The organism is Chryseobacterium sp. 2VB (assembly GCF_005503635.1).
GTDB lineage: Bacteria > Bacteroidota > Bacteroidia > Flavobacteriales > Weeksellaceae > Chryseobacterium > Chryseobacterium cupriresistens.
Window position 1 is genome coordinate 1 of sequence record NZ_SCNC01000021.1, and the last position, 57671, is coordinate 57671.

General features: G+C 37.2%; 44 protein-coding genes. 16 read left to right on the forward strand and 28 right to left on the reverse strand.

Going from position 1 to position 57671, the window contains the following annotated elements:
* The first annotated feature begins 680 nt into the window (after positions 1–680).
* Complete coding sequence (locus FFS26_RS17105; protein WP_137905643.1) at positions 681–3578, forward strand: SusC/RagA family TonB-linked outer membrane protein; 2898 nt, start codon at positions 681–683, stop codon at positions 3576–3578.
* 15 nt (positions 3579–3593) lie between these two features.
* Complete coding sequence (locus FFS26_RS17110) at positions 3594–5489, forward strand: SusD/RagB family nutrient-binding outer membrane lipoprotein (RefSeq protein ID WP_110011708.1); 1896 nt, start codon at positions 3594–3596, stop codon at positions 5487–5489.
* 139 nt (positions 5490–5628) lie between these two features.
* Here the strand turns inward: FFS26_RS17110 and FFS26_RS17115 are convergent, their stop codons facing one another.
* The 10 genes from FFS26_RS17115 to FFS26_RS17160 all read right to left on the reverse strand — a co-directional run bounded on the left by FFS26_RS17115 (position 5629) and on the right by FFS26_RS17160 (position 21118).
* Positions 5629–6198, reverse strand: coding sequence for a hypothetical protein (locus FFS26_RS17115; RefSeq protein ID WP_110011707.1), 570 nt, complete (start codon positions 6196–6198; stop codon positions 5629–5631).
* Positions 6199–6207: 9 nt separating this feature from the next.
* Entirely contained in the window at positions 6208–6741 is a 534-nt protein-coding gene (locus FFS26_RS17120; protein ID WP_137905644.1) for a hypothetical protein, read from the reverse strand.
* Positions 6738–9491: a hypothetical protein gene (locus FFS26_RS17125; RefSeq protein WP_137905645.1), complete on the reverse strand. Its 2754-nt coding sequence runs from the start codon at positions 9489–9491 to the stop codon at positions 6738–6740. The genes FFS26_RS17120 and FFS26_RS17125 overlap by 4 nt, the downstream gene beginning before the upstream one ends.
* A complete protein-coding gene (locus FFS26_RS17130) occupies positions 9484–10284 on the reverse strand; it encodes a WxL protein host-binding domain-containing protein (RefSeq protein ID WP_110011704.1) in 801 nt (266 codons plus the stop codon). The genes FFS26_RS17125 and FFS26_RS17130 overlap by 8 nt, the downstream gene beginning before the upstream one ends.
* A gap of 105 nt (positions 10285–10389) precedes the next feature.
* The gene (locus FFS26_RS17135) at positions 10390–10968 is read right to left on the reverse strand and encodes a hypothetical protein (RefSeq protein ID WP_110011703.1); all 579 of its coding nucleotides are present in this window, start codon (positions 10966–10968) and stop codon (positions 10390–10392) included.
* A gap of 173 nt (positions 10969–11141) precedes the next feature.
* The gene (locus FFS26_RS17140) at positions 11142–13487 is read right to left on the reverse strand and encodes a phosphocholine-specific phospholipase C (RefSeq protein WP_110011702.1); all 2346 of its coding nucleotides are present in this window, start codon (positions 13485–13487) and stop codon (positions 11142–11144) included.
* Between the two features lie 83 nt (positions 13488–13570).
* A complete protein-coding gene (locus FFS26_RS17145; RefSeq protein WP_110011701.1) occupies positions 13571–15091 on the reverse strand; it encodes a SusD/RagB family nutrient-binding outer membrane lipoprotein in 1521 nt (506 codons plus the stop codon).
* 20 nt (positions 15092–15111) lie between these two features.
* On the reverse strand, positions 15112–18270 hold the full coding sequence (locus tag FFS26_RS17150) for a SusC/RagA family TonB-linked outer membrane protein (RefSeq protein ID WP_171006344.1): 3159 nt from the start codon (positions 18268–18270) through the stop codon (positions 15112–15114).
* A 327-nt stretch (positions 18271–18597) separates the two neighbouring features.
* On the reverse strand, positions 18598–20202 hold the full coding sequence (locus FFS26_RS17155; protein ID WP_110011700.1) for an autotransporter assembly complex protein TamA: 1605 nt from the start codon (positions 20200–20202) through the stop codon (positions 18598–18600).
* 121 nt (positions 20203–20323) lie between these two features.
* Positions 20324–21118 carry an SDR family oxidoreductase gene (locus tag FFS26_RS17160; protein ID WP_110011699.1) on the reverse strand — a complete coding sequence of 265 codons (795 nt, stop codon included), beginning with the start codon at positions 21116–21118 and terminating at the stop codon, positions 20324–20326.
* A 395-nt stretch (positions 21119–21513) separates the two neighbouring features.
* Here FFS26_RS17160 and FFS26_RS17165 point away from each other — a divergent pair, with 395 nt between their 5' ends.
* The 3 genes from FFS26_RS17165 (at position 21514) to FFS26_RS17175 (ending at position 27875) form a co-directional block, all read left to right on the forward strand.
* Positions 21514–24402, forward strand: coding sequence for a SusC/RagA family TonB-linked outer membrane protein (locus FFS26_RS17165; RefSeq protein WP_137905646.1), 2889 nt, complete (start codon positions 21514–21516; stop codon positions 24400–24402).
* Positions 24403–24427: 25 nt separating this feature from the next.
* The gene (locus FFS26_RS17170; protein WP_110011696.1) at positions 24428–25936 is read left to right on the forward strand and encodes a RagB/SusD family nutrient uptake outer membrane protein; all 1509 of its coding nucleotides are present in this window, start codon (positions 24428–24430) and stop codon (positions 25934–25936) included.
* Positions 25937–26048: 112 nt separating this feature from the next.
* Positions 26049–27875 carry an alkaline phosphatase gene (locus FFS26_RS17175; protein WP_137905647.1) on the forward strand — a complete coding sequence of 609 codons (1827 nt, stop codon included), beginning with the start codon at positions 26049–26051 and terminating at the stop codon, positions 27873–27875.
* 219 nt (positions 27876–28094) lie between these two features.
* On the opposite strand, the gene FFS26_RS17180 is transcribed toward FFS26_RS17175, so the two are convergent.
* The 5 genes from FFS26_RS17180 to FFS26_RS17200 all read right to left on the reverse strand — a co-directional run bounded on the left by FFS26_RS17180 (position 28095) and on the right by FFS26_RS17200 (position 33159).
* Positions 28095–29093 carry a phosphatidylinositol-specific phospholipase C gene (locus FFS26_RS17180; protein ID WP_110011694.1) on the reverse strand — a complete coding sequence of 333 codons (999 nt, stop codon included), beginning with the start codon at positions 29091–29093 and terminating at the stop codon, positions 28095–28097.
* Between the two features lie 282 nt (positions 29094–29375).
* A complete protein-coding gene (locus FFS26_RS17185) occupies positions 29376–30056 on the reverse strand; it encodes a hypothetical protein (protein ID WP_228449452.1) in 681 nt (226 codons plus the stop codon).
* Between the two features lie 78 nt (positions 30057–30134).
* Complete coding sequence (locus tag FFS26_RS17190) at positions 30135–31355, reverse strand: 3-phosphoshikimate 1-carboxyvinyltransferase (RefSeq protein WP_137905649.1); 1221 nt, start codon at positions 31353–31355, stop codon at positions 30135–30137.
* Between the two features lie 68 nt (positions 31356–31423).
* A complete protein-coding gene (locus FFS26_RS17195; RefSeq protein WP_047385875.1) occupies positions 31424–31750 on the reverse strand; it encodes a nucleotide pyrophosphohydrolase in 327 nt (108 codons plus the stop codon).
* Positions 31750–33159: a hypothetical protein gene (locus FFS26_RS17200; RefSeq protein WP_110011691.1), complete on the reverse strand. Its 1410-nt coding sequence runs from the start codon at positions 33157–33159 to the stop codon at positions 31750–31752. Before FFS26_RS17200 ends, FFS26_RS17195 begins: the two co-directional genes overlap by 1 nt.
* A 185-nt stretch (positions 33160–33344) precedes the next feature.
* On the opposite strand from FFS26_RS17200, the gene FFS26_RS17205 reads away from it, so the two are divergent.
* The 8 genes from FFS26_RS17205 to FFS26_RS17240 all read left to right on the forward strand — a co-directional run bounded on the left by FFS26_RS17205 (position 33345) and on the right by FFS26_RS17240 (position 42096).
* The gene (locus tag FFS26_RS17205) at positions 33345–33596 is read left to right on the forward strand and encodes a type B 50S ribosomal protein L31 (protein WP_062702555.1); all 252 of its coding nucleotides are present in this window, start codon (positions 33345–33347) and stop codon (positions 33594–33596) included.
* 104 nt (positions 33597–33700) lie between these two features.
* Positions 33701–34861 (forward strand): GlmU family protein, encoded by a 1161-nt coding sequence (locus FFS26_RS17210; RefSeq protein WP_110011690.1) that lies wholly within the window; start codon positions 33701–33703, stop codon positions 34859–34861.
* 99 nt (positions 34862–34960) lie between these two features.
* Positions 34961–35470 (forward strand): RNA polymerase sigma factor, encoded by a 510-nt coding sequence (locus FFS26_RS17215; RefSeq protein ID WP_137905650.1) that lies wholly within the window; start codon positions 34961–34963, stop codon positions 35468–35470.
* Positions 35445–36134 (forward strand): hypothetical protein, encoded by a 690-nt coding sequence (locus FFS26_RS17220; RefSeq protein ID WP_137905651.1) that lies wholly within the window; start codon positions 35445–35447, stop codon positions 36132–36134. The genes FFS26_RS17215 and FFS26_RS17220 overlap by 26 nt, the downstream gene beginning before the upstream one ends.
* A 16-nt stretch (positions 36135–36150) precedes the next feature.
* Positions 36151–37437: a DUF4252 domain-containing protein gene (locus tag FFS26_RS17225; RefSeq protein WP_228449453.1), complete on the forward strand. Its 1287-nt coding sequence runs from the start codon at positions 36151–36153 to the stop codon at positions 37435–37437.
* An 87-nt stretch (positions 37438–37524) separates the two neighbouring features.
* Positions 37525–38229 carry a hypothetical protein gene (locus FFS26_RS17230; RefSeq protein WP_137905652.1) on the forward strand — a complete coding sequence of 235 codons (705 nt, stop codon included), beginning with the start codon at positions 37525–37527 and terminating at the stop codon, positions 38227–38229.
* A 188-nt stretch (positions 38230–38417) separates the two neighbouring features.
* The gene (gene guaB / locus FFS26_RS17235; protein WP_137905653.1) at positions 38418–39878 is read left to right on the forward strand and encodes an IMP dehydrogenase; all 1461 of its coding nucleotides are present in this window, start codon (positions 38418–38420) and stop codon (positions 39876–39878) included.
* A gap of 349 nt (positions 39879–40227) precedes the next feature.
* Positions 40228–42096, forward strand: a complete 1869-nt coding sequence (locus tag FFS26_RS17240; RefSeq protein WP_110011497.1) for a GEVED domain-containing protein — start codon at positions 40228–40230, stop codon at positions 42094–42096.
* 53 nt (positions 42097–42149) lie between these two features.
* On the opposite strand, the gene FFS26_RS17245 is transcribed toward FFS26_RS17240, so the two are convergent.
* The 5 genes from FFS26_RS17245 to ruvC all read right to left on the reverse strand — a co-directional run bounded on the left by FFS26_RS17245 (position 42150) and on the right by ruvC (position 45688).
* Positions 42150–42347 (reverse strand): KTSC domain-containing protein, encoded by a 198-nt coding sequence (locus tag FFS26_RS17245; protein ID WP_110011496.1) that lies wholly within the window; start codon positions 42345–42347, stop codon positions 42150–42152.
* A 98-nt stretch (positions 42348–42445) separates the two neighbouring features.
* On the reverse strand, positions 42446–43138 hold the full coding sequence (locus FFS26_RS17250) for a T9SS type A sorting domain-containing protein (RefSeq protein WP_137905654.1): 693 nt from the start codon (positions 43136–43138) through the stop codon (positions 42446–42448).
* Between the two features lie 5 nt (positions 43139–43143).
* Positions 43144–43737 (reverse strand): phage tail protein, encoded by a 594-nt coding sequence (locus FFS26_RS17255; protein WP_137905655.1) that lies wholly within the window; start codon positions 43735–43737, stop codon positions 43144–43146.
* A gap of 173 nt (positions 43738–43910) precedes the next feature.
* Positions 43911–44981 carry a DUF4407 domain-containing protein gene (locus FFS26_RS17260; protein WP_110011493.1) on the reverse strand — a complete coding sequence of 357 codons (1071 nt, stop codon included), beginning with the start codon at positions 44979–44981 and terminating at the stop codon, positions 43911–43913.
* Between the two features lie 152 nt (positions 44982–45133).
* The gene (gene ruvC, locus FFS26_RS17265) at positions 45134–45688 is read right to left on the reverse strand and encodes a crossover junction endodeoxyribonuclease RuvC (RefSeq protein ID WP_034692903.1); all 555 of its coding nucleotides are present in this window, start codon (positions 45686–45688) and stop codon (positions 45134–45136) included.
* Between the two features lie 101 nt (positions 45689–45789).
* Between ruvC and FFS26_RS17270 the strand changes: the two genes are divergently transcribed.
* Positions 45790–46275, forward strand: coding sequence for a hypothetical protein (locus tag FFS26_RS17270; protein WP_137905656.1), 486 nt, complete (start codon positions 45790–45792; stop codon positions 46273–46275).
* Positions 46276–46277: 2 nt separating this feature from the next.
* Positions 46278–47636: a M64 family metallopeptidase gene (locus tag FFS26_RS17275; protein ID WP_137905657.1), complete on the forward strand. Its 1359-nt coding sequence runs from the start codon at positions 46278–46280 to the stop codon at positions 47634–47636.
* A 29-nt stretch (positions 47637–47665) separates the two neighbouring features.
* On the opposite strand, the gene FFS26_RS17280 is transcribed toward FFS26_RS17275, so the two are convergent.
* The 7 genes from FFS26_RS17280 to FFS26_RS17310 form a co-directional block, all read right to left on the reverse strand.
* On the reverse strand, positions 47666–48190 hold the full coding sequence (locus tag FFS26_RS17280) for a 2'-5' RNA ligase family protein (RefSeq protein ID WP_137905658.1): 525 nt from the start codon (positions 48188–48190) through the stop codon (positions 47666–47668).
* A 32-nt stretch (positions 48191–48222) separates the two neighbouring features.
* Positions 48223–49335 carry a serine hydrolase domain-containing protein gene (locus tag FFS26_RS17285; protein WP_110011489.1) on the reverse strand — a complete coding sequence of 371 codons (1113 nt, stop codon included), beginning with the start codon at positions 49333–49335 and terminating at the stop codon, positions 48223–48225.
* 212 nt (positions 49336–49547) lie between these two features.
* A complete protein-coding gene (locus FFS26_RS17290; RefSeq protein WP_137905659.1) occupies positions 49548–50258 on the reverse strand; it encodes a diphthine--ammonia ligase in 711 nt (236 codons plus the stop codon).
* A 38-nt stretch (positions 50259–50296) separates the two neighbouring features.
* The gene (locus tag FFS26_RS17295; RefSeq protein WP_110011487.1) at positions 50297–50497 is read right to left on the reverse strand and encodes a hypothetical protein; all 201 of its coding nucleotides are present in this window, start codon (positions 50495–50497) and stop codon (positions 50297–50299) included.
* A gap of 164 nt (positions 50498–50661) precedes the next feature.
* Positions 50662–54009, reverse strand: a complete 3348-nt coding sequence (locus tag FFS26_RS17300; RefSeq protein WP_137905660.1) for a methylmalonyl-CoA mutase family protein — start codon at positions 54007–54009, stop codon at positions 50662–50664.
* 260 nt (positions 54010–54269) lie between these two features.
* Positions 54270–55517: a hypothetical protein gene (locus FFS26_RS17305; RefSeq protein WP_110011485.1), complete on the reverse strand. Its 1248-nt coding sequence runs from the start codon at positions 55515–55517 to the stop codon at positions 54270–54272.
* Positions 55514–55912, reverse strand: coding sequence for a hypothetical protein (locus FFS26_RS17310; protein ID WP_047435683.1), 399 nt, complete (start codon positions 55910–55912; stop codon positions 55514–55516). Before FFS26_RS17310 ends, FFS26_RS17305 begins: the two co-directional genes overlap by 4 nt.
* 202 nt (positions 55913–56114) lie before the next feature.
* On the opposite strand from FFS26_RS17310, the gene FFS26_RS17315 reads away from it, so the two are divergent.
* On the forward strand, positions 56115–56447 hold the full coding sequence (locus FFS26_RS17315; RefSeq protein WP_110011484.1) for a hypothetical protein: 333 nt from the start codon (positions 56115–56117) through the stop codon (positions 56445–56447).
* A gap of 42 nt (positions 56448–56489) precedes the next feature.
* Here the strand turns inward: FFS26_RS17315 and FFS26_RS17320 are convergent, their stop codons facing one another.
* Entirely contained in the window at positions 56490–57587 is a 1098-nt protein-coding gene (locus FFS26_RS17320) for a DUF3667 domain-containing protein (protein WP_137905661.1), read from the reverse strand.
* Positions 57588–57671: the final 84 nt, after the last annotated feature.

Here is a 57671-nt window from a genome sequence, read left to right on the forward strand (position 1 = left end):
GTACTGCTAACGCGGGAGAGTAGGCCGCCGCCAGTTTTTATTTTATTTTTAAAAAATCCTTTATCATTGTGATAAAGGATTTTTTTGTTTTATACCCAAGTTAAGCTTATAAGCAATGAGCAATGGGTAATGAGTAATACATCGATTATTCACCATTCATCAACTATCATGGATCATCCATCATTATCATTTATCACTTGTCACTTATGCTGGACAGCACACACTCCAATGGTCACTCCCTAGGAGTCTCAACACAGTATTAGCACATAACTCAAGTATTACTTTTACCTTTTAAATCCTTTTAAGACTCTAATAAAGGAGGCTGGATTCCTGCGGAATGATACGATTGGGGATATATGAACTCACGATTTAAGCTGATCATTTACAACAGTCACTCCATAGGAATCTAGACAAATCCATTATTTTATTCAACTCAATCCCCACAAAGTACAAGATTCAGACTAGAGCTCTTTTAACTTTAAATTTTACTTAATTATTTAAGTATCAAAAGCTTTACACTCATAGTAATGATTGAATATGTTGTGATTAGAATAATTTGGTTGCTTTTATTAATAGATTTAGCATAAATAATTAATGATTGTATATTAATTTAATGATAATTACGTTTATTTGTTGAAATATCTAGTGATATTGTTAAATATATACCAAATCTAATTTTTATGAAAAAAACCATTTTTAAGGTTGGACTGCTCCAATCCTTATTCTTTTTCGGTGGATTGTATGCACAAAGTGATTCAACTAAAGCGTCAAAGATTGACGAAGTAGTTGTTACAGCTTATGGTGTAAAAAAAGAAAAAAAAGCGCTTGGATATTCTTTCCAGGATGTGAAAGGACAAACCCTTGTTGACGCCAAAGAAAATAATGTTACCAATGCGTTAGCAGGAAAAGTTGCCGGGTTACAAGTGATTAAAGGAAGTTTTGGACCAGGTTCTTCCTCCAAAATTAACCTGCGGGGATTTAATTCGTTTACAGGAGATAATCAGCCTCTTATTGTGGTAGATGGAGTTCCGTTAAGTAATAGCTTAGGATCAAAGGCTAAGCAGAATGGAAAAGATTCTAATAACGATTTCTGGAATCCGGATCTTGATATGGGGAATGGTCTAAGTGATATCAATCCGGACGACATTGAAAGTCTTTCTGTTCTGAAAGGTGGTGCTGCTTCTGCTCTTTATGGTTCCAGAGGTGGAAACGGTGTTATTTTGATTACTACAAAAACCGGTAAAAGAAAAGGGGGATTAGGAATTACATATTCTACAAGCTTAGGTTTTGAAAATATTTTTATGAAACCTGATTTGCAGCATAGTTTCGCACAAGGAAGTAATGGTTTGGTCAATCCTACGGGGACCGACAATACAACTTCCTGGGGACCGACTTTTGAAGGTTCAAATATGACAGTCCACGATAACTTAAAAAGCTTTTTTAAGACAGGAACTAATTCTCAGCATACATTGAGCTTTCAGGAGAACATTGGTGAAGGATCAAGCTTGTACACTTCTGCTAATTATTTAAGCAGTAATAGCCAGATTCCGAACTCAAAATATGAGAGGTTCAATTTTATGGCGAAAATGAATTCTAATTTTGGGGCTAATAAAAGATGGACTACTGAGGTGAAAGCTCAGTATATGAGTGTTAAAGGTACAAACAGACCCTCTGCAGGGCAAGGTGACGGGAATTACTACCCAGCAATCCTTCTGATGCCTCAAAATGTTGATATAAGAGATTATCGTGAGGGGCAGATGCAAAATGGAGTGACATCGCGCTGGATAACCTCTAATGGAATTAATCCCTATTGGACTGCTTATAATGCATTGAACGCTGATAAAAAAGACAGGTTTTTATTAAACGGTTATCTTAAATATCAATTTAATAACTGGCTGAGCGCAGATGTAAGATTAGGAACGGATTTCTATTCCTTAAATTCGGATACCAGGGTTTGGACGGGATCCAGACGTAATAATTCTTACTCTACCGGTCAGGAAAAGTTTTATGAAAATAATTATATCATAAGTCTTAATGCTAAAAAAGATGATATTGTTGGTAAATGGGGAGGATCGTTTTCTGTTTATGGACAGATGATGGAAAGCAGGGATAAAGCATTATATTTTTCCACACAAAATCTCGTTATTGCCAATGTTTTCAGTACGTCTAATACGAGTGATCTTGCTTCTGTTACAACAACCGAAGTTGATATGTGGAAAAAAATTAATTCAGTATTTGCTGCTGCTGAAATTAATTATGACGGATATTGGTTTCTGAATGCTACGGCAAGAAATGATTGGTCTTCTACTTTGAATATAAATAACAGGTCTTATTTTTATTCTTCTGTGAGTACTTCATTAGTTTTGACAGATATGCTGAAAAAATTAAATGGTACTACTTTAAATGCCTTAACCTTTGCTAAGCTTCGCGCGGCCTACGCAATTGTGGGTAACTCTTTACCTCCTCACAGCTTGTACAATACATATATCGCTTCAACTGATCCAAACGGACATATTGTACTTGCAAGGAACAAGATACTTTTTAATCCGGATTTACATGCGGAAAAGCTTAAAACTTTTGAAGTTGGAGCAGACATGAAGTTTTTTGACAGAGTGTCTCTGGATGTAAGTTATTTTAATAATAATGCCACCGATCAGCTTATAGCCATTCCGATAAATCCACTTTCCGGATATGAAAGAATGATGATTAATTCAGGAGGGTTGCATAACAAAGGGTTTGAATTCGTAATGAATACAGATATCTTTAAGAAGGAAAGCTTTGTGTGGAATGTCAATGCCAATTTTTCAACGTTGAAAAGCAACATCGATAAAATTGATGGAATTGTTTCAAAATATCCTTTATCAGGTTTTGATAACGTTGCTTTCTTCGCAGAAGTAGGAAAACCTTACGGAGCCATTTACGGAACAAAATTCTTAAGAGTAGAAGATACCAGCAGTCCTTATTACGGAAAATTGATTGTGGATCAAAACGGATTACCGCAGGCAACGCCTGATCAATATTATTTAGGAGATCAAACCCCGAGAGCTTTGTTTGGTTTTACAAACAGCTTTGTTTATAAAAATATCGGGCTTTCATTTTTAATTGACGGAAGAATCGGAGGTAAATTTTTCTCTGCAACACAAGCTGCATTACAAGCGAACGGACTTGCTGCAGACACCGCGCCCGGAGGAAAACGTGATAATATGATTTTGGATGCCGTAGTGGAGGGAAATGGCGGTTATACAACAAATACAAAAGAAATTACTCAACAGGATTATTGGGGAGCTGTAACATCCGGAAATTTAGGAATTACTGAGCAAAACATTTATGATGCTACCAATATTCGTTTAAGAAATATTCAGCTGACCTATAATTTTCCTAAAAGTATTTTCCAAAAACTGGCCTTACAGAGTGCTAAGGTTGCTTTTACGGCCAATAACGTATGGATGATCTATAGTAAAGCTAAAGGAATCGACCCGGAATCTGTATTCGCAATTAATTCTAATGCTACAGGATTTGAAAACCTTGCTTTTCCCACTTCAAGATCTTATTTATTTACAATTACTTTAGGCTTTTAATTAACAACTGAAACAATGAAAAAATATATCTTATCATTTTTTACGATTGGTTTACTATGTACTTCATGCAATGATTTTGAAGACATTAATAATAACCCGTTTGCCGTAGACGCTAATAAGGCAGAACCCGAATATTTATTAAATAACTCAATTCTCGGTGCCCAGCAAGATCCTAATATTGCAGAACGTGTTTTTGTTTTATACTGGAAAACGGCAGCAAGACAGCATTTGACAACCGGAATTGCAGGTGGAACTTACGACGATTCCTGGACTTCCGAATATTGGAAATACATTTCAGACTGGCTGAATAATGCGAATGCGGCCATTCAGTTGGCTAATGAAAAAAAGGCGGCCGGACAGGGAAAACCTTATTATGACAATGTTATTCAGGTTTCGAGAATCTGGAGAGCTTATTTAATGAGTGAATTTTCGGACAATTTCGGACCTCAACCTATTCACGCTTTTCAGGGAACGAATCCTACTTTTAATTCTGAAAAAGAAGTGTATTATTTTATTTTGGAAGAATTGAAAGATGCAGTCGCAAAAATGGACACAACCCAAGGAGTACCGTCCAATAAAAATGCCTATGATATGGTGTATGGGTTTAACTGGACTCAATGGGTCAAATATGCCAACTCTATGAGGATGAGAATTGCCATGAGAATTGCCGAAGTAGATCCTTCAAAAGCAAAAACAGAATTTGAAGCAGCGGCAAGTTCAAATATGTTTATCGCTACAAGTACAGATAATTTTAAAGTTGCTGAAAAACCGGGATGGGATGCGCTAACAGGTGTAATGTCCAGAGAATGGAACTCTCAAATTTTATCAGCAACCCTTAATAATTTATACATTGGCCTGGGAGGAGTAAATTCTACAGACCAATTACCAGCAGCTCAACATACACAGGTAAAGGCATCTGATTATATTGGTATAAAATATGATCAACAGTTCACTACAATGACCAACGACCCAAGTGCAGGATACTGGCTGGACGGATTACCTAATAAAATTGATCCGAGAGCCTATAAAACATTCTATATTCCGGGGGATCTTACAAGCCCGGTTTACTCATTGTATCCTACTTATACCAACCAGGCAACTACCAATCACGGAGATCTTACTTTTGAAGACAATTCTAAAATAACAATAAATACCGTAAATACCTGGAACGCCTATACTATTGGAAACTGGGGTGTAAAAGGACAGAGAAACGGCTTAAGAAATGTAGTAGGATGTATGCCGGCTTTAGGTAAGCAGTACAGGGAAAGTAAGAATGCAAGAATATTTTTTGCAAGCTGGGAAACCTATTTCCTTCTGGCAGAAGCTGCATTGAAAGGCTGGACCGTTCCAATGAGTGATGAAGCTGCTTATAATAAAGGAATTCAGGAAAGTTTTGTTTATAATGGAGTTTCACAATTCTATGGTCAATATATTGCTTCAACAGATTATAACCGTGACGGTACTTCTGTTTCTTACAGTCATATTACAGAACCGGGAGCAAGCCATACCATGAAATATAAAGATCCTGTAACCGGGAACTTAGTTTCTGTTGAAATTAAATATCCTGTGAATACCATTTATAAGAACGGATCGGTAAAAAATGATAAACTGACAAAGATTATTACCCAGAAATATATTGCCAATATGCCTTGGCTACCGTTAGAATCCTGGAATGATCAGAGAAGACTTGGGCTGCCGTTTTTTGAAAACCCAGCCATCGAAACTCCATTGCCAAACCTTCCTAATCTGAGCTCAGGGAACTATATGACGAATTCTATTCAGAACTTCCCTCAGAGATTAAGATATCCAAGTACTTTCAGAAATACTGATCAGTCTGGATATGATAAAGCTGTGCAATTACTTGGCGGTACGGATGCTGTACTGACTCCTCTTTGGTGGGCCAAACATTAATTAAATTTACATACTAAAAAAAACAATTCTTTTCTGATTTTGAAAAGGATTGTTTTTTTATATACAAATTGACTGAATATATCTTTAAATGGATTGTTCAATTAATTATGATAAGTTGGATATGGATTGGCTTTGGAGTTTAATTGGCTCCAATTGTAAAAACTACCTGAGTACTATAAGCCGCCGCAGGAATTGTTACAGAAACGCCACTAATCTCTAATTGTACACTAATAGCTGAGTAATCTACACTATTGCTGATTCCTAATAATCCTGTAAAAGTAATAGTTGATAGCGTTACGGCACTGGCTTGAAGTATTTCTATATAATTGGCCGTTCCACCAGTAATTGTTGCGGTGCATCCCAGGCAAAGTCCATTTATCTTAGTAGTACCTCCACTTCTTTTCGCATAGAGTTTCAAAGAGCTGTTCCAGGACGTTGGAGCAAGCTGCATGGATATTTTAGCACCTGAGGCTGAAAGAACATTCAGAAAAGATCCTGGTAAATTGCCTGATAGTGTTAACTGAGAAGGATTCTCATAGGTCCCGATATAGTTACTTCCTGCCTCCGTAATGGCAGGTACACTGGCAGTCCAGCTCGTTCCTGCAATGTTTATAGTTTGCCCTTTAAGGCAAGCACCTGCTATTAAAGCAATAATATATAGATATCTTTTTAAGAACTGTTTTTTTAAAAACGGGCTTTCTATTTTCATTTTTTAATTTTATTCTGTGATGGTGTAGGTGATGACAATTGCTGTATTGGCTTGTGCCTGTAAATTGGCATACGTGTTGGTGGAAAGCGATATGGTAAGTCCATGACCATTATTGGCCCCGTTTCCAGTATATGCTCCACCAATACCGCTAATAATGGTAGTAGGAGTGGTAGTAAGGGTAACCTGTCCTGCAGATGTTCCCAATGTTCCGCCTCCTGCTCCGGAAGCCGCAGCTGCCTGCAGCCTTATATTGACTCCGGCAATAACTTGATTCACAGATGCTGTAATTCTTTTTGTAAGTCCTCCGGAAGCAATAGCAGATGTATAGTTTATCCACTTTGATGTATTGGGAGTCGGTGCTCCAACAGCATTTCCAGCTTCTGTAGGAGCTGTAAAATTTAACACAATACTTCCTGTAGGCTCAATGTCCATTAAAGTTACTACAGGCAATGTAAGACTAACAGTAGTATTTGCGGTCTGGGAATAGATTGGCCCGGATACAACACAAAATGCAATTAATAATAGGGTACGGATCAGAATCATCTCTTCTTTTTTATTTCATTATATCCTACTTTCAAGGATTCCTTTTGATATTTGATCTCTATCTGCTGTTTGACAACATTGATTGTTATTTTCTTTGTTTCCGAAGGCTGTAAAGTAAATATAAATTTGTCCGTTGAAATTTTATAACGCTTATCAAGTCCATTTCGGTAAACTTTCACAATCCAGTCTCCCGGACGCAGATAGGTGAAATCAAAATCTTCTCCTATGTTGCATACTTTACGGTAAGTCTGATCGTTATTGGTAGCTTCCACAATAATACTTTCTTTTTTCTTCTTTCCTTTAGCAGATGGCAGCTGGCTAAATTCATTTTGATCTTTATCTCCGGTTTCCAGGAACTTAACATGCCCCTGAACAGTCGCCGCTGTTGTTAATCCGAAATTAAAAGTATTTTCCTTATTAAGTAATGAAAGCGCTGCAGGAAAAGTCTGGGTTGGAATATCATTGATTTCTGTCGTGGAACGGTCTATTTCAAGAAAATAGTTGCCGGGAACAACATTTTTAAACATATAATTTCCATCCTTATCCGTAACAGACAGATAACTTCCAAGTATTAGTCTTATTCCTTCTGTTTTTTTTAATCCTAAGCTGCTGACATTTCCGGACAGTGAAATATACTCGGCAATTTTTTGTACAGGAACGTTGGGGCGCCAGGTATAGCGCATGGAAAATATAAAATCTTTATCTCCGATTTCCCCTCTTTGTAGTGAATACCTTCCGGAAAGATCAAGTTCGTTCCCCTGAAACAGCTGCTGATGAAAAAGAAGCTCAAACAGATTTCTGTCTTTAAAATATTCCTCTGGCATGTAATTGTTCTGATAAAAGATACTTAAGCTGGTCTTATCAGAAAACTTGCTGAAGATTCTCGCTCCGTAATAAAAATTTCTCTGGTTTTGAAGCTGATATCTTGAGCTTATAGCATAACTTCCGAAGATGTTAAAAGATGTTCTGAACTTTTGAAATGACAGGTTTGCGGAATAAAAGCTTGAATTGCCACTGAATCCCGTTAGATAATTATCTGTTTTTCCAAATTGTCCATCCACATTTACCTGAAATACCCCAATCTGCTGATTAATACTTACTTTAAAGTAACGTTCATAATAATCAAACTGTTTAGGTTCTAAACGGTCTTTATAGGTTTGATATCCATTATTAAGGATAATGAAACCACTCGGTATATATTTGTACTGTATGCCATATTGAAAATACTTTCTATAGGGTGCTGCCAGGAGCAGTGTATCTCTTTGGAAATTTTTGGCATCCTGCATATAATTGGCAAAGAAACTTATTTTCTTTGTGAGATTGTAGGAAATATTACCATTAAAAGTATTTGTATTGGTAAAATATCCTCCGAAATCAGGACTGGCTTTCATGTACATTAAATTTCCATTCAACTTTTTAAAAACGGCCTCAGCCTGTAGTAAGTAAGCTGTTCCATCTGTTTTTTGTGTAGTACTGTATGCCAATTCTCCAGAAAAAGTTATATTGTTTGAAACCTTAAATTTTCCCTTGGCGTAAGGTAAATGAGCATTAGAATCAAGTCTTACTTCACTATATCTGATTTCTTCTTTTCTTGGAGTTTTGTAAAGGTATCCTACAGAAATTTCGGACTCTTTTCGGATTTTAAAGGCTGAATAGAAATTGAATTCATCTTTAATATCTCTGAAAAATCTTGGATGGTTATAGAACCCACCGAAGCTCACTTTATCAAAATCATACCGGATTTCTGCCCCGCGGCCATATCTTGCAAATTCTGTAAGATAGGATGAAGAGTAGGTTTTATCACCTAAATGAATAGAAAGATTGTTCCGTTTATAATTCACAAAATATTCTTCATATTGAGTAAATGTATTGAGTTCTACAGGATTGTGAGTAACTGCTCTAAATTCAATCTGGTTTTTATTATTCTTGTCCAGTGTTCCTTTACCATAGATTTCACCCTGAAAACCATCGTGATAAACTCCCATATTCTGCATTCCGATAAAAGATAGGGAGAGGGCAACAGGAAGTCTGTGATAAATATCGTTTTCAGATGGCTTTACTGAAATTACCTGAGTAGTTGCGTAGACATCCTGAATTTCTTTGGGACGACTCTTCGGGTGTACCGAAAGATTTAGGTTTTGAAATTCATTTTGAGCAAGTTCAGGACTTGTTACTTTGTGAATCGTAATAATTTTTGATTCATTGGGTGCAAGAACAAGGGATGACTCGTTATCAACTACGGCATTTTTACTTTCAAGAACAATGTTTTCTGTAACATTACCATTATTTTTCAAAAGGAAAGAAGCACGGATTGTTTCTCCTGCTCTTACAAATTCAGGGGTATTTAAAGCCGTTACCAAAAGCTTTCTGTTTCCGGAAACTACGATTTTTGAATTTTTTGTAAAAGCTGTTCCATTACTACGATCTGTAATGTTCAGGGTTACAGAATAAGTACCCTGTCCTGTTTCTGTTCCGACACGTAATGGAACCAGATATACTGATGTTTCATACGGAAGAATCTGAAATTCTCCTTTTGCCAGAATAGGATTGATTGAGGAACTTGATGTGACAACTGAAATATCATATGTTTTGGTTTCCTTCGAATTATTTTCTAAGGTGAAGGGAATAGAAGTAGACATTCCCGGCATTAAACTATCTTTTTTACTGATCAACCGGTTGGGTTGCTCCTGGGAAAAAATAAATACCGGGAATAGTGATATGATAATAAATAAAGTCCAATTTCTAATCATTCTTTACTTCTAATTCCACATTGAGTGCAAAAGCATTCTCTTCTTCATCGGTGGCTATAATAGCTGCTTTGTATTTATCAGGGGGTACTTTACTGATATCAATGTAAAATGTTTTGGAGGTGTCTGGCAAAAGCCCCATGGTTAAACTTGAATAAGTTCCCACTTTTTCACCCGTTTTGCGGTTATAGATTTCAATGGAAGCTGTCGGTTTACAGTAAAGATTGCCATTATTGGCTATTGCTATCTTTGCTGTTTGTTTTCCTTCCTGTTTTTCCACCTTTACACTTTCAAACTTAAGGTCCGGCTGGGCCTTTTCTGTTTCAAAATCTGTAATGACCTGAATGGCATATCGTATAACAGAAGTGATACTTACTCCCGGCTTACCGTCGCTGGGTTTTATCTCTTCTACCGGCTCTACAATAATCACACTCCAATAACTTCCAGGATCCATTGCCTGATTGGGAATGGTTATTTCATAGAAGATCTCAGTCTTTTCTTTACCTTTAAGGGTAACAAGATTAGTGTTGAGTTTCAGCCACTCTCCGTTACTTCGTTTATTGGTACGTAATGCTGTATAATTGATCGTTCCGTCCGCATGGTAGGTATAATCCTGTAAAAATATTTTTACACTTTGAGGATTGCTGCCCGTGTTTTCAATGGCAACTTTTCCTTTATAAACCTTTCCGTTTTCTATTTTGTAAGAATGCGTAAGCCCGTTGAGAATCACAATACCGGCATGTAAAAAGCTGAACTGCAAAATCAGGGTGATCAAAAGAAGGATACGCTTTATCATTGTGTAAAGTTTGAAGTTAAATCATTAATAATACAAAGCCAGGAAGAAACTGAATAACAACTTCTTCTTGTTTTTTGAAACGCGAAATTGAATTTAAATTAAATTCTAATTGTCTGATATCGTATACGTAACGGTAGCCGCAACAGTAGCTGTAGCTTGTAAATCGGCGTAAGCTGCTACCCCTCCAGGACCACTTCCTGCAGCGATTGCATAGGTAAGATTGTGACCGTTATTAGCTCCATTTCCAGTGTAAGCACTTCCAATACCGGAAATAATAGTCTGGTCAGTACCAGTTAATGTAAGCAGACCTGCAGAAGTTCCTAATGTACCTGCTCCTGCTCCGGTGGCTGCTGCCGCCGTTACATTAAGATCTACTCCAGGAATGATAGCGTTCATTTTTACGCTTACGTTACGGGTAGGGTCTGCCACAGATTTGATAGAAGAATAATTAAGCCACAAAGTAGTGTTGGCTGCAGCTGGAATAATGGGATTTCCTGCTTCAGTAGGTGCTGTAAATCCAAGGGTAATATTTTTTGTTGCTGATGGCTCAATATCTACCAATGCAACTTCGGGAATAGAAATGGTAACCGTATGGTTATCTGTAGCGAGGTCTTGGGCACTCAGATTCCCGCATAGAGCAAACGCAAATAAAGACGCTGCAATAGTTAAATTTAGTTTTTTCATGACACTGTTAATTAGTAAAGTGAAGATAATAAAATTCAACAGGTTTTGAAAAAAATATACCACAATTTTTTTATAACTGCTTATTTATCATATGTAATGCATTATAAGCTGAAATAACTCAAAAAAAATACTGCCCAAAGTTGTGCAGTATTTTATCAATATTATAAGCGTTTTTAAGCCCAATGCGGGTCAGAAACGGAAACTTTTCCGGTTTCTATTCTTCCGGCAAAGTGCCACAGATGATCGTTTAATTTTAGCTTCAAATCATACCAGCCTTTGTATTTATCAAGATCAATAATGATTTTTTCTTCCGTTTTTTGTACAGAAACTGTTCTTTCGCTTCTTGTATAAAGATCTTCCAGACTGATGGAAAAATTTTTCTTTTTGTGATTTCTGATAATTAATTCAATCTGATTTTTTGAGGTCATATTCGTCAAGATCACCTCTGTTTCTACAGTTTTATTTCCCTTAAATTTCCTGAAAAAGCCATTGGGACCGAAAACTTCATAATCATAAGCTCCCGGCTGAACAGTATGGGATAGCGTTTGCTTTTCATATAAAGCATATGAAAAATGATAATTATTATTGTCGAATTGAGTTCTGTCATATACCAAAAGAGGAACCCCATTATCTTTCAGGTTAGTCATTTTTATATGGTCTCCTTCCAGATTTACATGGAAATGATAAGGCAATGGATTGGAAGGTTTCAGTCCTCTTTCCTGAATGTCAAGCAGGCTATCTTTAAGTTCATCTTCAGAATACCATTTCAAATTAGGGACAGGTTTATTTTTAGCTGCGTTGATGGTTTTAGCATAATCCTTCTGATCAAGATAATCCATCTGAGGAACTTTTACACTGGAAGAATTGAAAGCTGATGTAAGATCACCGCATACCGCTCTTCTCCAGTCACTGATATTGTCAACATGAACATTCTTTTTGAATTTTTTCATAATAAAATTCTCCAGAAACTGCAGTACAGAAGTGTGATCCGATACTTCAGAGTTTACGAAACCTCCTTTCGTCCAGGGAGAAGCGATGATCATAGGGACTCTGTAACCCAATCCGACAGTCCCTTCTACTTTTTCATAGCTTTTCAAAGCAGGATTGCTCATATATTCCTGAGTTTTATCCACATATTCCACCCCTTCTTTTCCGTTCATATCAACAGGCTGGTTTGGATTCACCGGCGGGGCAAAAGGCAATACGTGATCAAAATACCCGTCATTCTCATCATAATTGATGATAAATATGGTTTTCTTCCAGGTTTCAGGATCTTTGGTCAGAATATTCAGAACTTCAGAAATATACCATGCTCCATACCATGGTGATCCCGGATGATCAGAAAAATGTTCCGGGGCTACCAGCCAGGAAACCACTGGAAGCTTTTTCTCTTCCACATCTTTACGGAACTGGAATAATACATCACCCTCGGGAACGACAAGCCTTTCACCATTTTCATCTTTTCCGATCTCCAGTTTCCAGTAATCAGGATCATGTACATTGGTGGTGAAAGCTTTTTCGTGCAGGTTTTTCTCTTCATTTGAAAGTTTTGAATAATTGTCAGGATGGTACCTCACCTGATCTTCCTGAACTTCAGCCAGCATGGCTTCCAGTCTTTTTTTCTGATCAGGATTTTTTTCAATTTCCTTTTTCAGATAATTTATGATATTGGGAATGTTTTCATAATATCCTTTTGAAAACTTAACATTGAATCTTGAAAACCACTCAATCGGGTTATCTGTAAAATTACTTAACCACGCTTCCTGCTCGCCGGACATTCCTTTTGGAAGACTGATTTCGTTCTGATAAATTCTCCATGAAACATTCTGTTCTTCCAAAATCTCAGGGAAGGTTTTCCATCTGGCCTGTCTCGCTTTATCATAGTCAATGTTTTCATTAACAACATTGGCTTTTACTTTTCCGTTTTGCTGTTCCCTTAATGTTCCGGACCAAAGGAATAGCCTGTTGGGAGTTGTTCCGGTGAGTGAAGAACAGAAATACTGGTCGAATATGGTAAATGCATCTGCCAGCTGATAATAAAACGGAAGGTCTTCACGGTTGTAATATCCTAATGTCAGCGGAATATTTTTATAATCTTTATTTCCTGAGGCTTTTGCCTGAAGCCACTGATCGAATTTTCCTTTGTTCAGTGCTTTCTGCTGATCTGCCCATGAGTGTGGCAGTGAGCTCATCCAGGTAGATTTTGTATTTTTTAAATCCAGACGGGCGGGAGAAGCATATTTCCCTTCGTCATTTTTTTGGAAAAAAACGGAATGTCCATCCTGTTTTATAAAAGCTCTTTTATCCAGAAAGCCCCTTACTCCCTTAAGAGTGCCAAAAGCATGATCAAATGAACGGTTCTCCTGCATCAGGATCACAACATGTTCTGCATCATAAAATGTAGACTGGGCAGCCGGATCAATGGCTAAAGCTTTTAAAATGGAAGGATGCAGAACTCCTGACGTTCCTAATCCAGCTAATAAAAGGCTTGATTTTTCTAAAAATTCTCTTCTGTTCATGTTCAATCGTAATAAGAAAGAAACCGCAAGTTAATAGGATTTTCCTGCGGTTTCTTTGTTTTTATATAAAAATAATCAGATTTTTATTGTAACCACCAGGGTTTGGAGTTGATATTATCATTTCCTCCGTACTGAGCGTTTAAAGCAGCTTTTAAATTATTGCTGTTGTAATTATATTCAGATTGCGGATATCTGAATCTGAAAGGTGCAGCAACTCCGGACTTTAACGGATAATTTGGATAACCGGTTCTCAGATAATCATAATAAGAAGTCCATTGTGCCTGATGGAACATCATCATGTATTTTTGAGTCATGATCTTTTCGAGCTGTGTCTGTAAAGGATCAGCATCATTATACACTACCAAAGGAGTTGCAAGATATTGGTTTACATCAAAGCCTGAGAAATATTGTCCCGGATTTTTTACATAAGTCTGATAAAAATTGAAACTTGCCTTAACAGCATTGTCGTAATGTGTTTTGGCAGATCCGGAAATCCATCCTCTGGCCGCAGCTTCAGCCAGAATAAACTCAAGTTCTGAATAACTTAATACAGAAGCAGGTTCGTTAGTAGGGTCTTTATAAAAACGATCGTTTACTTTAGAAATATTTTTTGCAGTGATCAAAGCAGCATTATCAGAATAGGGAGAAGTAGGATTTCCTCCGTTATATCCTGTATAATCTGTAATTGCTTTTCCGGCTTCTTTTGCTCCTGTAGTCTGTGCTGCAAAAGTGAACAAACGTGGATCATGCCTGTCTTTGAACATATTGATAAAATAATCTGCCATATACAAACTAGAACCATATCCACTGTTGTTAAACATAGTGTATCGGCTGTCTGCAGCATCAGCAAACTTAAGTTCACCGTTATCAGCAATGGAAGTCATGATAGACTGGCTTCCTGCAATGGAAGCAAATTCTGTAGCAATATTATAACTTCCTACTGTGTTTTTTTTAGATAAAGTAATAAGAATTTTCAGACGGAAGGAGTTGATCAGTTTTTTCCACTTTAAAGCATCTCCGTTGTATACAATGTCACCTTCAATTTTATCGCTGGTATTAATAAGATCATTGGCTTCTTTGAGCTCTGATAAAATTCCGGACATGATGGCTTCCTGTGAATCATATTTAGGCTGTGTAATTCCGGATTCACCTTTGGCTGCTTCAGAATAAGGAGCGCTTCCGACTTTTAAACTGATATTGAAGAAATGATAGGCTCTCAAGAATTTTCCGATGGCCAGATAATTTTTATTTCCTCTTTTCTCTGCTTCCTGCATCATCTTCCCTGTATTTAACAGCCCTTTGGTATAAACTTCAAAAGAAGCATCATTCCATTTCATATACTGATATGAATTTTCACCATCGGTACCAATCATCATCCTTGAGGCATACATATTATCTCCATTTACCTGGAAAGTGTATTTTTCTACGTAGGTCAAAAGATATTTAGGATCAATGCTGGCCTGGTCATTAGGATTTTCATTGATGGTATCAAGGTTGGATTCGCATGAAGCCAAGGTAAGGAATCCCGCAGCAAACATAGATTTCATCAGCCATTTTGCCGTTTTACCTTTTTGCGCTTTCATTTTGTTTATAGTATTTTTCATTGTCTTGACGTACTTTTTAGTTAAAACTTAAGATTAAAACCGATTCCAAACCATCTGCTGGAAGGATCCTGAATATCATTGCTTACATCACCCTCTCTTCCTGATCTGATCTGGAAATCAGGATCGGAGTAAAGGTTCTTTGATTTTTTCCACATGGCTAAATTATAAGCAGAAATATTGGCCGTGAAACCTTTTACCATTCCTTTCGGATTCAGTAATGAAGAGAAATCGTATTCCAGCACTACCGATCTCAGCTTAACGAAGGTTCTGTCGAAAACGTTGGCAAATTCTTCACTTTCATCCTGCGTTACTCTTGCCTGATATGGATAATTCTGTGCCCAGTCCTGAAAGCTGATGGCTTTCGTGTGCGGAGTATAAAGACCGGTTGCAGGATTGTAGTTGACCCCATCCGGTACAAAATAATAGGTTCCCGGATTCGCGTATTCAAGATCTCTGTACGCTATGGAGTTAGGATGTTTTCCACCCCACCACATTTTTTCTACTACCTGCGATCTCATTATCCCTCCAATGCTTCCGTCAATTCCGATATTTAAAGTAAATTTTTTATATTTAAATGAGTTGTTGAAACCGAAAGTCCAGTCCGGATTGAAATGTCCTAAGTTAGTCGGAGCATTAGCTCTGGTCGGCATTCCTGAATTGGCATCAAGAATGACTTTCCCGTCCGGAGACTTTTGCCATGTATAGTCATAATAGCTATCCATTCTTTCCCCTAACTTAATGTTCAGGTAGTTGGGCATATTATCATAAATAGAAGTCAGCTTTTGCTCATAAGTACTCCAGTTGATTAAGGTTTTCCAACTGAAATCAGCTGTTTTTACCGGAACCATACCAAGGGTAATTTCAAAACCTTTTGTGGTATACTCATTCCCGTTTACATATTGTGAAGTAAAACCTGATGATTCTGCGGCAGGGAACTGAAGGATATTATTATAATCTAATGTTCTGAAATAAGTAGCGTCCAAAGTTATCCTGTTATTCAGGAAGCCTGTACTTAGCCCTAATTCATAAGATTTTGTCTGCTCAGGTTTCAGCATATTTTCAACATTCAGCGTTGTTGGATAATAATAAGTCGGATTTCCGTTGAATGTGATTCCCTGGTTATTCAGATAATAATTTCTGATGGAATAAGGCTGGAAGTCATAGGCAACTTTGGCCCATGAAGCGGAAAGCTTCAACAGATTAATAGATTCCGGCAATTTTACCAGGTTTGAAATAACCGCACTGATGGAAGCAGAAGGATAGAAGTAAGACCTGTTGGCTTTAGGCAGTGTGGAAGACCAGTCGTTACGTCCGGAAATATTGATGAAGAACGCATTATACAATCCGATATCTATGGTTGAATAAGCACTGTAAATTAACTTTTCCTTCAGATAGGTATAATTTTTAAGCGCTCCGATAGAGTTTTCAAAAGTGTACACTTCAGGAATTTTCAATCCGTCCGTAGACCTTTCATTTTTGTTGTTTTTATAATAGAAGGCGGAACCTCCGGCATTGATCGTAAAATCAAAGTTTTCAGATATTTTTTTCTTATAGGTGGCTAAAACATCATAGTTCAGGTTCCATGTCTTATTATCTTTCAAAATATAACCTCCGCTTCTCGGCGCACTATAATTGAAGTAAGAATAAGGGCTCAAAATTTCCGTTTTGCTGTGGTTTTCCACAAGAGATATTTTCCCTTTTACCGATAGATCCTGGGTTGCTTTATACTCTAAGCCTGTCTGTGCATTGATAATATTGGTTCTGTTCTGATTTTTATAATACTCAGCTCCGAACCATGGGTTGTTGTACCAGGCATAGTTCCAGTTGGCCTGTGCTCTTCCTTCCTTTCCGGGAATCCACATGTGATTTTTCAGTGCCTTTCCGTCTACATCGCCTCCCATCCAGATCAGGATGGTGTACATATGTCCGCTTGGGTTGTAATCGTAGTTGGGAATATTAGGGGTGAAGGCCTGATTGAAGTTGAATTTTGTATCAAAGATTAATTTCTCACCAAGATGGTTTTCAGAAGAAAAATTAATTCCGTATTTCTGAAGGTATGAATTCGGAACCCTGTCATCATAATTCATGAAATTCCCGGAGAATCTGTAGACGTCTTTGTTGTTTCTGTAGCTGATCGCAAAGTTATTATTGTTGATCACTGCTGGTTTTAAGAATGTACTTAAGTTATCATGGTATTTCCAGTCAATCGGGACTCTTTCATATCTTGATTTATCATCATACTGAGTTCCCGTCACAGCTCCATACCACGGAACGACCTGACCTGTTACTTTATCTCTAATCGGACTGTTCCACTGGGCAATTTGCAAACCTGGAACAAACTTTGGCCCCCAGATCATATCTCCGTCATTCACGCCGCCATCAGCTCCGTCCCAGAATTCATATTTTCCATGAGAACCGTTACCATATTCAGTCTGGGTTTTCGGGAGATTGGTAAAGCCTCCTGTGATCATCGTATTTTGAGAGAATTCAACGGAGAATCCTTTCTTCTTCGCATTTTTTGTGGTGATCAAAACAGCTCCGTAACGACCTCTTGAACCATATAAAGCAGAAGCGGTAGCTCCTTTCAGTACGTTGATGTTTTCAATATTATTAGGGTCTAAATTCTGGAAAACCTCTTTTTCCACAATAACACCATCAATGACAAAAACGAGATTGGAATTTCCTCTCAATGTAAACTGTGGGGCCTGTTGCATTCCCGTTGGATTGGAAACATTCAGACCAGCAACCTGTCCGGAAAATAAGTTCCCGATACTCGGCGTAGTAATGGTTTCAAACTGTTTCGTTCCCACTTCCTGAGTAGCATATCCGATTTTTTCTTTCTTTTTGGCAATACCTAAAGCGGTAATAACAACGCCTTCAATCTGCTTTTCGTTTTGCTTTTTTAAAACAACGGAATACTGTTTTTTGGAAGAAACCTCAACGGTATAAACGGAAAAATCAGGAGCAAAAAATTCAAGAATATCTTTTGGGTTTGCAGAAATAGTGAAATTACCATTTTCATCTGTAGTAGCAGTCTTTCCTGTGTTTTTGTCGGTGATGTTCACACCGGAAACACTAGAACCGTTTTCTGATTTTACATTTCCTGAAATATTGATTTCCTGTGCGGAAAAATAAAGAGGAAGTAAAAAAACGGCAAAAGTGGCTAGAGTTTTCTTCATTTTTTTGAAAGCAAATTTAGCAGAGCACTGTTACCTGTACTTTAATGATGCATTAAAATAAAAATACGATTTAATATTTTTTAACATGAAGAATTAATAGAAAAGTAAAATAGAAAATGTCTTTTGTATGGAGACTTTTGCTTTATTATATAAATATTGTTAGGAAGCTGGGAGAGGGAGGCTGGAAGTTATTGTGGTGTTGTCAACTTCTTGAAGCTCACAGTAATAAATTCTGAATAAAAACTTTCTAATAATAATAGAATAGTAAAACTGTGACTTTGATAACATCCAGCCTCCAGCCTCCAGCTTCCCTCTTCCTTTCTATTTCTAAAACCTGCTCAGAATTCCCCAGTGGATTTTAATATCATTAAATTTAAAAGGATTTCCGAACTCATTACCATTAGACAGCTGGAAGCTCATCAAACCGATAGGAATGAAGAAATTGAAACCGAGCCCGACACTGTAGAGCTTGGGTTTTACATTTAAAGATTTATTGTTGAGCTGACCATATTGGCCAAAGACATCAAAAAAAGCCTGGTTACCAATCAGATATCTGTATTCCAAACTTCCGTAATAATAGAAGTCGGCGGCGAGCGAGTTTTCATTGAAACCCCGCATGGAGTTCCAGCCGCCAAAACGGTATAATTCATTGGCAGAGAATTCTATTTTAGAATCCATCATCGCACCTTCCGCTTTGATGTTCAGGAAGTGATTTCCTGAAATATGATAATTATGTTCTCCAAAGAAATAAAACTGGTTTTGATTGGCTTTAATATTATCTTTTGAATAAGTGGTTGTTAAGAAATCATATCCGGCATTGATCCTTGTTTTATAAAGGAAAAGGTCAATATCTGTAGGCTCAGTCATTTCATACCATATCCCGATCCCTTTTTTGTTGTAGTCTTTTCCCTGAACGTATAAGGTGTCAATAATAGTAGAGGTTTCCAAAGTTGCCCTTAGACCTATTTTATTCCGGTTGTTGATGTGGTAATAAAAGGCAGGCAGGAATTTTACATTGGCAAACGTAGAATCCTGACGGTAGATATTTACTTTTGTATCCATCCCGACATTCGATTTGAAAAGGTACGGAATATCTACCCTAAGATCGAAAGTCTGTCCTTTATCAGGGTTTCTCTGCCAGTATAAATTCACGGTTTCAAAACCATTGAACATATTCCTGAAATTGACATTCATTGTCCCGTTTAAGGTAAACTTGGAAGTTTTATCATTCCCGAAGCCGATTACCCCATCAAAAGTATTTGTCTTTTTCTTTTCCAGAAACAGGTAAATACTGGTGGAATCTTTTGTAAATAAAGTCTGAGGCTGCCGTTCAAGGGTCAGAAAAGGATGACTCTGAAAGGTTTTGTTGATGGCTAAAAGGTTTTTATCATCATAGTTTTTATCTTTAAACTCCTTTTCCAGGTTTTTGATGAATCTTTTGGGAACTTTTTCGTATCCTTTTACCACGAACCCGTTGATTGTTCTTTTATCATTCTTGTTGATGTCAAGTTCTACGATCGGATAACCGTTTTTCTGGCCTTTGTATTTAGATTTGATTCTGCTGAAAGAATACCCTTCATCAATATAAGTCTTGTTGATACTTTTCTTGGTGGAGTCTAAATTTTTAGTGAAAAAATCTTTCTGGATTTTTAATTTCTGAACAAGAGAATCTGTAAGGTTGACATACGTTTCGTTGAAATTCTTTCCTTTATCGTAGAAAATTTCCGTGCTGTCACCTTTTATTTTTACGTCTTTCAGCTGGGTAAAGAAATAATTACTCTGGGCTAATGAATCCAGAAATTTTACAGCGGAAGTAGAATCTTTTACTTTTTTCCTGACCTTGGTCTCCGTATCAATCAGCCAATACTGCTTCTTCTGCGCTTGTGTAAAAACGCAGAACAGTACAAAAAATATTTTTAAAAGTAATTTCAATTTATTCTTCTGAATATGAAAAGGAATCTCTATAAATACAAAAGATTCTTCACTGCATTTCTGAACTACATTTGCAGACTTTCAGTCTGTGTTCAGAATGACAATGCGCCTTATCAATCAACTAATTTTTATCCAGTTTATTATACTTCTTCATCAAATTCTCATAAGTTCCCTGCGGAAGAATCCATTTTAAAGGAACCCCGATTTTCTGTCCGAATTTACCAAAATAATAATGCGCTTTCCATTTATTTTTTGCTAAAAGTTTTTCAATGTATTCTGCCACTTCCAAAGGCTCTGTTCCGTCATTCACGTGAGAATTCATCAGCGCATATACTTTGTCAAAAACATTTTTATAAGGCTGGGAAACCTGTGCAATGACTCTGTTGTCTGCAATATTGGTTTTAATATCTCCCAGATGCAGAGAGCATACATCAATATTCCATGGGTAAACTTCATATCTCATCGCTTCAGTTACTTTATCCAATGCGGATTTGGAAGCCGAATAAAATCCACGGAAAGGCAGACCCATTTCACTTCCGATACTGGAAACATTGATGATTTTTCCAAATTTGTGCGTACGCATATTCGGGAGTACGGCACTCATCATCTGCACAGGTCCGGCAAGATTCAGGCTGAAAAGCTTCAGAATATCTTCTTTCGTAGAATCTTCCACTGCACCTACCATTCCCATTCCGGCATTGTTGATCAGAACATCAATTTTGCTTTCTGTTTTTAAAACCTCAGCTACAGCATTTTGAACTGCAGTATTTTCTGTCACATCAGTTGGGATAGATTTGAAGTATTGGCTTTCTGTATATTTTCTGCTTAATCCGTATACTTTATGTCCTTTTTTACCAAAATATTCTGCCAATGCAAACCCGATTCCTGATGAGGTTCCTGTTATAATGATGGTCATTGAATTCGTATGATTTTTAATGTTTTTATTTTCTTCTGATACCAGTGAGACGTTTTTAATAGTCTGTGTTCAAAAGTAAAATCTATTTTCAGCAAATGTAAAAAAAGAAAAATGAACTCAGTTATTTATTATTTCTGAAATAATTTTTAATGAGTCTTCATTTATTGTCCCGGTTTGATAATAAATTTAAGACAAACTTAATATTAATTCATTATTTATCATCGGAGGAATGATTATTTTTAATTACATATATTTCTGAAAAACAGTCGTTTAGTTTTATTTTGTGGTAGATGGTGCCTGAAAAAATCTAAAATTTCTTAATAAAAACATAAGAAAACCTTAATGAGGCATGGAAGCAGACTGATCTAATTTTGCACCTAATCAAAAAGGAGATCATGAATGTATTTAAAATCCCTGTATCCGTAACGTATTTAACGGGAAGGGTATTACTTATTGGTGCAATATCGGCTTCACCGGTGTTCCTCGCTCAAAAAAAAGACAGCTTAAAAGAAAAATCCATCGACGAGATTGTTGTTGTCGGCTACGGAACACAGAAAAAAAGTAAAGTTTCCGGAGCCGTTTCGGAGGCTTCGCTGGATAAGCTAACCTCCAGATCTTTATCCGGAGTAGGAGAAGTTCTTCAGGGGAAAGCTCCCGGAGTAACTGTAGTGAACGAAGGTGGAGATCCTAACGGAGCACCGAAGGTCAATATTCGTGGTCTGGGAGGAATCAATGGAGAAACACCTTTGTATGTGGTGGATGGAGTGGTTTTCAACGGAACACCCTCTATCAATCCGAATGATATTCAAGATATTTCTGTACTTAAAGATGCCTCTGCGGCCATTTATGGAGCAAGATCTTCCGGAGGGGTTATTCTTATTACCACTAAAAAAGGGAAGAAAGGAAATCTAACAGTAGATTTTGATGTTAAGTACGGTTTAAACCAGGCATGGAGGCTGAAAGAATCCCTGAATGCGGCAGAATTTCAGGATGTGATGTACAAAGCCTATGAAAATGCGGGGAAACTGGGAAGTCTGCCAACTGCTTTTAATCCTAATCAATATCCGGACGGAAGAATTACCAGAACAGACTGGATGAAAGAAATTTTCAGAACAGGAACTATTCAGGAATACAATATTAATCTTAGCGGAGGAAGTGAGAAATCCAGATATTTTGTGGGCATGAACCACAGAAACCTTGAGGGGATTTTACTGAATACTCAGGCAAAACGATACAATTTCAGAGTCAATTCTGAACATAAAGTAAAAGACTGGCTCACGATCGGAGAAAATATGTACTATAATTACTCTGACGGCAATACAGCTGATACCAAAAGTGGATATACAGGAGCTTTGGTGGCGGCTATGTACTATCCGCCCAATGTTCCGGTATATACACCCAGCGGTGCTTTTTCCGGACTGCCGATTGATGTGGCGGGTGGTTATGGAGATATGATCAACCCTGTTGCGTATCTTAAAAGAATCAGCATCAGAAATCCTACCCACGAGATTTTAATTAATCCTTATGCTGAAATTACACTGGCAAAAGATTTAAAATTCCGTTCCAATTTCTCACAGACTTTTAAGCTGGGGGATGTAAAAAACTTTACGTACAGAGTCCTTGAGATTGGGAAAATTTTTGATACCAATAATCTGGAATACCAATCCAATAATTCTTCAACAGCGCTTGCAGAACAATTGTTAACGTATAAGATCTCAGCAGGACAGCATAATTTCGATTTCCTTGGAGGTTTTACTTTCCAGAAAACAATTGATGAGGGTTTTGTGGCAAAATCATATGATTTCAGAAGTGAAGCTGAGGTTTTCCAGCACCTTCAGAACGCTGCGGATACCAATAAAGATGTTTCCAGTTACAGATTCAAACAATCTTTGGTTTCTTATCTGGCGAGAGTAAACTACGACTATGCAGGAAAGTATATTGTAAGCTTATTGGGAAGACGTGATGGTTCTTCGCTCGTAGCAAAACAGAACAGATTTGCTAATTACTATGCCGTTTCCGGTGCCTGGGTGGTTTCGAAAGAAAACTTTATGAAAGATATCTCATGGCTTTCAAGTCTGAAACTGAGAGGAAGTTATGGTATTTTGGGTAATCTTGGAGGAATTTCACCTCAGGCAGTGAATCCTTTGATGACGAGAGATAATAATGTGATTTTCGGACAGGATCCTTCTCAGAATATTGCATATTATGCAACCACACGTCCGAATCCGGACCTGAAATGGGGTAAATCTGAGCAGACCAACTTCGGCGTAGATGCTTCATTCCTTCACAACAGCCTTTCTTTACAGTTCGATTATTTCGTGAAAAATTCCAAAGATCAGATCTTCAACGTAAGCTTGCCAAGTACGGCAACGTACAATAATCAGTATGTGAATGCGGGATTATTCCAGGATAAAGGATACGAATTGGGAATCAATTATAACAAAGTAGTTTCCGGCGATTTCACGTTCTCAATAGGAGCTACGATGAGTCAACTAAAAAATACGGTGAAGCAGCTTGCCAATGTGGATGAGATCTTCATCAATGATAACGGAGTAAGAGGTGTATTGAAGCCAACCCGCGTGAAAGTAGGCGATCCCCTGTATTCCTTTTATGGTTATAAGACCGGAGGGATTTTCCAGACTCAGGAAGAAATCAACAATTATAAAGATGCCAACGGAAATCTTATCCAGCCCAATGCCAAGCCGGGAGATATCAAATTCCTGAAAAAGGAAGGAAATACCGGAGTGCTTAATAATAATGATTTTGTTAATCTTGGAAGTCCATACCCTAAGTTCTCCTATGGCTTTTCATACAATATGACCTGGAAAAACTTTGATCTGAATTTATTCTTCCAGGGCGTTTACGGAAACAAAATTTTCAACGGAATGAAGTTTATTTCGTTGAATCCGGGTGGAACGGGACAAAACTATAATATGGACAGAGATATCCTGAATGCATGGACACCTCAGAATACGAATACCGATATCCCAAGACTGGTACACGGTGACCCAAGCGGCAATTATTCCAAAGTATCAGATTTCTACGTGGAAGACGGATCTTACTTAAGGCTGAAAAACCTTACCATCGGGTATTCATTACCAAAAGAATTGTACCATAAACTGGATGTAAACAAAGTGAGAGTGTATGTAACCACCAACAACCTGTTTACCATAACGAAATATACAGGATTTGATCCTGAAGTAGGAATGAACTCTTACGGAGTAGATACCGGAAGATATCCTCAGGCACGCTCATTCATCTTCGGAGTAGAGATCGGATTATAATTTTTAACCAACAAAAAGTAAAAAAATGAAATTTTTCAATAAAATATTGTTAGTATCAGGAATATCCGTAATGCTTTTGTCATGTACAGGCGAACTGGATGTTCAACCTGAAGGAACACCTACCGAAGCCAGCTTCTGGAAAACAGAAAACGATCTTATTACCGGGGCAAACGCGATGTACAAGCCTTTATTCGATGGTGAATTTTACGGCAGAGGTTTGTTCTGGTTTATCAATGCCAGTGATGATATGGTAACCGGAAGAGCAAAAAGTGAGGCGGATAACGCCAAAAACTTCAGCAGCAATTATATCGCGGCAGGTGATCTTGAAACCCAATGGAACAAAAGATATAATGTGATTGGAGTTGCGAACCGTGTGATCCGTAACGTTGATAATATTCAAACCTCCCAGGCAACAAAAAATAAATATCTGGGAGAAGCTCTGTTCATGAGCAGCAGAATGTATTTTGAACTTGCCTATTCTTATGGAAATGAAAAAGCAGGTGTTCCTATCATCGACCGTTCAAAAGATCCGGATCCCAACCCGATTCCAAGAGCGGCCAACGTAATGGAAAATTACACGTACATTGTCAATGACCTGAAAAGAGCTGCTGAATTATTACCTGCACAGGCAGAACTTCCTGCAAAGGATTATGGAAGACCTCATAAAGCCGCTGCCTGGGCATTGTTAGCAAAAGTATATCTGTTTATGAAAGACTGGAAGAATGCAGAATTCTGGGCTAATGAAGTAATGACCAAAGGAAACAGAGCCTTATTAGGTAATTTTGCAGATGTTTTTAAAGCTGAAAATAACTACAGCTCAGAATACATCTGGTCTGTTCCGGGAACTACAAAGTTTACTGCCTGGGGAAGTATTCTTCCGGGAGTAATGCTTGAAAACAAAGGATGGGGAGAATATAACGGATGGGGATATTTTCAGCCAACAAAAGAGTTATTTGATGAATACGAAACGGGAGACCTTAGAAGAAGTGCTACCATTCTGAAAATTGGAGATAAATTTACCTTCAACGGAAAAGAAAGAATATACGCTTCTACGAACTCCCTTACCGGATACCAGTTTAATAAATATATGGATGCCTTCAAGTATGAGCTGAAAAGTGGTCACGTGAGTGCCAACGGAGATTATCCGTGTACAGACCTTGCCGTTCCGATCATGCGTTACGCTGAGGTGATCCTGATTAAAGCAGAAGCTTTACTGATGCAGGGAAAATCTGCTGATCAGGAGATCAATATGATCAGAGCACGTGCAGGTTTATCTGCTAAAAACGGATGTACAATGGCTGACCTTAAACATGAAAGACGTTGCGAGCTGGCGGGTGAATGGGCAGACAGACACAGAGACCTTGTACGTTGGGGAGATGCACAGGCTGCTTATGCTAAACCTCTGCATGGTATCAACGGACAGGTAGTCTGGGCCGCAAGAAACTTTAATCCGGCTGTACATAATGTTTGGGCAGTTCCACAGGCTGAAATCGTAAACAGTCATGGGATCATTAAACAAAATGAAGGCTGGTAAAATTTAATCTTTATCTACAAGCCGCTATATCATTGCAGAACTTTCTGTGATGATATAGTTTTTTCAAAGGCAGGCCTTTCCATCTGGTCTGTAAAATAATAACGTTAAACGAATGAAACTATCAAAAATATGGGCTGTATTAGCCCTTGCTGTTTTTTCTGAAAATCAGGCACAGAATTATCTAAATTATAATGTAGGGAATGCACATTCACATAATGATTATATGCAGGACATCCCTTTCTGGCAGGCTTATTATGCTAACTTCGGTTCCATTGAGGCAGATGTTTTTCTGGTAAAAGGAAAACTTTGGGTAGCGCATACCGAAAAGGAACTTTCCGCAGACAGAACATTGGAAAACCTTTATCTCGATAATATTTCTAAACAGATTAAACTGAACAAAGGGAATATTTACCCTGATGCAGGTAAGAAACTTCAATTGCTGATTGATATAAAACAGGATTATAAAACTTCACTGGCAGCTTTGGTGAGTACGCTGGAAAAATATCCGGAGATTACCGGAAATTCCGGAATTAAAATTGTCATTACCGGAGGAAGACCTCAGCCTGCAGATTTTAAGAACTATCCCAACTATCTTTACTTTGACGGAGATATTGACCAAAATTATTCTGCAGATCAGTTGAAAAGAATCGGAATGTTCAGTGCAGATCTTCCGGGATTGGTAAAATGGAATGGGAAAGGAATTCCAAGGGATGAAGAAACCGCAAAAATTAAAACTGCTGTAGACAAAGCCCATGCTCAGCAAAAGCCGGTTCGTTTTTACGGAGCTCCGGATTTTCCGAATGCATGGGTAAATCTGATGGATTTAGGCGTAGATTATATCAATACAGATCATATTCCGGATCTTAAAAAATTCATGAACACGATTCCGAAAAATTTTTATAAGAATACAAAGGAATATGCCACTTATACTCCAACGTATCAGTCAGATGGTGTGGAGAAAAAAGTAAAGAATGTCATCCTTCTTATTCCGGACGGAACTTCTTTACCACAATATTATGCTGCCTTTACAGCTAATAAAGGGAAACTGAATGTTTTCAATATGAAATCCACAGGGCTTTCCAAGACCAATTCATCCAATGCCTATATTACAGATTCAGCACCGGGTTCTACAGCGTTCGCAACAGGAGTGAAAACCAAAAACACTTTTGTCGGAGTTGACAACATGGGAAAAGCACTGGCACAGATCCCTGATATCATTTCTGAAAAAGGAATGGTTTCAGGCCTGATTTCCACCGGAGATGTTACAGATGCAACGCCTGCTGATTTCTACGCCCATTCGGATAACAGAAACAGTTCGGAACCTATTCTGAAAGATTTTGCAGCTTCAAAAACGAAAATCCTGATTGGTGGCCCTACAAGTGGATTGTCTCAGGAAAATATACAGAAATTTAAAGATGCCGGAATCGATCTCTATCAGGATTTGAAATCAGTAACGAAAATCAATAACCGTACGCTGGTTATTGATCCTCTGGCCTCACAAAGAATCAGCAATGGAAGAGGAAACTGGCTTGCAGATGCCTTTGAGCTTACTTTAAATGATTTAAAGAACAATAAAAAAGGGTTCTTTATGATGATTGAAGCGTCACAGACTGATGGAGGAGGGCATAGCAATAATATAGAACAGCTGGTGACAGAATTACTGGATTTCGACCATGTGGTAGGGAAAGCTATGAAATTTGCTGACGAAAATAAAGAAACCTTAGTGATTGTAGTGGGAGACCATGAAACCGGAGGTTTGACACTTTTGGATGGCAGTCTGAAAGAGGGTTGGGTATTCGGGAATTTCAGTACGAATGATCATACCTCTATTCCGTCAAGTGTTTTTGCGTACGGACCCAATTCAAAAGAGTTCACAGGGTTGTTCGAAAACACTGAGATCTTCAACAAAATACTGGCTGCTTACGGAATTCAGAAATAGCTTTTGGTTTACACTTTTTTTACTTTTACAAAGAGAGACTATTTCGTTTTTAAAACAGTTTTTTTTATAAATTAATTTAAAGCTCCCGTGGATTTCACAGATTAAGCAGATGTTTGTGGATAATCGGCGTTATCTGCAAAATCTGCGAGAGATAAAAGCAGAACAAAAAGGCTGTCTCAACAAAGAGACAGCCTTTGAATAAATCTAACAAATAATAATTTAGAAATTGGTGTTAACGATCAATTGAGAAAGTTCGGCATTCACAAAGTCAATCGGCATTATTCCGAATGTACCCTGAGTATTGGTCTGGAAGAATGTTTTAAGTCTTGGATTGATATTATTGGATACGGTAGGAATGCTTGGGATCCCGAAGATTCCTGGTTTATAACCGCTGGTGAAATTCAAGAAAAGTTTGCCATTCGTATCAGTTTTAGCTTCGTTAAGCAGGCTGGAGATTGCATTCCACTTATCATCATTGTTGGTTACCTTGTAATAATCCTGAACTTTCAGCTGTACGCCTGAGTTATTGATATCAAAAGTTGTATTATCAGCCCAGGGTGAAGCGTTGATTCCCTTAGTTGTTCCTGAAGAGAATCTTCTTAGTAATTTGATCTTTCCTCTTACAGCGCCCAGCGTAGGAATGTTTGCTCCAAGATCCCATTTAGAAGGATTTTTCTGTACATAAGAATCAAAAGTCTGTTCAAAAGTTCTGGTGGTGTTGGAAGCATCATATTCTTCTTTAACAGACATGATAATGGTTTCTGAAGGATTGTTCTGAAGGAATGTATAACAGGCATTCAGTACATCATCAAAATTCATATTCTGATAAATTGCACCATGATGAATGGTGAAAGCATTGTCAATATGTCTGCAGCGGATATCCAGAAAACGTACACCGGCATTCAGCTGTTCTGCAATGCTGAGGTCCTGGGTTTTAGCCGTACCTGATACAACAGGGGCATCTATACGTGCTCCGGAATCATGAGTACCTGGAATTGATATTTTTGAAATAGAAATATTATCCTGAAGACCGGCCATCCAGCTATTCAGAGAAACAGGCAGTAATGAAGATCTGCCGACTGTTTTTGTTAAAGAAGCGACATTGTTTTCGTTGGAATCCCTTTCCATGATACTGTCGTTTGAACAGGAAAAAAAGATGGATGCAGTAACCACTCCAAGAGTGATGGCTGTCATACGTTTCATGCTTTGTTTGAACATAGTTTTTTTATTTTTAAGGTAGCTTAAAAATAAGAATATATCAAAGCACTAGGAGTTAATTTAACTTTAAGAGATAATTAAGTTGGTATAAAGTAAGGGAGCTGGAAGAAAGAAGAAAAACGACGATTTTTATTAACGCAAAGCTTATTTTGGTTCCGGATATAGAGAGGAAGCAAAGATGAAATCAATAAATTGACTCTTTCTAAGCGGATGCATAACAATTAAGCTTCATCAGCGACATTGTCGCCTTTTGCTTTCTTTAAATAGAACTATAGAACTCTCTTAAAACGCAAAATCCTCCTTCAACCCGGGAATTTTGAACTTGTGGTCTCCGATAAAGAAATCATTCATTTTAATAAGAGCCGGGAATTTATGAGTAAATTCTTTATGTGAGTTTTCGGGTAGTTTGGTATGATCCTCACAGGAGGAATATTCTCTGTCAACAATTACTTGGCCTGTAGAAAAATTGATTTCATTCGTAAAACTGAAATCACAGGTATCTTCAAAATGATCGTACAAACCTATCAGATAAAAATCTCCGTTCTGAAATCTGAACGTATGTTTATATTGTTGCGAATGCCTTGAATTGGTAAAAAACAGCTGTTCGATAACAAGACAGTTATTTTTTATATTGATTGTAAGAGTATTATCGGAAGGATAAAATCCGAATCCGCTTGAAAAAATGATATCAGAATTTTCTTTCCATACTTTCAGACCACTGTTTTCCTTTTTCAGAATATAGAAAACCCTTTTATAGTCACTTGTACCTTCCGGGTTCTGCTCGTATGATGCTTTTATATTCGTATTAAATACAAGGACCGTTTCATCTTTTCCATCTTTGTCAAGATCACCTCTGGCTTCTGCAATCTGAGTATAACCCTTCGGAACCGAAAAATTTTTCAGCTTCTGAGCAGATAAGCTCGTCACAGATAAGAATATCAAAAAGTGAATGACAGATTTCATGATTATCAGTATTATTAAAAATGTGGTAATCCGAAATAAAAATCATTTTTCAAATTACCACATTTTTATATTGTTAAATTAATGAGTCAGTATACTTTCAAGATCTTTCCAGAACATTGGATAAGACTTTTCTACTACATCTTCATCTTCAATATTGAGCTCGCCGATCAGACAAAATGGTGCAAAACTCATGGCCATTCTGTGATCCTGATAGGTCTTAATAGAAATATGGCTTTGTGGCTCTCCAAAACTGATTGATTTAATCGTCAAATCTGTGATCTCTGTTTCGGTACCCAGCTTTTTAAGCTCATTGTATAAAGCCAGAAGCCTGTCGGTTTCCTTTACTCTTAAGGTCCCCAGTCCGGAAATCTCAAAAGGAATTTTTAAAGCGGCGGCTGTTACACAAAGAGTTTGTGCAATGTCCGGACAGTCGTTCATATCCAGCATAATTTTTTCCGGGAAAGAAAAATCAGGCTGAGGTTCAAGCGTTAGTTGATGCTCATCTTCAGAAAAAGTAGTTTTGATTCCGAAGAACTTTTCGTAGATGTTGGCAATTGCAGAATCTCCCTGTGTGGATTCTTTGTAAAAACTTTTTAGATGAATCTTTTCTCTTCCTAATGCACAGATAGAGTAGAAGTAGGAGGCCGAGCTCCAGTCGCTTTCCACTTCATAATGTACTAATGCGGAATTGTCAGGAGTGAAAGGTTCTACTTTGATGGTATTTCCTTCAAAACTGCTTTGAATACCAAATCTGGTCAGGATATCAAGCGTCATTTCAATATAAGATCTTGAAGTAACGTCACCCACAAGATTAATCACCAATCCATTCTCAAGTTTTCCTGCTATAAGTAGCAGTGAAGTGATAAACTGGCTTGAAATATTGGATGGAACATTGACTGATGTCTCAGTAATCTTTCTTCCTGTAATTTTTAAAGGGGGAAAACCTTCATTCTCCATATATTCAATTTCCACTCCAAGATCTCTCAAAGCACTTACCAGATTTTTGATAGGTCTTTCTTTCATTCTTCCGGAACCTGTAAGAACAGTTGTCTTTCCTTCCTGAATAGAATAATAAGAAGTGAGAAAACGCATTGCTGTTCCCGCATGATGAATATCTACCACTTCGGTATTCTCAGATAATGCTTTTTTCAGCAGCTGAGTATCCTGGGAATTGGATAAATTCCCGATTTTTATATTGTTAAAAAGACTTTCCAGAATCAATAAACGATTCGAAATACTCTTCGAACCGCTGATCTGTACTGTTTTATCTCCCGATAATTTTGATTTTTCTAGCTTCATTATGATCTACATTTCTAAAAAAATAATGAGTTACAAATTGATGTATTATTTATAACTCATCATTTATATTATTTCAATTTTTCGTTGTTCTGATGCCGGTCTTTATCACGGTCAGTTTTTATTTTCATTTTTCTGTCGAAAGCATCCTGTAGATTGACTCCGGTTTGGTTGGCCAGACATAGCGTAACAAAAAGTACATCTGCCAGTTCTTCCCCAAGATCTTTAGTCTTATCACTTTCTTTTTCGCTTTGCTCACCGTATCTTCTGGCAATGATCCTTGCTACTTCACCCACTTCTTCTGTCAGCATGGCCATATTGGTAAGCTCATTAAAATACCTTACACCGATGGTTTTGATCCATTCATCTACCTGCTGCTGTAACTGTGTAATTTCCATTATTGATAAGCTCCTAGAGTTGGGTTGGTGGTTCTGGAAACATTCACAATATCAAAAGGTACCGTTGCTGCAACAGCCGTATTTCCTTTTCCAAGAGCCGGAGAACCAGGTTTTACCCTTAAATTCATTTTAGCCATAAAATAATTGACAAACTGTGGTTCTGCATTCTTGACCGTTTGTATCACATTCGGATTATTGTCAAAAGTGAAACCGGATCCCGTTGCACTGGTATATTTGATCAATGAATTTTGAAGTAAGAATTCAAACTGCTGGCCTGGGGTTTGTTCGAAATGAACCGCATCATCCCGGTCAGAATACACAATACTGTTTTTGATGTCAAGAAGCTGCAAAGCGCCCTGCTGTGATTGCCCGGCATCATTTTTCCATTCATTGGCTGCAAAAATTCCTGCTCTGTCAAAAGAACTCATCTTTCTGGAGTAATTGGCAATCGTAGCGTGAGTATAGCTATGTTTTCCACCAAGGAAAATACCGATACATGATAAACCGCAATTGTTCATGACAAGATTATTGGCATTCACGGTAGAACCCACGGCATAAATTCCGTATTCAAAGAAAGTATGGATGAAGGAATTGGTAATGGTAGCATTGGTTTGCTTCATATCCAGTCCTCTCGTACCTCCGAAAAGTCTTGCATGGTTCATCTTAAGGGTAGAATTGGCCTCCATTTTAATAGAATTCCAGTTTTTAGGAATCGTATCATAATAAGGATCATTTCTGTCTCCGCGAAGAATAACCTGATCCGCCTGAGTACCGTTAATATTTAAGACCGCTCCCGAAGAAACTTTCATTCCGCTGTTTTTGTGGAAGTATACTTTCGTTCCGGGATTGATATCCAATGTTATATTAGGATTAATGGTAAGATTTCCGTAGATGATCTTTGCTTTATCATTATTCCACGTTGTGGAACTGGTAATTACATTCGGATTGCCGGGAGTCTGAATAAAAAATTCTGCATCCTGAACGACAGAAAATAAAGTTACATGCTGTTGTCCTGTTGGACCGGTAAAAAGAACTTTGTCTTCTGCTATGGCCTCTGGTCCTGTAGCTTCCGGGGCAATTTCAACAAAAATATAAAGACTGTCTTTCTTTCTTAAAGGAACATTCTTAAAATCATATCCCGGTTTTCCATCTACATTGATTCTATATAATGAAGCGGCTCCTTTTTCAAGGTTCACTCTCGGGATCATAATGTCCTTATCTTCATTATTATATACTTTCACAACATAAGTTTCTGAACGTACCTGATGGTATACCGTATCACAAAATACCGTATCTCTTGAGAAACGAAGCTCCTGCGTAGGGCTGTCAAACGTTATGTCATCTTTATTACATGATACTGCTACAAGTAACATCCAGAAGGAAAAAGCCAGTAATAATTTGAATTTCATTGAAATTAAAGTTTAAGTAAGTTCCAAATTTAACGAAAATACTTTGAATTTCTTATTAATAAAAAAATATTGAATTCAGTATTTGGAATTTTAAAAAAATGTTGTATTTTTGCAACCTAAAATTTAGCAGAGAAATATCCATTACTATTTCGAAAGCAAACTTTAATTTTTTTAAAAATAGTATTATGAAAAACGGAATCCACCCAGAAAATTATAGACTTGTTGTTTTCAAAGATATGAGTAACGACGAGATGTTTCTTTGCAAGTCTACTGCAGAAACAAAAGACACTATCGAGTACGAAGGACAAGAGTATCCTCTAATCAAAATGGAAATCTCTTCAACTTCTCACCCTTTCTACACTGGTAAAGTAAAACTAGTTGACACTGCAGGTAGAGTTGATAAGTTCATGAACAAGTATAAAAAATTCGCTAAGTAATTTTTGTGCATTAAAAATATTAAAGTCTTCCAATTTTTGGGAGACTTTTTTTATTGTAAATTTGTTGATCTTGAATTTTAAACCTTAAACTTAAAAACTGAATGATGCAGTTGGTATTTTCAGACGCACAATACTGGGAAGATTTTCTTCCGCTTACTTTTACACGCCCGGTTGCTGCGATGCGATGCGGAATCCTTACATTTTCTGAAAGATGGCAGAAAATACTTGAAAACACTGAGGTAACTTATTTCACAGAAATATACCTTCAGGATAAATTTAAAAGCCCGGAAGAAAAAGAAAGCCTTTTTCTTGTTCCGAATTTCCTGCCAACAGAAACCGTGATTCAACAGATTAAAGACCTTAAGCAAGGGGAAGCACTGGTGTATGAAGACGAATTAATCGCCGCAAAAATCAATATGAAAGGTTTTTCTCTGAACCAGATTGAGAAAATGACGGATATTAAGGAAGATCTTGTTTTCTTTAAAAGGCCAAAAGATCTGTTTACCTATAATCATCATGCGATTGATTTTGACTTTGAGCTTCTTACCAAAGGAAAAACCTCACAGGAATTGTCTTCAACCAATGGTTTCTTAGGTGATAAAAAAGATCTGTTTATTGAAGAAGGAGCTTATGTTGAATTCTCTACCATCAATACAAAAACAGGGAAGATTTATATCGGTAAAAATACTGAGGTTATGGAAGGCTGTCATCTTCGCGGGCCAATCGCTCTTTGCGATGATTCCAAATTTAATCTTGGGGCTAAAATTTATGGAGCTACCACAATCGGTCCTCACTGTAAAGTAGGTGGGGAAGTAAATAATATCATTATATTCGGATACTCCAGTAAAGGGCATGAAGGTTTTGTAGGAAACTCTGTGATTGGCGAATGGTGTAATTTCGGAGCGGATACCAATTCTTCCAACATGAAAAATAACTATGGAAATGTAAAATTCTGGAATTACAGAACAAAAGCATTCGAAGATACTGGATTGCAGTTTGCAGGTCTTATTATGGGAGATCATTCCAAAACAGCCATCAATACCCAATTGAATACAGGAACGGTAATTGGAGTAGCTTCGAATATCTTCAAACCAGGTTTTCCGCCTAATCTTGTAGAAAACTTTTCATGGGGCGGATTGAAAGGTGATGAAAGATTCAAACTTGATAAAGTATATGAGGTAGCAGAAAGAGCCATGGCAAGGAGAAAAGTTGCTTTAACACAAGAAGATAAAGCGATTCTGAAACATATTTTTGACACGTATTAATTCTATTATAATAAAAACTTCAAATTTTTTTGAAGTTTTTTTATTTTTGATGTAATAGATAAGTAACTGCAATTGTCTTACCTATAAGAAACAAAACTCATGACCCAAGAAACTTTCAAGAATAGGGTGTTTATTCTCAAAGACGAGATGTATCGTTTTGCGAAGCGGTTTGTCATGAGCAGTGATGAAGCGGAAGATGTAGTACAGGATCTCATGATGAAGTTTTGGCAGAAGAGGGATGAGCTTGAGCAATTCGGGAACTTTAAATCCTATGCGCTGAAGTCGGTCCGGAACGAATGCCTGAACAGATTGAAGCATCACGACGTAAAAATCGGCTTTGCGGATATGCAGCTTCACCGCTCGGAGCTTTACAGTATGGAAGTTGATAACCTTAAGGAACATATTGTAGGATTTATCAATCAGCTCCCTGAAAAACAGAAGATGGTCATCCACTTGAAAGATGTAGAAGAATATGATGTTTCCGAAATTTCTGAAATGCTGGAAATGGAGGAAAATGCAGTAAGGGTAAACCTGATGCGTGCGAGACAAAAGGTAAAAGAACAAATCTCACAACTGATGAGCTATGAAAAAAGATCAATTACAAGATAAATACGACGAAGTCTTCCGGGAGATCAAGGAAGAAAAAATGGACTGGAGCTTTGAGGATTTTCTTCAGACTGCAGAAAGTACGGAACCTGAACAGGATGCTGTACCTATTATTCCATTGGAAGAAAAAAAGAAACCCTCTTTTCCCAAATGGTTCTGGATGGCCGCCAGTGTGATGCTGGTCTTCGGAATCGGCTTATTTCTTAATGATAATAATTCCGGCACAGCAGATGTGCAGGACAGAGAAAAACTGGTAAAAGATGAAATCTTAAAACAAAAGTCCGGGTTTATGGAAGAGAACAGTGATCACCAGGAACAAGTAGCGGTGAATCATACCGATTCTATTTCCGGAGTGAAAAAAGATTCTGTCTTTCAGGATAACCAGGTGGCAGAAAAAGATGTAATGGATGATATTCTGCCAAAAAGAGGAAGGCTTAAAAAAGAAAGAAAACCCAGATATGTTGATAATTCTTCCTTCCCGGGTAAAAATTTAAATGATTCTGCAACAGCATACAATGATTCTTATGTCATTGTAAACGGAAAAAGAATCAGCAGTGAAAAAGAAGCCATAGATGTTGCAAAATACTCCTTTATGAAGTTAGGAAGTGAGTTAAAAAAAACAGTAGCATCTTCTCAAAAAAATGAAAATCTTGACAGCGAATACTAAAAATCAGATCAATCTCATGAAAAAAATATTTTTTATAATAGCCATAATGCTGAGCAGCTTTGCAACTTATTCTGCACAGACTGAGAAATTAGACAAGCTTTTTCAGGATTTTGAAAAAAGAGGAAGAGTAACCTCTATCAACATCAAAAAACCGATGTTCAAGCTATTGAATACCATTGATGTTAATGATGCCTATATCGGAAAGATAAAACCTATACTGAACGATGTAGAAGGACTTAAAATTCTGATTATTCCTAAAATTACTTTCCCGGATCGTTTAAAAGATGAAAATCTTGCGAACATAAAAATGAATGAAGAAAAAACGGAGAGAATAAACAAGGCTTTAAACGCTCTCAACTTCAATGAGCTGATGTCCATGAGCAGTGACGGAACTTCTATGAAATTTCTGGCTGAAGAGGAAAAAGACAATTACCTGGAGAATCTGGTTTTTAATGTGGATTCCAAGGAAGAGAATATCATTTTTATCCTCAATGGAAAGATGAAGCTGTCGGATGTTAATAAGATCATTAATTCTGGTGAAACAACTACATCTTCTGTGACGAGTTCTGTAAGAAATGACCTTACATCAGGCAATACCTCTTCTTATCTGAATGGAGATAACAGGAATGTAGGCCAATTTTCAAAAATAGATGCCAGCGTGGGAGTAAATGTTACCTTCAAGCAGGAAAATACCAGCAGTGTAAAAGTAATTGCAGATGCAGATAAACTTCAATATGTTATCACCAAGGTGGAAGACGGAGTATTGAAAATATACGTAGACAATAAAGGAGTCCGTAATCTGAGATTTAAAAATCTTAATGTTAATGTTTCTGCTCCTTCACTTCAAAGTATCAAGACTTCATCAGGAAGTATCTTTACAGCAGTGAATCCTGTTAATGAAAACAGTATAGAGATTGAAGCAGAATCCGGTTCCGTTATTAAAGGAACTTTCAATGCGAGACAGGCTGCCGCTGTTACAGCGAGTTCCGGAGCTGTTTTGACTGCTGAACTTACCACACAGAAACTGGCTTTGGATACCTCAAGCGGAGCAAGCGTAAAATTATCCGGTCAAGCTGTTTCCGCTGTGATAGAAACGAGCAGTGGCGCTTCGTGTAAAGCAGATGACCTTAAAATTGCCACGGCAGTAGCTGAATCTACTTCGGGAGCAAGTCTTTCCTTATTGGTTACAGACAAACTGAAAGTAAATGTTTCTTCAGGAGCCGATGTAAAATTGAAAGGAAACCCTGAGCTGGATGCTAAAGTAGATAAAATTTCAGGAGGAAGCCTAAGGCAAATCAAGTAAAAACTAAAAATGATATCAACATCCCAAAATGATTAATTCCGTTGCTGTTCAATAATCCTGATAACTAATCCCCAAAACTTTTACCGCATGGAGAAATTAATAAGAGAAGTCCGGGTCCTTAAAATCTACGCCGCTGTACTTACCGTACTATGTGTAATGTTTTTCCTTCTTGCTTTTAAAAATCAGTCTTCCAACGAACGTTTCAAAGAAATAGATGTAGAACGTATCAATATCGTTGAGAAAGATGGAACTTTAAAGATGGTTATCAGTAATAAGGAGCGTCAGCATCCCGGATTGGTGAATCATAAGGAAATGAAACCCCGTGAAAGAGAAGCAGGTCTTATTTTCTTTAATTCTATGGGAGATGAATGTGGAGGGCTTGTGTATGACGGCAATGAGAAAGAATCCGGAATGGTCTATTCTGTAGACCAGAGAAATACAGATCAGATTATGCAGCTTCAGTATTTTGAAGGTTCAGGAAAAGACAATAAAAGAGTATATGGTTTAAAACTCTGGGATCGACCTGATGATTTCCCGATGGAGGATATTATTAAAGCCGCTGATTCTATAAAGAAACTGAATAATCCGGAAGCTTCAAAAAAAGCATTCGCACAACTACAGGAAAAAGGTAAACTGGGAAGTGAACGCTTTTTTGCAGGCAAGACAGCCAATGGTGATGTAGGCATATTTATCCGCGATAATAAAGGGAAAGTAAGATTAAAATTATACATCGATAAAAATAATCAGACCCATATTGAGAATATTGATGAAAATGGAAGTCTCATCAAATAGATCTTACATGATCATATTTAACCTATAAATAAAGTAGTTTCAAACTTATTCAATTATTTTGTACCGTAACCGTTCTTACAAAAGGGCGGTTTTTCGATTTAAGTTATTGATTATTAAATTTTATTTAAACTATCAAAAAGGATTTTCATATCTCACCAAAATAACCTAATTTTGCAAAGAAAGTAAAGATGTCTATTCATAACAAAATTGTAGAGACAGCCATCACTTTCGATGACGTTCTTCTAGTCCCTTCTTATTCAGAAGTTTTACCTAACCAGGTTTCATTAAAATCAAGACTTACCGACAAAATCACGCTGAATGTTCCGATAGTTTCCGCTGCGATGGACACTGTTACTGAAGCTGATCTGGCCATTGCTTTAGCAAGAGTCGGAGGGTTAGGATTTATCCACAAAAACATGACAATCGCTGAGCAGGCAGCTCAGGTAAACCGCGTAAAACGTTCCGAAAACGGAATGATATCTGATCCGATTACGCTATCTAAAGATCATACTTTAGGGGAAGCTAAAGATCTTATGTCAAGATATAAGATTTCCGGTCTTCCGGTAGTGGATGCTGATAATGTTCTGATCGGAATTATTACCAACAGAGATGTAAAATATCAGGAAAATCTTGATATGAAAGTGGAAGAGATTATGACCAAAGATAATCTGATCACTTCAGATAAAGATACCAACCTTGAAAAAGCTAAAGAAATCCTTCTTAAAAACAGAGTTGAAAAACTTCCTATCGTAGATAAAGATAACAAACTTGTAGGTTTAATTACGATCAAGGATATCGATAATCAGTTGGAATATCCTAATGCTAATAAGGATCAAAACGGACGTCTTATCGTAGGAGCCGGAGTAGGTGTAGGAGAAGATACATTAGCGAGAATTGAGGCTTTAGTACAGGCTGGAGTTGATATTGTAGCCATTGATTCTGCACATGGTCATTCTAAAGGAGTTTTAGATAAAATTTCAGAAATCAGAAAAGCATATCCGAACCTTGATGTTGTAGGAGGAAATATCGTAACTGCAGAAGCTGCTAAAGACCTTATTGAAGCAGGAGCCAACGTGCTTAAAGTTGGAGTAGGACCGGGTTCCATCTGTACAACAAGAGTAGTTGCAGGAGTAGGTGTTCCTCAGCTATCTGCTATTTATAACGTTTACGAATATGCTAAGTCAAAAAATGTAACGGTAATCGCTGATGGTGGAATCAAACTTTCAGGAGATATCGTTAAAGCTATTGCGAGTGGTGCAGGAGCAGTAATGCTTGGTTCTCTTTTAGCAGGAACAGATGAGGCTCCGGGAGAAGAAATTATCTTCCAGGGAAGAAAATTCAAATCTTACCAGGGAATGGGAAGTCTTTCAGCAATGAAGAGAGGTGGTAAAGAAAGATACTTCCAGAGTGAAGCTAAAAAGTTCGTTCCGGAAGGAATTGAAGGAAGAGTGCCACATAAAGGAAAACTGGAAGATGTTATTTTCCAGCTGACAGGAGGTTTAAGAGCCGGTATGGGATACTGTGGAGCAAAAGATATTGAAACCCTTCAAAAAGATTCCAAGCTGGTAATGATTACAGGAAGCGGATTGAAAGAATCCCACCCTCATGATGTAATTATCACACAGGAAGCCCCAAATTATTCTTTATAAAAATATAATTGAATTTAAATATGAAAAACCGCACAATTTGTGCGGTTTTTTTATTGTATGATTCTGTTTTAATAGTCTGGTTGACAGGGTGTTAATTTTAAATTGTCTGTTTATTAAATTATCGATTTGGTTTTATTTTTCCGTTTTTTTATAATTATAATATAAATAAAGTTTATTGTATTTGGTTTCGCGTTAATTTTATTTTATGATTTGAATGTAACAATATTTAGTTTTTTTCTACTAACTGTAATGAAATTTTAAATTTATTGCTTGTTTTAGTTGTGAGTATCACGGGTAAGAATGTAAAGGCTGTAAATTTTTAAATTGTTTAATTTTTTAAATTAGTAAAATGAAGAAAACTATCCTTTGTGGGGCATTGTTACTATCCCTTTCAGTATCTGCACAGCAAAAAAAAGAGTGGTGTGACTTTGATAATGAACAGAGAGTACACCAAAAACAGAATGCGGAAATTGATGAAATGATTCGTAATATCCGTAACAAAGTTATTAGCAGTAATCAAAATACTACTGCTAAAAATGGAAGTGCGTACAAAATTGTAAATGGAGTTTATGAAATTCCTGTAGTTGTACACGTAATAGCACCTACGGGTGCGGCTATTGGTACTGCTTACAATAAGAGTGATGCACAAATTCAGGCCTGGCTGGATCATTGTAATGAAATGTATGCAGGAACTTATCAATGGGCTCAGGGAGTTCCGGCAGATTTTGGTACTGCTGCTACGATGCCAATTAAACTGGTATTAGCTAAAAGAGACCCTAATTGTAATGCTACTACAGGAATTGTTAGATACAACGGAGGAACTCTTGCAGGATATGATGATTATGGGGTAAAACGTAGTGGAGCAAATGGGGTTACTACGGATCAGGTAAAGACTATTGCGCCACACTGGCCGGAAGCGTCTTACTTTAATATCTATATCATGAATAAAGTAGATGGAGGTGGAACATATGGTATCATGGGATGGGCAGGGCTGCCTCAAAATGCCGATGCTAACTACGAATCCTTTATGAAATCTTTTGTAGTTACTTTACAGGATGATATTACTCTGGCTCACGAGTTTGGACATAGTATGGGATTACTTCATACATTTGGTAATGCTAACGCTCAGCCGCCACAAGGAACTACTTCTACGACCTACTGTCCACCAATGACTAATAATGACTGTAACAAAGACGATGATCAGGTTTGTGATACAGAAAGATCAAGAAGTTTGCTAAACGATCCTGCGCCAACCAACAATGATATGAATTATTGTACAGGAACAAACTATCAGGGCGTACAGTATAATATGATGAACTATACCAATCCGATAGCATTTAAATTTACAAATGGACAGCATGACAGAGCAGCTCTTTACTTTTTCTTGATGAAAGGAGGGTTGAGTACTTCATTAGGTGCAACGGCTCCTTCTGCAGGAGCTGCAATTGGAACTCCTATTGCTGCTGCATGTAACCCAACAGGTATCACTACACCAAGTAACTATTTTGTAGGCCCTACTTTAGTAAAACTGGGAAATATTAATAATGCATCAACAGGATATTGGCAGGCTGCTGCTAATTTCTATGAAGATTATACAGGTGCAAACTGCTTAAGAGCAACATCAACTGAGCTTTCTGCAACGGGAACTCACAATCTTCAGGTGAATGTTTCAGATTCAAATAATGATGTAAGAATATGGATCGATTACAATAATAATGGTACTTTTGAAGCTTCTGAACTTGTAGGTTCTGTTGATAATATTGCTGCAGATCCGGTTACTTTGATAGGTACTTACAGTACTACCATTACAGCGCCTGCTTCAGTAGTGTTGAATACACCATTAAGGATGAGAGTGCTTGTAGATGATGAGAACCCTAATATGACTCCTTGTGGGCAATTAATGTATGGGCAGGTTGAAGATTATACTGTAAAATTTGTTACCAATCTGGGAACAAGCGAAGTGAAAGCAGATAATGGTGATTTAACAGTTTATCCTAACCCGGTAGCAACCGGAGATAAAATCTTCATTAAAGCTAAAAATGGTAAAAATCTGAAGGTTTCTATTTCTGATATGTCAGGAAGATTGTTGGCAAGTCCAGCTGTGACTGAAGAAGGAAACGGTGTTTATAAAGTGGACCAGCAATTAGAAAAAGGAGTTTATATGATTCAGATTTCTAATGGAAAAGACAGTAAGTCTTCTAAATTGATCATTAAATAAACTGATCTTCGTTCAGGTATATATAAATGTCTCCATTGTAATGGGGACATTTTTTATTCCATCTTCCTATACTTAAACCTTGGCTTAATAACTTTATTAAGAAATTGCCCCTTAGATCTAGCTTTTCTAAAATTTTCAACAATATCAGGAGGTACCTTAAGATAATCATAAACTGCTCCCGACTGATATATAATTTTTAATATTTCAGTATCCGGAAAATAGATGAAATGATTGACAACACTTGAAGGCATACTTCATTTCATGCAAAAAACATTCCTTGCCATAAAATAAAAAGCTTCCGAAATTTCCGAAAGCTTCAGTAATTGATTTCTTGAAACAGAATATCATTCTATTTTTTCATGAATTTAAATTGATGTATCTGAAAATTCCGGGTATTTATTTTTAATATATATCCTCCGGGAACAAGTTGTGAAACATCAATCTTGAAATCAAACATTTCTGATTTTACCAGACGTCCGTCAATATTGTAAATCTGGATGGTTAGCCCATCGTCAATACCGGAAATAGTAATAAAATCAACCACAGGATTAGGGAAGATCTGAATTTTATTTTTTGAAAGGTCTGAAGTTCCTAATGTAGTGGTCTGTACATCACCTGTCATGGTGGAGTTTACTGCAGTAAGATTTCCTCCACATTGCCCGTTAGTCATTGCTGTATTTTCAACCCAGGTTCCGATACTGTTACCGGGAGGTATCGGAACAGAATTATTACCTGTTGAGTTATAATAAATCAGATAAGGAGTTGTAAAAGTTCCGTTTCCTTCATCACCAAGAAATTCCCATCTTGTAAGAGCATTGTTCCATTGGATTTTAAATTCACAGGTACCTAATCCACTACAATCCTGTCCGCCATCAATAGGACTGGTCATGTAGATGTTCTTACTAAAGGCATCTACTCCTGTTTTGTTAAATACATACGTATTAGGTGGGCTATCAAACAGATTGGGACATCCACTGAATGTTATTGTCTGTGTAAAAGCTGAGCTTCCTATAACAAGACATAATAAGTAAAGAATTTTCATAACGATTAGTTTTGAGATGGATAAACTCCTGCTAATGCAATGATACATTTCAGCGTAATAAACGGAGGTCTGTTTTCATGAGGCTGGCTTCCTCCTGTGCTTCCTACCATTGTGTTTTTCATGGTCGTATTTGCCGCTGCATCGGAATATTCTTTGTCAAGTGTTTTGGTGTCTGCCGGAAGATTATTGGTTGGAGAATTTTGATTTCCTTCCGTTGTTACAGCATTCACGGTATGATTATGAGCCGGCATTTGTGTTACCAATAATGTTACACTCTCAGTTCCTCCGGTTTCTCCCATGGTGTACATTGTAGGGCCGCCCGGTGCCTGTCCGTTATGAACAAGTACTCTTCCCCGCATATCAGGTAAAGCAAATGTGGTAACTCCGTTTCCTCCATAAGTGGTTCCTAACAGTGAAAAAAGTGCTTGATTTTGCGCGATGGGCAGAAGCTGCCCATTACATTCTGCCCAGTATTTTGGAGCAAAATTATAAGGAACAAAGGCTATTTGCCCTAAAAATGGTTCTGATGCCTGTGCTTTTAGAGCGGGAACAAATGCACTGCATATCAGCAGTGTACATGCAAAAATTAAGTTTTTCATGATAGCAAGAATTTTAAGTAGTATAAAATTAGAAAATATTTTACATAAAATGCTTGATTAAAAGAAAAACCTTTCGTTATATAACAAAAGGTTAGATTTTATTTATTGAAAATTGATTTATTATAGATTTTTTCTCTAATATTTAACAGCGAATAATGTATTAAATGATCATTTTAATGTTTAAGATTATCTTTAAAATCATCGATTCTGAAATCAGTCAATGCATTTCCTTTTTCAATTTTTTCTTTAGAATACAGCCTGAAATCATTTTCTGTTTTTTCTAAAAGATAATCATAGGGCCCTATATGAGAAATCAGTTTTACCAGAACCGGAGAAATCTCAAGGCAGATAAACAATCCCATGATAAAAGTGGCTGCAAGCCCAATGATGGCAGAATTCTTACCAAGTTCGTCCAAAGCCTGAAGCCTTGCTGCAAAACCATTGAATTTATCTTCAAATGTTTCTGTAGATTTTCTTTCCGTTTCCAGATTTGTGTAGACTTTGGATATTTCTTTGTCTAAATATTCCAGCCTTGGAGCCGCTTGTTTCTGATAATTTTCCAGATCAAGTCTGCGTTGCTCCTTCAGTTGCTGTTTACGTTTTGCATTGGGACCATAGCCTTCTTTTCCACTGGTAAGTCCGGATTGCTTACCCAGAATTTCTTTCTCAAGCTCTACCGAAGCCGAATCATATGCCTGCTGATACTGAGCGATTTTTCCTGAAATCTGCTGCTTTTCTGTTTCAAAAGGACCGCTCTGCTGAAGAATTCGCCCGTTCATTTCACCCTGAAGCTGTTTTTTATTTCTTTGAATAATGGTATTCAGCTGTTTGTTGACTTCTTTTTCAAAAATTTTAAGTTCTAAAGGTTTGGAAATAATAATTCCCAGGAACGTAGCAAGGATGAGACGCGGAATAGCCATCAGAATCTGATTCCACCATGTTCCTGTTTTTTTGATGGAAGAAACAATATAACGGTCAAGATTGAAGATCATCAGACCCCACAGGATTCCAAATCCCGCGGCCGCCCAGATATTGTCGAATACTGTATACATCGCATAGCCTGCAGACAAAGTGGCGAATACTGCAGTGAAAAGTACGATACCCCCGATACCGGAAAACTTGTTCCATTCACTCGGAGTTTTTCTTAAAATATGGATGTTCCCGCCTGAACATACCATCAGAAACTTTTGGAACCAGTTTATTGTATGAGTCCCTTGATTTATAGTTTGTTGGTTTGTTTTCATAACTGAAAATTTATACAAAGGTAGTACTAAAAACCATACCAATGTAAAAGATAGTATTATGTTTTACCAAGTAATTGTGTTTGTTTGGGTAAAATGCTGTTTTTTAGAATGTTAAATTTTGTTTTTGAAAAATTGAAAAAAGAATGTGGAACCTATTTCAATCTGTCCGGATTTTGTTTAAGAAAGCTCTCCCATCCGGAATACGATTTCGTATCTGCTATGGTACCGGAATTAAAATGATGACATACAGCTACGGCAAGACCATCGGAAGCATCTAAATATTTTGTAGGAAACTCCTTTAATTTAAGAAGGTTCTGAAGCATTCCTGCTACCTGTTCCTTGCTGGCATTTCCGTTTCCGGTGATCGCCATTTTGATTTTTTTTGGAGAATATTCGGTTATAGGAATATTTCTGTAAAGACTGGCTGCCATAGCAACGCCCTGAGCACGGCCAAGTTTTAGCATACTCTGAACGTTTTTCCCATAGAAAGGAGCTTCAAGAGCTACTTCATCAGGATGAAACTCATCAATAAGAGAAAGGGTTCTTTCAAAAATATACTTCAGCTTGGTTTCGTGATTGGGATATTTTTTCAGGATAAGTTCATGAATAGAAACCATCTCCATTTTTCCTTTTTTTACGGAGATGATACCAAATCCCATTACCGTTGTCCCCGGGTCAATTCCTAAAATTATTTTCTCTGAAATCATTGCTTCAAAGATAGGACTTTCTATGTTTTTTTAGTGGAAAAAGTATTGGTAATGATTTTCGTTTATGTTTGAAATTTTAATATCTTTAAATAAAAATGATCATGAAAAATGTATTTAATGTATTAATTGTTCCTGTCTTTCTCTTGTTTAGCCTTAAAGAGAGAAATAATTTAGTTCAGAATAAGCATTCAGAAGCTTTTACAGCAAAGAGCGAACGGATCATTTATTTGTTTTTCAAAGCAGATAAAGATCAGTCGGGAAATGCAAAAATTACTCTCCAGAGTACTAAAATTGCAGATGGCAGATTGAAACAGATGCCTTCATTTGAAAGAAACAACATCCGTAAGGGTGATCTTGTGATTACATTAACAGGAGCTGACGGAAAAGAAATGGGTAAACAGCTGGTGAAAGATCCTTTCAATCCTGAACTGGAAGTATATGAAAAAGAGGGAATATCCAGACATAAAGCTTCCCTTCAAAATACCGAATTCAGTGCCAGGTTTTCTTACTCTGAAAATGTACAGTCGGTAAAGATTGAAAAAGCAACTGAGGATGGTGCACAAGTAATATTCACACAAAAACTATAATCATGAAAAAAACTTTATTATCCCTTTTAATAGGAAGCAGTTGTTTTGCCCAGACTTTTGAGACCGTTCCGCTATTACAGAACGGGGACAACAGTAAGCGGATTGTTATTGCAGTGTTGGGAGACGGGTTTACCGCTGCACAGCAAACTGCTTTTACCACATCGGCTCAGAATACGATCAATTATCTTTTTACGAAAAGTCCCTATACAGAATATAAGAATTACTTTAATGCCTATGCGGTAAAAGTAATTTCCACAGAATCAGGAGTAAAGCATCCCGGAACCGCAGCAGATGTTGCAGAACCTGTAATTCCTGTAACTAATCCCAATAACTATCTTGGGTCTACTTTCGATGTAGGAGTTCACAGATGTATATACAGCAATACTACCAATAAAGTAGGACAGGTTCTGGCCGCCAATATCCCGGATTATGATATTACTTATGTGCTGGGTAATTCTACAGAATACGGAGGTTGTGGCGGTACCTATGCTTTTGCTTCACTCAACGGTTCTTCCAATGAAATTGTAGTGCATGAACTGGGACATTCCTTTGGAAAATTGGCCGATGAATATTGGTTTTCCGGTTCGCTGGAATCTCCCAATAAAACACAAAATTCTAATCCGGCAACGATAAAATGGAAAAACTGGGTAGGATTAAATGGGGTAGGAGTTTACGCCCATGCTGAAAGCCCAAGCTGGTTCAGGCCGCATCAGAGTTGTGAAATGAGATATCTTAACCAGCAATTCTGCTCTGTATGTAAAGAGGCGATTATTGAAAGGATTCATACTCTGGTTTCCCCTGTAGATTCCTATACTCCGGCCAATAATACAACCGTTGATGCTACATCCAATGTTACCTTCACGGTCAACGAAATTCTTCCCATTCCGAACACGCTGGTTAATTCATGGAGCTTAAACGGAACGGCTCTGGGAGCAACGGGAAGTAGCATAACGATTACTCCCGGACAACTTAACAACGGAAATAATACTTTGACATTATCGGTAGTGGATAACAATCCGCTTTTAAAAGTAGACAATCACAGCACACTCCATGTTACCAATGTTTCATGGACACTGAGCAAATCAACTCTTAAACTCTCAGAAGTCAAAGCGGAAGAGCGTCGTTTCAGTATTTACCCTAATCCTACAGATGGCGAATTTTTTATTAAAGGCAAACAGGGCTTTTCAAAAGATGTAAAAGTAGAAGTGTATGACGCTTCAGGAAAACTTATTCCATCCAGATTTGAACTGAATGATTCTGCAATTCGGGTTGATATTAAAAACTATCCGGCAGGTACGTATCTGTTGAATGTAAAAGAAAATAAAAACCTGATCATTTCTCAGAAAATCATTAAAGAATAATTACACGAAACCGGCTCTGGGAGCCGGTTTTATTTTTCCAGTTTTTTCTCTGCTATGGGTACCCACCGTCCGTCATGGCGAAGAAGTATTATTTTATCTACTAAGAATTTAGTTTTGTATTCCATGTTTTCATATTTTTCCCAGGCTTTAAGATAATTTTCCCAGGCCAGATCTCTGTATCCTACAGTCATATGCGGATTAAACGAATACTTTGCGAAATTAAAACGCTCTTTTACCCTATGATAAAGTTCTGTTAATTGACTACTTTCTTTGGGCTGAATATAGAGGACAGGATTTTTAGGATTGGGAAAGCTTCCAAAACCATCCAGTTCTATTTCAAAAGGTCTGATGTCCGTATTGATCTTCTGAAAAGCAATATGGATATCCTCCTCCAGCTCAATTTCTCTTGAAAAGGGAGGGAAGAGCGTAATATGTGCTTCATTTTTCAAAGCCTTGGAATTGGCATAATTGGTTGCCAGATCTTTTTTAAAGACTTTTATTTCCTCAATAATCTCCTGCGGAGGATAAACTGCAATGAAATACATTTTTTTCATACGGTAATTTAGTCTTTTTAAAATTCCGGAAATTAATGTTTTATCCTGAGCTGTGTAAGCGTATTCTCAAGATGATCAGTGATCTTTTTTACTTCAATATGAGGTCTGAAGATCGCTCCCTTTCCTCTTTCTTCATCAGCAATATTAGAAAGAATGATTACGGAAGTTCTGGTCTCCGGATAATAAATATTTAAAGAAGGAGAACCTTTTACATAACCACTGTGGAAATAGGAATTGGGCTGGCCGATGTTAAGCATAATTCCGTAAGCATAACCCATTTTCCCAAAGATAGCATGGTGTCTTTCCGCACTTTTGGCCATGAAGAGCTTCAACGTTTCGGGTTTTAGAATTTTCCCGCTGTACAGAGCATTATTCCACAAATGAAGATCTTCAATGGTAGACAGTATTCCTCCGGCAGGTGTTCCGATTTCTGATCCGCCTAATCTTTTCGGCATATTGGGAACTTCTGAGAACTTGGAAGGTGTCCCAACATAAGCATTGGCAAAGTTATTTCCTTTGAAAATGTCTCCTGTTGAGGAGTGAGTCATCCCTGTTCTTTTAAAAAGTTCCAATGCATTTTCATGATAGGATTTTCCCGAGACTTTTTCCACAATTTTTCCAAGTGCATTAAAACCATCGTTGGAGTAATAGAAATCTGATCCGCTTTTAAACATCAGCTTTCCACCCATCAGATTTAATCCCGAAGTATGGTTTAAGAGTTGGTGAATCGTAATGTTTTCATATTCCTTGATCTGAAATTCCTTCAGGTATTTTGAAGCCTTATCTGTCACATTCAGTTTTCCCTGCTCCATCTGAAGTAAGATCAAAACAGCGGTAAATTGTTTGCTCACAGATCCTATCGCAAAAATGGTATTGCTGTCAATTTTAGTTTTCTTCTTAAAATCAGAATATCCGTTTTCTCTTCTGTAAAGAGGAATGGTGTCTTTAAAAACGGCAATGCTCCCATTGAAATGATACTTTTTAAAAGCAGAATCAATCTGTTGTTCCAAAAGTGTTTTCTGAAAAGCCGAGATGGTGGAATCTATAATTGCTTTTTTATCAACCGGGGTAATTTTTGGACCCTCAGTTGTTGTACAGGAAAATAAAAAACAGAAAAAAGACAGGAATAATAAATTTTTGATCACAGGTGTTGTATTTTTAAATGATGATTATACTCTTAAAGATACTAAAATATCCTGAAGAGCATTAAGAGAAGCAAATTGCGTGCTAGGACAGGCTGCTGGAACAACTTTATATAGATTTAATCAGCTTTTGTGGAATATTTCAATGTTATGAATAAGGGAATTGCTGAGAAAAAAAATATATTGAAAAAACCTGTGGACGGAAGCTCACAGGTTTATCTTAATATCAGGTCACTGAACCAGAAAACATATTCTCCGTCTTCTTCTTCAGGACTTGTTTTAGGCTTAGGATAAGTCTTTTTGACGGTTTCCCCGATTTTGAATTCAACAGGATTTTTGAAAATAGGTCCATCAAAAGTAAAGGTATGAAACTCTCCGTTTTCTCCGCACGGATCTACATTTTCAGGAAGGTCATCAATGAATTGCTGATCAATAATCCTTCCGGCGAAGCTTTTATCAAGAAAAGATCCGTTCACACACGTTACAATCGTTTTAAAGCCAAGATCTAAAAATTCACGGATGAGGTCAGTTGTATCTTGTTTCCATAGGGGAAATAAGGCTTTCATACCGATAGCATTTAATTGGTCTTCCCTGTATTTTCGCAGGTCTTCCAGAAAAATATCTCCGAAAATGGAATGGGTAATGCCCTGAGCCTTAATTTCAGTCATTGTCTTACTCATGATCTGTTGGTATTCTTCCATGGATGGTTCTTTGGGAAGTTCCATTTTGATCAAAGAAATCCCAAGGCTTTCTGCCTGTTTTTCTAAAAGCGATACATGAACTCCATGCATAGAAATCCTTTGAAATTCCTGATTGATGCTGGTAAGCAGTGTAGAAATCTCATATTGATCCTCCTTTAGTATTTTATAAAGAGCAAGGGAAGAATCTTTTCCGCTGCTCCAGTTGAATAATGCTTTTGGTTTCATTGTAAAAATAAAAATCTCCCAAAAGTAGGGAGATTTTCTTATTTTGAAACGGGCTTTCCGTAGTTATTTTGGGGGCTTGTAATATCAAGCTTTTCCTTTTCTGTCTGTTCTCTTTTTTGTAATTCTTCAGCATTTCTAGCCATATCGCTTTTGTGAGCATTTTCCACAGGAGTAGTTTTACAAGAACTTAATACCACAAAAAGACCAAACACCGAAATAATTTTAATACATGTTTTCATTCGAATTTTTTGATGACAAATATATAGGGTCAAGATAGTTTATTTTTAATTTTTAACAAACATTATCAATCTGCTTATCAAAAATTAGCATTTTTTCACATTAAAAATAAAAACCTCAAAGAAATCCTTTGAGGTTTTATATAAAAGATGTTTGCTGTATAAGCTTACATATTTCTTCTGTACTTACCACCCACTTCAAATAAAGCGTTGGTAATTTGTCCTAAAGAACAGTATTTTACAGCATCCATCATCACTTCAAACAAGTTTTGCTGGTTGATGGCTGCATGCTGAAGTTTTCTTAAAGCTTCCTCAGACTTATTTTCATTGGCCTGCTGGAAGTTGTGAAGAGACTCAATCTGTGCCTGTTTCTCCTCTTCCGTAGAACGGATAACCTCTCCCGGTAAAACGGTTGGTGAACCATCTTTTCCTAAGAAGGTATTCACTCCGATAATAGGATATTCACCGGTATGTTTCAGCCATTCGTAATGCATTGATTCTTCCTGGATTTTTGAACGCTGATACATCGTTTCCATCGCTCCGAGAACACCGCCTCTTTCTGTGATTCTGTCGAATTCCGTATATACAGCTTCTTCTACAAGATCCGTTAATTCTTCAATGATGAATGACCCCTGAAGCGGATTTTCGTTTTTAGCCAATCCTAATTCTTTATTGATGATTAACTGGATTGCCATCGCTCTTCTTACAGACTGCTCTGTAGGAGTAGTGATCGCTTCATCATAAGCATTGGTATGAAGTGAATTACAGTTATCGTAGATCGCATACAGTGCCTGAAGCGTGGTTCTGATATCGTTGAAATCAATTTCCTGAGCGTGCAGTGAACGTCCCGAAGTCTGGATGTGGTATTTCAGCATCTGACTTCTTTCGTCTGCTCCGTATTTTAATTTCATCGCTTTTGCCCAGATTCTTCTTGCCACACGTCCGATTACTGAATATTCAGGATCGATACCGTTGGAGAAGAAGAAAGATAAGTTCGGTGCAAAATCATTGATATCCATTCCACGGCTTAAATAATATTCAACATAAGTGAACCCGTTGGCCAGTGTGAATGCCAATTGGGAAACCGGATTGGCTCCTGCTTCAGCAATATGGTATCCCGAAATAGAAACAGAGTAGAAGTTTCTTACTTTTTCTCTGATGAAATATTCCTGAACATCACCCATTAATCTTAGGGCAAATTCTGTAGAGAAAATACAGGTGTTCTGCGCCTGGTCTTCTTTTAAGATATCCGCCTGAACAGTACCACGAACCGTAGCAATTGTTTTAGCTTTAATTTCTGCGTATACATCAGCAGGAATCACTTCATCACCGGTTAATCCTAAAAGCTGTAATCCCAAACCATTGTTGGATGGAGGAAGTTCGCCGTTATATTTAGGTCTTTCTAACCCTTTATCGTCAAATTTTTCCTTAAGCTTAGCCTCTACTTTAGACTCTAAACCGTTTTCTTTGATATATTTTTCAACATTCTGATCGATGGCAGCATTCATAAAGAAGGCCAACAGCATCGGTGCAGGACCGTTGATCGTCATTGAAACCGAAGTTAGTGCGTTGACAAGATCAAATCCGGAATATAATTTCTTAGCATCATCCAGTGTTGCAATAGAAACTCCCGCATTCCCGATTTTACCATAAATATCCGGTGGTAAAGCAGGATCCTGGCCATATAAGGTTACAGAGTCAAATGCTGTAGATAAACGTTTTGCAGGCATTTCTGCAGAAACATAATGGAATCTTCTGTTGGTTCTTTCAGGGCCTCCTTCTCCTGCAAACATCCTTGTCGGATCTTCACCGGTTCTTTTGAACGGATAAATACCTGCCGTATAAGGGAAGCTTCCCGGAAGGTTTTCCTGGCCTTTCCATCTGATCAGATCACCCCAGTCATTGTATTTTGGTAATGCAATTTTAGGAATTCTCAGGTGAGATAAAGACTCAGTAGAAGTTTCAACTTTAATTTCTTTTCCTCTTACGAAATAAGAATAAAACTCTGCATGGAATGCTTTTTTTGTATCATCCCAGGTCTTCAGGAAATCGATATTTTCCTGTTGCAGCTCTTTTTCCGCCTTTTGGTATTCAGCATCCAGAGCTTCATTGGAAATGATATTTTTTACGCCTTCAATATGATACATTTTTCTGGCCAGTTCAGCCTGTTTCTCAATATTGATGTCGTATTGTTTATTGTTTTCAACAATTTCAGAAAGGTAACGGACTCTTTTTGGAGGAATAATCGTTACTTCTTCTGTCACTTCCTGTTCAACAAAAGTTTTTAGATTCAATCCGGAGAATTTATCGTTTACTTTTGAAATTAATCTGTTGTATAATTCTGTTGTTCCATGATCATTAAACTGAGACGCCTTGGTAGCATACACCGGCATATCATCTAATGGGCTTTCCCATAGCAAATGGTTTCTCTGGAACTGTTTTCTTACGGCCTGAAGAGCATCCAGTGCTCCACGTTTGTCAGATTTATTCAATGCTACCAGATCCGCATAGTCTAACATGTCGATTTTTTCCAGCTGAGTAGATGCTCCATATTCAGGAGTCATTACATACATGGAAACATCTGCGAAATCAGAAACTTCTGAACCAGACTGCCCGATTCCCGAAGTTTCAAGGATGATGACATCCGGATGAGCCAGTTTTAATACATTCAGTGCAGAATGAATAAATGGAGAAACAGAAACGTTGTTTTCTCTGGTTGCCATAGAACGCATATAAACTCTTGGATCATTGATTGCATTCATACGGATTCTGTCTCCCAATAAAGCACCTCCGGTTTTCTTTTTCGAAGGGTCAATGGAAATAATAGCGATTTTTTTGTCTGTATTGGAACGTAAGAAACGCCTTACCAGTTCATCCGTTAATGAAGATTTACCTGCTCCTCCGGTACCTGTAATACCAATGATTGGAATAGTCAGGTCTTTAGACTTTTCGTCAATAGCTTTTACAAGCTCAGGTTTTTCCTCTGAAAAGTTTTCAACGGCTGAGATAATTTGTGCAATGCTTGAAGGGTTTTCAAAGCTGATATCATCAAGATCTTTTGCTGTAACATCTTTTCCTGTTGCAAAATCTGATCGTTGTACCAGGTCATCAATCATTCCCTGAAGCCCAAGCTCACGGCCGTCATCCGGAGAATAAATTCTGTCGATACCATAAGACATAAGGTCTTTGATTTCTTCCGGAAGGATTACACCGCCTCCGCCGCCAAAAATTTTGATCTGCGGTGAGTTTTTTTCTCTCAAAAGGTCATAGATATATTTGAAATATTCATTGTGACCTCCCTGATATGAAGTTAATGCAATAGCATTGGCATCTTCCTGGATGGCTGTATTTACAACTTCCTCTGCTGATTTATCGTGTCCCAGGTGGATCACTTCGCATCCTGTTCCCTGAATGACACGACGCATAATATTGATCGCAGCATCGTGCCCATCAAATAATGAGGCAGCAGTTACGATTCTTACCTTGTTGGTTGGAGTATATTTTTGGGTTTCCATAAAAATTCTAGACAGTTTCTAAGTTCTCAAATATAGCAATAAAATAAAAACCTCGTATTGTAGGATAAAATTCTGATTTTTAAACGTTTATGATAATTGTTTTTTAAGTTCGAAATACTTTGTTAGAGGCTAGGTCTGTATTTTACAGATTACTACACTATTCTGTAAAAATATAAATGTCAGCAGATAATAACCCGCTGACATTTTTTCTTTTGTGTCATGAAGTTTAGTCTTTATTTCATAAAAAATGATCTGTATTATTATTTTTCTGAAAAAAGTGTTTTTCTTTTGCTGTCCAGCCCCCAGTTTAATCCTAAAAATGTAATAAGATTATTCTTGTCACCATAATTTTTTCCAAAGGCAGCATTGATATACACACTGTCAGACACTTTATAGTTGATTACTCCATTGGAACGGTAGGTGTCATCCAAATCGCTGCTTCTGTAGATGAACTCATAACCAATAGAGAATCTGTTGTATACAAGCTCTATTTTTCCACCGAAATCATAATTATCAGTCCTGCTGAATCCGCTGGCAGCATCATAAACCGTTTTATCCTGCATGTATCTCGCAACGGCATAGAAATTTAATCTTTTCTCAATTTTTGAAGCATCTGTGGTGGAGGCTTCTTTGATGATTACTTTTGATTTTTCATTGTTTTGATCTTCTTTTTTCTGTGGAGTTTTTGTTCTTTCCAGATTGATCCCGGAACTCATGGTCATCCAGAATCCTAATTTCCCGAATTGATTATTCTTAAACTGATTGTCTAAAAAGAAAGTACTGTAGGCAGAAGCGACATCCAGCTGAAAAGCAGGTTTTTCGTCCAGGTACTTTTTATATTTTTCAGTTTCGGTTTTATAGTAATCTGTGACAAAGTCATCTTGTGCCTTTGAAAGTTTTTCTTCCTTTTCGCTTTGACTTATATCGGATTTCATAATATCCATGAACTTGGGTGATTGTTCAAATTCTCTTTGAATATCGGTTAATTCTCTGGAAATATTATTATTTGAAGCCGCAATAGCCTCTATATTTTTTTTATTCCTTACTTTAAACACAGTGGTTCTCAAAGAAAAAGAGACCGAGGGATTTTCCGTATTAAGATCTTCAATTTTATAATTTCTCAGAAAGGCAAATGAGACGGAAACGTTTTTGGCTTCACTGAAAATATTATTTCTATACTCTTCTGTATGGTCAGCGTTTTTGATCGTTTTAATGCCGGCATACTTCAATGCATCCATTTCTGTCAAGGGAAATAAATGAGTGGGAGTAAGTTCTACAGCATAGGCGTTGGGAAGACCTTCATTTTCGCTGAATGAATTGACAATACTGGACATAAAAGCCTTTTTTGATTTCGGGGTCTCCAGATCAGAACTTGCCAAGCCGAGAAGCATTACACTTGGTGCATTGGAAAGCTCGAGTTTATTTAACTCTGCACTGATTTCTTTGCTTTGAGCAAACGATAATGTTATATTTAACATCAGCGCTGCTAGTAGTACTATCTTTTTCATAGCTCAACTTTTATGTATTTATAAACACCATAGATAAACTTACCGGATAAATCATCAGTGGTTTTACCTTCAAAAGGATTGAAATGAAAATTCCTGGAAGGAATCTGAGGAAATTCAAACTTTATCCTGCATGTATTGATTAAAATCTGCAGATGATTTACCTGCATATTAATATTGAAAGAAGTTGCGAAAAGTAAATGATCTGATGCTAAATCTGCTTTTGGAATGGTGAAAGAGAATTTATCGTCATTTAAATTATTATCATCTATTCTCTTTCCATTAATGATAAAATGAGGGTCGCCAAATTGTGTGTTGGCACTGATGATTACATTCACTTCAACATTATTTTCTTTAAAGTGAGTGATTTTTACTGTTTTTTGAGGGATTTTTTTCATGTCTGTTGACTTTTGGGTTTGTGGATTCAGCTCTTAATTCTATTTCAAATGTATAATTTGTAATATTGGTATTCAATTACCTTTTTGGGTGATTTTGTATTGCTTTAAAATATAAAAGCAGTCTTTTATCCAATAATTAAATAGTTCCAATGATTCTGCGCCACAATTAAATTTTCTATTTTTGCAGCATATTTTTACAGACATGCAAAAAGCGTTGATATATTTCGCATTGGGAACTGTAGTAAGCTTCCTGATTAATTATTTCTTTTTAAGTTCAGAAAACATCGGTTTGGAGTTATATTATGCCGTTGCTTTTGGTGCTGCCTGGGGTATTGCTTATTATTTGGATACTCCGGATTTCACATTGGCTAAAAAGCTGGGGCTATCTTTTGTAGTGATGGCTATACTGGTTGGGGCAGGTACTTTAATTTTTAAACTTGAACTGGCTATTCCATCTATACTGAAGTTTTCCATGGTATTTGTGGCCTATTATGTCATCGCAAGTTTCAGGGCAACAAAGTCACTGAGAAAATAAATAAAAAAGAGGCTGTCCGATACGACAGTCTCTTTTTTTTTATTAATGAATCATCATGAAACTGATCAGGGCAAGACCCAGCAGTAAAAACATGAAGGCAATAAAGTTAATGGTGAATAATATCATCCCGACAATAATGCTTACCAAACCATGAGCACGATAAACGCGCCGGTGGGCAATAAAAAAATAGGCCATCGTGTACAATGACAGGATTGATATTGCTAAATACAAAATGGTATTAACCGGCCAGAGGTCTGTGAGACCCGCTAATTTGGAGAGTAAGAAAATGAATAAGATGGTGAGCAGTAAAAATGAGAAGTAATGCAGCGTGAAAATTCCGTGATCAAAATACCACCATTTTTTCTTACTATGGAAAAACCATAAAAAGAATGCAAAAAGAGGAAGGTAGATAAAAAGTGCTTTGGGAAGATTGTGGAAAGACTTTTCTACCATACCGGCCATAATCTCTTTTTTCTTCACCCCTTTTTCTTTAAGTTCAAAGAATTTGTGAACAATTGGGGCTTCAATAAAAGTAAGAGATGACGGATTTTTGGCTTTAGCCGAATCATAAGCCTTTCGGGTTTTGTATTCACCAAAACTGACATCCGGATCTATCTTTTTGTCCATGTCAATGATATCTTCTATTTCAGAAGAGTCGGGAACTGCTTTCAGTCCTTCAATGGCAAGAGAGTCTTCCCCATTCAGATGTTTTTTTGCTTTTATACTGTCTATCAGCTTTTGTTTTTCAACAGGCTTCATGACTTTCAGAAGATTCGTCTTGCCATTTTCTCCGGTATTTCTCTCTTTCGAAGAACCAATATTAACCATAGGAAAAAGGGCAAACACAAAAAATGTAATGAAACTGACAAAAATATAAAGCTTTACAGGGGGTACAAACTTCTGTCTTTTCCCTTCAAGATAAGTATTAGTCAGTTTACCAGGCTTAAATAACAGGTTTTTTACAGTTCCCCAGAACTGGCCATCATAATGCGTGAAATCTTCAATGAAATGGGTAAAAAGAAAATAAAAGGGCTGCCGTCTTTCAGTATTTTCCTGTCCGCAGTGAGGGCAGTATCTTTCTTCAACCTGATGCCCGCAGTTCAGGCAGGTTTTGTCTTCTCTTAGTTTTCCGTGACTCATGGATATAGAATATGATTAACGCAAATATAAATATTTCAATGAAATTATAATTATATCCAGGTGTTTTACGGAAATCTTTAAAGT

What these genes read in the sequence shown, in the direction of transcription:
- FFS26_RS17315 (WP_110011484.1), top strand. Translation starts at nt 56,115, where the DNA reads ATGCAAAAAGCGTTGATATATTTCGCATTGGGAACTGTAGTAAGCTTC.
- FFS26_RS17170 (WP_110011696.1), top strand. Translation starts at nt 24,428, where the DNA reads ATGAAATTTTTCAATAAAATATTGTTAGTATCAGGAATATCCGTAATG.
- FFS26_RS17225 (WP_228449453.1), top strand. Translation starts at nt 36,151, where the DNA reads ATGAAAAAAATATTTTTTATAATAGCCATAATGCTGAGCAGCTTTGCA.
- FFS26_RS17140 (WP_110011702.1), bottom strand. Translation starts at nt 13,487, where the DNA reads ATGAACAGAAGAGAATTTTTAGAAAAATCAAGCCTTTTATTAGCTGGA.
- FFS26_RS17275 (WP_137905657.1), top strand. Translation starts at nt 46,278, where the DNA reads ATGAAAAAAACTTTATTATCCCTTTTAATAGGAAGCAGTTGTTTTGCC.
- FFS26_RS17260 (WP_110011493.1), bottom strand. Translation starts at nt 44,981, where the DNA reads ATGAAAACAAACCAACAAACTATAAATCAAGGGACTCATACAATAAAC.
- FFS26_RS17215 (WP_137905650.1), top strand. Translation starts at nt 34,961, where the DNA reads ATGACCCAAGAAACTTTCAAGAATAGGGTGTTTATTCTCAAAGACGAG.
- FFS26_RS17180 (WP_110011694.1), bottom strand. Translation starts at nt 29,093, where the DNA reads ATGTTCAAACAAAGCATGAAACGTATGACAGCCATCACTCTTGGAGTG.
- FFS26_RS17205 (WP_062702555.1), top strand. Translation starts at nt 33,345, where the DNA reads ATGAAAAACGGAATCCACCCAGAAAATTATAGACTTGTTGTTTTCAAA.
- FFS26_RS17145 (WP_110011701.1), bottom strand. Translation starts at nt 15,091, where the DNA reads ATGAAAAATACTATAAACAAAATGAAAGCGCAAAAAGGTAAAACGGCA.
- FFS26_RS17310 (WP_047435683.1), bottom strand. Translation starts at nt 55,912, where the DNA reads ATGAAAAAAATCCCTCAAAAAACAGTAAAAATCACTCACTTTAAAGAA.
- FFS26_RS17130 (WP_110011704.1), bottom strand. Translation starts at nt 10,284, where the DNA reads ATGATAAAGCGTATCCTTCTTTTGATCACCCTGATTTTGCAGTTCAGC.
- FFS26_RS17185 (WP_228449452.1), bottom strand. Translation starts at nt 30,056, where the DNA reads ATGAAATCTGTCATTCACTTTTTGATATTCTTATCTGTGACGAGCTTA.
- FFS26_RS17280 (WP_137905658.1), bottom strand. Translation starts at nt 48,190, where the DNA reads ATGAAAAAAATGTATTTCATTGCAGTTTATCCTCCGCAGGAGATTATT.
- FFS26_RS17150 (WP_171006344.1), bottom strand. Translation starts at nt 18,270, where the DNA reads ATGAAGAAAACTCTAGCCACTTTTGCCGTTTTTTTACTTCCTCTTTAT.
- FFS26_RS17240 (WP_110011497.1), top strand. Translation starts at nt 40,228, where the DNA reads ATGAAGAAAACTATCCTTTGTGGGGCATTGTTACTATCCCTTTCAGTA.
- FFS26_RS17245 (WP_110011496.1), bottom strand. Translation starts at nt 42,347, where the DNA reads ATGCCTTCAAGTGTTGTCAATCATTTCATCTATTTTCCGGATACTGAA.
- FFS26_RS17105 (WP_137905643.1), top strand. Translation starts at nt 681, where the DNA reads ATGAAAAAAACCATTTTTAAGGTTGGACTGCTCCAATCCTTATTCTTT.
- FFS26_RS17290 (WP_137905659.1), bottom strand. Translation starts at nt 50,258, where the DNA reads ATGAAACCAAAAGCATTATTCAACTGGAGCAGCGGAAAAGATTCTTCC.
- FFS26_RS17270 (WP_137905656.1), top strand. Translation starts at nt 45,790, where the DNA reads ATGAAAAATGTATTTAATGTATTAATTGTTCCTGTCTTTCTCTTGTTT.
- FFS26_RS17250 (WP_137905654.1), bottom strand. Translation starts at nt 43,138, where the DNA reads ATGAAAATTCTTTACTTATTATGTCTTGTTATAGGAAGCTCAGCTTTT.
- FFS26_RS17190 (WP_137905649.1), bottom strand. Translation starts at nt 31,355, where the DNA reads ATGAAGCTAGAAAAATCAAAATTATCGGGAGATAAAACAGTACAGATC.
- FFS26_RS17300 (WP_137905660.1), bottom strand. Translation starts at nt 54,009, where the DNA reads ATGGAAACCCAAAAATATACTCCAACCAACAAGGTAAGAATCGTAACT.
- FFS26_RS17165 (WP_137905646.1), top strand. Translation starts at nt 21,514, where the DNA reads ATGAATGTATTTAAAATCCCTGTATCCGTAACGTATTTAACGGGAAGG.
- FFS26_RS17120 (WP_137905644.1), bottom strand. Translation starts at nt 6,741, where the DNA reads ATGATTCTGATCCGTACCCTATTATTAATTGCATTTTGTGTTGTATCC.
- FFS26_RS17135 (WP_110011703.1), bottom strand. Translation starts at nt 10,968, where the DNA reads ATGAAAAAACTAAATTTAACTATTGCAGCGTCTTTATTTGCGTTTGCT.
- FFS26_RS17125 (WP_137905645.1), bottom strand. Translation starts at nt 9,491, where the DNA reads ATGATTAGAAATTGGACTTTATTTATTATCATATCACTATTCCCGGTA.
- ruvC (WP_034692903.1), bottom strand. Translation starts at nt 45,688, where the DNA reads ATGATTTCAGAGAAAATAATTTTAGGAATTGACCCGGGGACAACGGTA.
- FFS26_RS17110 (WP_110011708.1), top strand. Translation starts at nt 3,594, where the DNA reads ATGAAAAAATATATCTTATCATTTTTTACGATTGGTTTACTATGTACT.
- FFS26_RS17175 (WP_137905647.1), top strand. Translation starts at nt 26,049, where the DNA reads ATGAAACTATCAAAAATATGGGCTGTATTAGCCCTTGCTGTTTTTTCT.
- guaB (WP_137905653.1), top strand. Translation starts at nt 38,418, where the DNA reads ATGTCTATTCATAACAAAATTGTAGAGACAGCCATCACTTTCGATGAC.
- FFS26_RS17320 (WP_137905661.1), bottom strand. Translation starts at nt 57,587, where the DNA reads ATGAGTCACGGAAAACTAAGAGAAGACAAAACCTGCCTGAACTGCGGG.
- FFS26_RS17160 (WP_110011699.1), bottom strand. Translation starts at nt 21,118, where the DNA reads ATGACCATCATTATAACAGGAACCTCATCAGGAATCGGGTTTGCATTG.
- FFS26_RS17200 (WP_110011691.1), bottom strand. Translation starts at nt 33,159, where the DNA reads ATGAAATTCAAATTATTACTGGCTTTTTCCTTCTGGATGTTACTTGTA.
- FFS26_RS17210 (WP_110011690.1), top strand. Translation starts at nt 33,701, where the DNA reads ATGCAGTTGGTATTTTCAGACGCACAATACTGGGAAGATTTTCTTCCG.
- FFS26_RS17115 (WP_110011707.1), bottom strand. Translation starts at nt 6,198, where the DNA reads ATGAAAATAGAAAGCCCGTTTTTAAAAAAACAGTTCTTAAAAAGATAT.
- FFS26_RS17255 (WP_137905655.1), bottom strand. Translation starts at nt 43,737, where the DNA reads ATGAAAAACTTAATTTTTGCATGTACACTGCTGATATGCAGTGCATTT.
- FFS26_RS17220 (WP_137905651.1), top strand. Translation starts at nt 35,445, where the DNA reads ATGAAAAAAGATCAATTACAAGATAAATACGACGAAGTCTTCCGGGAG.
- FFS26_RS17195 (WP_047385875.1), bottom strand. Translation starts at nt 31,750, where the DNA reads ATGGAAATTACACAGTTACAGCAGCAGGTAGATGAATGGATCAAAACC.
- FFS26_RS17230 (WP_137905652.1), top strand. Translation starts at nt 37,525, where the DNA reads ATGGAGAAATTAATAAGAGAAGTCCGGGTCCTTAAAATCTACGCCGCT.
- FFS26_RS17305 (WP_110011485.1), bottom strand. Translation starts at nt 55,517, where the DNA reads ATGAAAAAGATAGTACTACTAGCAGCGCTGATGTTAAATATAACATTA.
- FFS26_RS17295 (WP_110011487.1), bottom strand. Translation starts at nt 50,497, where the DNA reads ATGAAAACATGTATTAAAATTATTTCGGTGTTTGGTCTTTTTGTGGTA.